We start from the raw sequence: 55206 nt of genomic DNA, 5'->3' as shown, positions 1-55206 counted from the left end.
CAGGTAGGCCAGGGCCGCCCAGCCGGCGGGGGTGGGCAGGGTTTCCATGCGTTCGCCACTCAGCGCACTGCCCAGCAGCAGCGCGGCGCCGCCGGCGAGCATTTCCACCGCGCTGGCCATGGGGCCGGCGGGCAGCGGCAGGTGCTTGCTCCACATGGATCCGAAGGACCAGCTGGCGGCGGCGAAGAGGATCAGCGCGGCGCCCAGGGGGCTGGCCTGGAGGTTGGAGCCGAGGTTGAGCAGGGCGATGCCGATCAGCCCGAGGACGATGCCGGCCCATTCCAGACGCGTGGTGCGCTGGCCCCAGATAAGCCCGAACACCAGGGCGAACAGCGGCACCGTGGCCACCGCCAGGGCGGCGACGCCGGAGGCCACGCCCAGGTGCTCGGCCAGGGTGACACCGCCATTGCCGCAGCTGAGCAGCAGCACGCCGATCACCGCGCCGGCTTTCCATTCACGCCAGGTCGGCATGGGCGCGCCGCGCCAGCGCAGCCAGGCGAACATCAGGCTGCCGGCGATGACGAAACGCACGCCGGCCATGAGCAGCGGCGGCCAGGATTCGACGCCGATGCGGATCGCCAGGTAGGTGGACCCCCAGATGATGTAGAGGGCGATGAAGGCGCCGATCAGCAGGAGGGGAAAACGTTGCGCAGGCATGGGAGGCTCGACGATCCGGTTGGCAGGGTGTTTATTCTATGCAAGGCCATATGGGGAAAATAAGCGATGAAACCTGCTTCAATGGCCCCTTAACTTTCGAATCAACGCCAATAAACGCTGTTTGCCTTTTTTCCTAAACACAGCGCGTGGAGACCAACGATGGACAAGTATGATCGCCTGCTGCTCTCGGCGCTGATGGAGAACGGACGCGCCTCGTTCGCCGACCTGGCGCGCCGGGTCAACCTCTCGCCCCCGGCCGTGGCCGACCGCGTGGCCAAGCTGGAGGCCAGCGGGGTGATCACCGGCTACCACGCCGCCGTGGACCCGGCGAAGATCGGCCTGCCCATCGAGTGCGTGATCGAGTTGCGCCTCGCCGACCACGACTCCAAGCGCGCCCTGGAGGCCCTGGAGAAGATCCCGCAGATCTCCCTCTGCCACCGCATCACCGGCGACGCCTGCGTATTGATGAAGGCCGCCGTGGCCACCATGCCGGAGCTGCAGGACCTGATCGACCGCCTCAGCCAATACGGCGCCAGCAAGACCTCGCTGATCCTCTCCACCCCCTTCGAACGGCGCATCCCGGCGGAACTGCAGGTGCACACCGGCAAGGTGGAGGCGTTGCGCAAGGTGTGAAGATGTTCCAGGCGCCGTAAACGTCGGGTTGCACCCGACCTACAGGCTGCGCGACTCCTGTAGGGGCGAATTCATTGGCTCTGTGCGCGTTAGCTGTTGTGGTTTTAATGCAGGAGCTCAAGCACGGTGCTTTCCGGGCACCAAAGTATTTCTGCCACCGCCACCGCATGGGTTTCGCTTCGCTCTACACCATCCTACGAAAGCTCGTGCGCACCACGTGGTGATGCGCTGGACGAAGAAAGTTGGAGCAGCCTCCAACGCCCCTCCAGGAGGCCGAACGCAGTCGTTGCGCCGGGGGACGAGCGGCATGGATGCCGCGAGAGGCGCGCCAGGCCATGGATGGCCCATCGCGCCGGCCCCCAGAGCGACGATGGAGTGAGGGAACCCCGGCGAAGCCGGGGCCGGATGATGGGGCAAGCCCTTTTGGTTCCTTTTCTGGCGACTGAGAAAAGGGACTCGCCCGGGAGGGCGAAACCAGAAACATCACCAGAACTCAGCAATCAGCTGAGCTCAAATCCTCTAGCAACACTTAACGCAGACAGAGCCAATTCATTCGCCAAGCAGGCCGCAGGGCTGCCACCACGGATGCTCCCGTAGGCATCGCCGCGCACGGCTCCGTAGGTTGGTGCCGAGCGCAGCGAGGCCCAACGCAGCCCTATCCGGCCTCGCTGCGGGCAATCCTGTGGGAGCGGCTTCAGCCGCGAAAGACCCGCCGCCGGTACTGAGCTACGGGTGGCCGGACATTCCATCGCGAATGAATTCGCTCCCACCAGGCGGTGCGGGAACCGGCATCGCCTGGTGGATGAAAAGAGCGCCATCCACCCTACGCAAAGCGCGTCGCTGTGCGGGAATCCGGGCGCATCTACAACCGCTTCAGCGCATCGAGGATCTTGGCGGCGGGGACTTTCTGCAGGCTGCAGAACAGCTCGTGGGAGATTCGTTGCACGCCGTGGCGGTCACGCAGGCGCTCGGCGATGAAGAGGGTGAGGTTGGCCGCCATCTCGGCATCGGCCAGCGCCCGGTGGGCCTGGCCCGTGTGGGGCAGGCGCGCCCAGCTGTTGAGGGTGCCGAGCTTGTGGTTGGGCGCCTCCGGCAGCAGGCGACGCGACAGCAGCAGGGAGCAGGCGAAGGCCTGCCGGCGACGGCGACCGAGGCGCGCCAGCTCGGCGTCCCAGAACTTCTGGTCGAAGGAGGCGTTGTGCGCCAGCAGCGGGATGTCGCCGACGAAATCCGCCACCTCGCCCATCACCTGGGCCGCCGGCGGTGCAGCACGGACCATGGCGTTGCTGATGCCGGTGAGGCTCTCGATGAAGGGCGGCACCCAGACGCCGGCGTTCATCAGGCTCTGGTAGCGGTCGACGATGCGGCCCTGGTCGAGGATGACCACGCCTATCTCGGTGGCGCGGCAGTTGTCCCCCGGCGTGACGCCGGTGGTTTCGAAGTCGATGACGGCTATGGGGTCCACGGGGTTTCCAGTGTTTCGCGGGGGCGGCGCGCTGTCACTTGAGCAGCAGGCCGCCCTCGATGGGTACGTAACGGCTGGCGGCACGCACCAGCGATTGAGCGGTGAGGCCGGGCACGCCATAGGCGACGGCTTCGACACCATGGTCGCGAACGCGGTCCAGCAGCAGGTCGAAGTCGCCATCGCCGGAGGCCAGGACGATCTCGTCCACCCGCGCGGCGGCGTCGAGGATATCGATGGTGATGCCCACGTCCCAGTCGCCCTTGGCCGAGCCGTCGGCACGCTGGATGAAGGGCTTGAGCTTCACGGTGAAGCCGAGGTTGCGCAGGATCTGCTGGAACTGCTGCTGGCGGGCGTCGCCCCGGTCGATGGCGTAGGCATAGGCTTCGACGATCTCGCCACGGGCGGCGATGTCCTTCCACAGCGCGGTGTAGTTGAAGTGACATCCATAGGCCTGGCGCACCGTGTAGTAGAGGTTCTGGACATCGGCGAACACTGCGATCTTCTTCACCGGTTTTCCTCGGGTGGCGGGCGTGGGTTTAAAGCTGCGAAAAAAACATAAACGAGGCAGCGCAGTCAGTTTTTTCAACGGTCTGCTAGAGTCGGCGCACAGTATGCCAGCACCGAGGAAAGGACACCCGATATGCCGCTGAACGACCCTCTCTACGCGCCTCCCGCCCTGATCATCATCGATATGCAGCAGGGCATCGCCCGCGTCACCACGCCACGCAACAACCCCCAGGCCGAAGCCCACATCGCCGCCCTGCTCGCCCACTGGCGCGAGCACGGCTGGCCGCTGGTGCACGTGCGCCACATGTCCCGCGAGCCGGGCTCGGTGTTCGCCCCGGGGCAGGACGGCGCGCTGTTCCAGCCGGCGCTGGCGCCGGCGCCTGGCGAGCAGGTGCTGGAGAAGAACGTCACCGATGCCTTTACCCACAGCGCCCTGGAGCGCTGGCTGCATGTGCGCGGCATCCGCCGCGTGGTGATCACCGGGGTCGCCAGCGAGAACTCGGTGGAGGCCACCGCGCGCAGCGCCAGCAACCTGGGCTTCGCTACCACTGTGGTGGCCGACGCCTGCTACACCTTCGCCAAGGCCGACTGGGCCGGCCGCCCGCGCAGCGCCGAGGAAGTGCACGACATGGCCATGGCCAACCTCGCCGGCGAGTACGCCGAGGTGCTGAACAGCGAGGCCCTGCTGGCCGGACTGGTTTCGTGATCGTCGCCCACCTGCCCACGGGCTACCTGATCGGCGCCCTGCTGGAACGTCGCTTCCGCCCCGCCGCCTGCAGCCCGCGCCTGTGGCTGGCGGTGGCGCTGCTCGGGGCCTTCGCCCCGGACCTGGACATGCTCTATTTCCACCTGGTGGATGGCCGCCAGCATCACCACCACAGCTACTGGAGCCACTGGCCTGTGGTGTGGTTCGGCGCCCTGGCGCTGGCCCTCGCCTGGCAGCGGCTGGCGCAGCAAACGTGGGTGCCGACGCTGCTCGTGCTGTTCACGCTCAACGGTTGCGTGCACCTGCTGCTGGACAGCGTGGTGGGCGATATCTGGTGGCTGGCGCCCTGGGTCGACCAGGCCTTCTCCCTGGCCACCGTGACGCCGCGCTACCAGCCCTGGTGGCTGAACTTCATCCTGCATTGGTCGTTCCTGCTGGAGCTCAGCCTGCTGGGGGCGGCGCTCTGGCTGGCGCGCCTCAGGTGGCGAGGCGGATCGACGCAGGCCGCCCTCTAGCGCGTGCGGCGCCTTGGAGATGGTGCGAGGCATCGACTAGAGTTGCCTCATTGCCCTGCATTCCTATGGCGCCGTCGATGAACCCCCTGCTGCTGCTGCGCGACTCCTGGTATTTCTTCAGCCGTCACTTCGGCATGATCGCCTCGCTCTGCCTGCCGGTGATCCTGCTGGAGGCACTGGCCCTGCAACTGGCCTCCACCTGGATGGGCGAGACGCCTTCGGCAGCCTCCGACCTGCTCATCCGCCTGGTGTTCTACCCCCTCTACACCGGCGCGCTGATCGTTTTCCTCGACAGCCGCAGCAGCCGGGTGAGCCTGAAGAAGAAACAGATATGGGGCCTGGCGCTGCTGCGCTGGCCGTCCTTCGCGGTGCTGGCGGCCTTCAGCACGCTGCTGATCATGCTAGGCGCCTCGCTGCTGATCCTGCCGGGGCTGTGGGTCATGAGCCGGCTGGCGTTCGCCGAGTACCTGCTGGTGCTGGACGGCATGTCGCCGATGGATGCCATGAAGCAGAGCTTCCGCATGAGCGACGGGCACTTCCTCACCATCCTCTGCTGCATCCTCCTGGCGATGGGGCCGGTATGGCTCTTCGAATGGTGGGCCTATGGCGAGCTGGGCGAACGCCCGGACACCATCGCCAGCATCTTCGTCGACTGCCTGGACGGCTTCCTGCAACTGTTCACCAGCGTGCTGATCTTCCGCCTGTTCAGCCTGCTGGGGGAGCCGGCAGCGGAACACTGAAAGCCGGCTAATCTTGTCCGGGCCATTGCACAGGGAGATTCATTCCATGGCCGAAAACCCCAGCATCCTTTCCCATATCTCGCTCGGCACCAACGACTTCGACCGCGCCCTCGCCTTCTACGACAAGGTGCTGCCGACCCTCGGCTGCCGCCGCGTACTGGAGCACCCCGGCGCCGTGGCCTATGGCCGCGAGTACCCGGAGTTCTGGGTGCAGAAGCCCATCGACGGCAAGCCCGCCAGTACCGGCAACGGCACCCACATCGGTTTCTTCGCGGCGGACAAGGACGCGGTGCAGGCCTTCTACCAGGCGGCCCTGGCCGGCGGCGGCAGTTCCGATGGCGAGCCGGGGCCCCGCGCGGAATATGGCGCGCCCTACTTCGGCTGCTTCGTGCGGGACCCGGACGGGCACAAGATCGAGGCGGCGTTCTGGGACACCAGCCTGGACTACGAACTGGTGGTCGAACCCCACGCTCACTGAGTGGCGGGCTGGTAGCGCTTGGCGGCCTCGGCCACCCAACCCTCGTCGAGCATCTGCTGCAGGGCGGTGGCGATCCGCTTCTTTTCCTCGGTGAGCGGGTGCTGCTGGGTGAAGCCGATGAACAGCTCGGTGCGGGTCTGCGGCTGGTAGCCGGTCTTGACGATGCGCCCGGCCAGGCGCGGGTCGCGCAGCTCGTAGTCCACCTGGCAGTCGGTGCCGATCACCAGTTGCAGGCGCCCGCGCATGAGCATCTCCAGCAGTTGCTGCTCGTTGTTGACCCCGGATTTGTGCAAACCGGCATCGGAATCGAAGGGCTGGAAATACACCGACTCCAGCACGTAGCCGATGGTGGGGCCACGCAGCTGTTCGTAGCGGGTGATGCTCGCCGCCAGCTCCGGCGTGCCATACAGGCGCGGCGCGCAGGCGTAATAGGGGATGGGCAGGTAGTCGATGTAGCGCTCCCGCTCGGGGGTGCGCGCCAGGCCCGTCATCAGGTCCGCCGAGCCGCTCTGCAAGGCGGCCAGGCCACGGGCCCAAGGCGCGCGCTGCACATCGAAGCGCAGCCCGGTGCGACGCTCCAGTTCGGCCAGCAGGTCGATGTCCAGGCCATGCAGGGCACCGCGCTCGCCTTCCATGCGGAAGGGCGGCCAATAATCGGTCATCACCCGCAACGGCGCGCGCTCCTCGGCCAGCGCCGCCGTGGCGCCGAGCAACCACCCCAGCACCACGAACAGCCACGGGCCACCCCGGCGAAGGGCCGGCGGCTCGGCGGGACTGACCACTATCTGGCGATGCATGCCTGCTCCTGGAAGTCGGGACTGTCGGGTTGATCCTGCAAGACCCTTGCCTACGGGGCCGGGAATGGTAGGGCAACCCGAGGAATGCGCAAACCGGCTTTACCGGACTGCTCTGCGATCCATCGCGACACGACAAGAATAGCGTCGCTCACGCGTCCTGGCCGCTTCGCTTGGCCATGGGTTTTGGCCAGGCCGCCTGCTCGGGTATGCTCGGCAATTCCCGGTTCCAGCCAAGCCCAGCTCCCAGCCGATGCCCCCCTTACTGCGCCGCCTCCTGCTTTGCCTGCTGATCCTCGCCGTCGCCCTGGCTGCGCTGGTCTACAGCCTGACCTGGCACCCCGCCGCGCGTGAGGAGGAACGGGTGAGCTGCGTGACCGAAGCGCCGCTGCTGCAGCCCGGCCAGGCCTTGAAGGTGATGACCTGGAACCTGCAGTACCTGGCCGGCAAGCGCTACGTCTTCTACTACGACCTGCCTGACCGCGAAGGCCCGGACGAACGCCCGACCGCCGCCGACGTGGCCTACAGCCTGGACGAGGTGGTGCGCGTGCTGCGCGACGAACAACCGGACCTGGTGTTCCTCCAGGAGCTGGACGAAGGCGCCCGCGCCACCGACTACCAGGACCAGCTGGCCCTGCTGCGCGAGCGCCTCGCCGACGTCTATCCCTGCAGCACCCAGGCCTTCTACCGGAAGGCCGCCTTCGTGCCGCAGCCACACATCCTCGGCAGCGTCGGCATGAAGCTGGCGACCCTCAGCCGCCTGCGCATGGACAGCGCCGAACGCCTGCAATTGCCCCTCGCCGAAGGCGACCTGCTGCAGCGCCCCTTCGAACGCAAGCCGGCGCTGCTGGTGAGCTACCTGCCGGTGCGCGAGGGCGGGCGCCTAGCGGCGATCAACACCCACCTGGATCCCTGGGTGCCAGGCCAGGACACCGCACAGCGCCAGTTGGCGATGACCCGCAGCCTGCTCGACGAACTGGAACGGGAGCGCACGCCCTGGGTACTGGGCGGCGACTTCAACCAGTTGCCACCCGGCCAGTACCCGCACCTGGACCCGATACAACGCAGCCGCTTCGCCCCGGACAGCGAGCTGGACGCGCTGAAGGCCTACCCGAGGGTGCCCGCCGCCGAGGAAACCGACGGCGCCGAGCGCCAGCGCTGGTTCACCCAATTCCCCAACGACCCGCGCGTGACGGGGCCGGACCGCACCGTCGACTATGTGTTCCACAGCCCCCGCCTGACCCGCATCGACGCACGCGTGCGCCAGCTCGATACCCTGCGCATCTCCGACCACCTGCCCCTGATCGCACGCTTTCTGCTGCCGCCGGTGCATTGAAACCGGGCGGCACGCTGCACCGATGGACTCCTCGCCGCCTCACCCACAGCTGACCCAGGTCAGGGCGCGCTTGGCGGTACGCGGCATGATCGGCAACGGGCTTAGTGCCCGCCGCCATCCGCCGTTCGGGAGCCCGCCATGCATTACCTGCTGCTCAAGTTCATCCACCTGACCGCCGCTGCCTTTTTCATTGGCGGGGTGTTCTTCGAGGTGATGATTCTCAGCCGTGCCACCCCGGTGCTGGAGCAGGAACCCCGCGAGCGCTTCTCCAAGGCCCTGGGGCAACGCGCACGCAAGGTGATGCACTGGGTGGTGCTGGCACTGTTCGGTGCCGGGCTGGGGCTGGCCATGCACTATCGCGCGGCGTTGCATGCACCGCTGTCCAGCAGCTTCGGCACCCTGCTGACGCTGAAAATCATCCTGGCGTTGAGCATCCTCGGGCACTTCCTGCTGGTGGTGGTGCTGATGCGCCGTGGGCAGATGACGCCGCAGCGTTCGCGGCGCATCCACATCAGCGTGCTGGTGCACATGCTGGGGGTGATCTTCCTGGCCAAGGCGATGTTCCTCCTCAGCTGGTAAGCCGCCCCTTCACTTGCGCGGCTTGGCCCGGGCAGTGGGCTCGGCGATCAGCGGGTCGTCCGGCCAGTAGTGCTTCGGGTAGCGGCCCTTGAGGTCCTTCTTCACCTCGATATAGGTGTTGGCCCAGAAGCTGGCCAGGTCCTGGGTGACCTGCACGGGCCGGCGCGCGGGGGACAGCAGGTGCAGCTTGACCACCTGGCGGCCCTCGGCGATGCGCGGCGTGTCGGCCAGGCCGAACAGCTCCTGCAGGCGCACCGCCAGCACGGGCGTGTCTTCGCTGTAGTCGAGGCGGATGGCCGAGCCGGACGGCACGGTGATCGCGCGCGGCGCCAGCTCGTCGAGGCGCTGGGGCAGCGGCCAGGGCAGCAGGCCGGCGAGGATGCCCGGCAGCTCCAGGGCGGAGAAGTGGCTGAGGCGGCTGACCTTGCCCAGCCAGGGCGCGAGCCAGTCCTCCAGGGAATCGAGCAGCGCGGCATCGGAGAGGTCCGGCCAATCGCTGCTGCCCTGTCGGGCCAGGTCGAGGCGCCGCAGCAGCGCCACGCGGGCCTGCCACTGGCGCAGGTCCGGCGTCCAGTTCAACAGCTCCAGGCCCTTGCGCCGCACCAGCCCCACCAGGGCGCGGGTGCGCGCGGCTTCGTCCAGGCTGGCCAGGGGTTCGCGGTCCAGCACCAGTTCGCCGATGCGCCGCTGGCGTTCGGCCCGCAGCACGCCTTCGCGTTCGTCCCAGTCCAGCAGCTCCTGGGCGCTGACCTGTTCGGCGAGGGGGCCTTCGAACAGCGTCGGGTCGAGGTCGGTGGCGAGGTAGATGCGCTCCTCGCGCTGGCCCTGGCGGCTGCCCAGGTCGGCGATCACCAGCCAGGGCTCTTTCATCAGCGCATCGGGTTCGGCGAACAGCGCGGCACGGCCGTTGGCCAGGCGGTATTCGGCGCCCCCGGGGCGGCGTTGCTGGGCGATGCGGTCGGGGTAGGCGAAGGCCAGCAGGCAGCCGAGCCAGCGCGGGTGGTCCGGGTCGGCCACGGCTTCGCTGGCGGCGCCACGCAGGTAGGAGCGGAACTGCCGCGCCAGCTGGCGGGCACGCTGCACGCCGCCCTTGGCGCCACGGGCGGCACCCGCCTCGCCGGCGAGCAGGGCGATGCGGCTGTGCAGGTCGGCGCCGCCACCCCGGAGGATGTCGCGCTCGCCGAGCAGCGCAGCGAGGTCGCAAGCCAGGCTGCCGAGCCCCAGCGCCTGCCCGCGCAGCAACAGGTGGGCGATGCGCGGGTGCGCCGGCAGCTCGGCCATGGCCTGGCCGTGAGTGGTGAGCGTCAGGCCGCCGCTTTCGCGCGGGGCCAGGGCGCCCAGGCGGCGCAGCAGGTCACGGGCCTGGCCGTGGGCGGCGGCGGGCGGCGGGTCGAGCCAGGCCAGTTCGCCGGGCTCCACGCCCCAGCGCGCCAGTTGCAGGGCCAGGCCGGCGAGGTCGGCCTGGAGGATTTCGGCACTGCCGTGGGCAGCCAGCTGCTGGTGCTGGGCCTCGGACCAGAGGCGGTAGCAGGCGCCCGGCTCCAGGCGCCCGGCGCGGCCGGCACGCTGGGTGGCGGAGGCGCGGGAGATGCGCTGGGTGTCGAGGCGGGTCATGCCGCTGGCCGGGTCGAAACAGGGCACCCGCTCCAGGCCGGCGTCCACCACCACGCGCACGCCGTCGATGGTCAGGCTGGTTTCGGCAATGTTGGTGGCCAGCACCACCTTGCGCGTGCCGGCCGGCGCGGGCTCGATGGCGGCGCGCTGGGCGGCCAGGTCGAGCTCGCCGTGCAGCGGGCAGAGCAGGACGTCGCTGCGCCCCTGCAGCTGTTCGCCGAGCTGCTCGGCGACGCGGCGGATCTCGGCCTGGCCGGGGAGGAACACGAGGATGCTACCCGGCTGGTCGGCCAGGGCCAGGAGCACCGTCTGCAGCACCCGCGGCTCGATGTGTTCGCCAGCCTGGAAGGGCCGCCCCCAGTGGATATCCACAGGGAACATGCGCCCCTCGCTGCGCACCACGGGCGCCGCGTCCAGCAGGCTGGAAAGGCGCTCGCCCTCCAGGGTGGCGGACATCAGCAGCACCTTCAGCGGCGGCTCGTCACGCAGCAGCGCGCGGCCGTTGAGGGTCAGCGCAAGGGCCAGGTCGGCGTCGAGGCTGCGCTCATGGAATTCGTCGAAGATCACCAGGCCGACGCCTTCCAGCGCCGGGTCGTCCTGCAGGCGGCGGGCGAGGATGCCTTCGGTCACCACTTCGATGCGCGTGCGCGGGCCGACCTTCGACTCCAGGCGGATGCGGTAGCCCACGGTCTCGCCGACCTTCTCGCCCAGCTCGTCGGCCAGGCGCTCGGCGGCGGCCCGGGCAGCCAGGCGGCGGGGTTCGAGCATGAGGATGGACTGCCCGGCGAGCCAGGGTTCGCCCAGCAGCGCCAGGGGCACGCGGGTGGTCTTGCCGGCGCCGGGGGGCGCTTCGAGCACCGCTTCATGGCGCTGCGCAAGGGCCTCGCGCAGGGCGGGCAGGACGGCATCGATGGGTAGCGGATTCATGGGGGCTCCAACGCGGGGTGGCGATTATAGCGGCGAACTGCCAGCCCTTTCGTGTGGTCTCAACACTGCCGTGCGTTTTGCAATGAACGCCTTGGTATAGTGACGCCATTTTCTCGCCTGGAGCCGCATATGCGCATGTCTTCCCGTTTGATCGGTGGCGCCGTCGCCGCCGCCCTGCTGACCCAGCTGACCGCTTGCGGCACGCTGTTCTTCCCTGACCGTCGTGGCCAGATCGAAGGCAAGATCGACCCCGTGGTCGCCGCCCTCAACGCCGTCGGCATCCTCTTCTATGTGATCCCCGGCCTGATCGCCTTCGGCGTCGACTTCGCCACCGGTGCCATCTACCTGCCGGACAACGAGACCGCCCAGGTCGACCCGGCGCTGCTGAAAGACGCCATCGGCACCGACGGCAAGATCGACAACGCCCGCCTCAAGGCGATCATCGAGCGTGAAACCGGCCGCAACCTGCCGCTGGACGACCCGCGCCTGATCCAGCACAGCGGCAGCCTCGAGCAACTGGCCGCCTATGGCCTGAAACCGGCCGCCTGATGCGTGCGCTCGCCGGCCATTTCGACAGACTCCTGGCCTACCACGGCTGGGCCTACCGGCAATTGCTGGCGAGCCTCGCGCCCCTCGACGAAACCCGCTACCGGGCCGATCGCGGCCTGTTCTTCGGCTCCATCCACGGCACCCTGAACCACCTGGCCGTGGTGGACCGCATCTGGTTCTCCCGCCTGCTGCACCTGCCCCGCCCCTTCGAGCGGCTGGACGCCGAGGCCGCGCCGGACCGCGCTGCCCTGGCCGCAGTACTGGCCGAAGGCATCGGCCTGTGGCGCGCCTGGCTGGCCGGGCAGGACGACGACGCCCTGGCCGCGCCCCTGGAATACCAGAACATGAAGGGCGAGCCCTTCCGCCGCCCCCATGGGGAAATCATCACCCACCTGGTGAACCACGGTACCCACCATCGGGGCCAGGTGACCGCGGCGATGACGGCGATGGGCCTGGAAAGCCCGCCGCTGGATTTCATCTACTACCAGCCCAGCCGTTCATGAGCACTTCAGCGCAGCACGCACGCCTGTTACGCCTGGCCACCAGCGCCTCGCTGAGTGTCGCCCTGACCCTGGTGCTGGCCAAGGCAGTCGCCTGGTGGCTGAGCGGCTCGGTCAGCCTGCTGGCGGGCCTGACCGACTCGCTGCTGGACAGCGCCGCCTCCCTGCTCAACCTGCTGGCCGTGCGTTTCGCCCTGAAGCCGGCGGACGATGACCACCGCTTCGGCCACGGCAAGGCGGAATCCCTCGCCGGGCTGGCCCAGGCCATGTTCATCGCCGCCAGCGCCGTGCTGGTGGGCGTGCAGGCGGTCGAGCACCTGCGCCAGCCGGAGCCCTTGGGCAGCCAGGGCCTGGGCATGGCGGTGATGGTGCTGTCCCTGCTGCTGACCCTCGCCCTGCTGGCCTTCCAGCGCCATGTGGTGCAGGTCACCCACTCCACCGCGGTGCGGGCCGATTCCCTGCACTACCGCTCGGACCTGCTGCTCAACACCAGCATCCTCATCGCCCTGGCGCTAGCCAGCCAGGGCTGGGACCGGGTGGACGGCCTCTTCGGCCTGGGCATTGCCGCCTACATCCTCTGGAGCGCCATCAGCATCGCCCGGGAATCGGTGGCAGTGCTGATGGACGAGGAAGTCTCCGCAGAAGTGGGCGAGCACATGCACCAGCTCGCCTGCGCGGTGCCCGGCGTGCTGGGCGCCCACGACCTGCGCACGCGCATTTCCGGCAGCCACTGGTATGTGCAACTGCACCTGGAGCTGCCGGGCGAGCTGCCGCTGTCCCAGGCCCATGCGCTGTGCGAGCGGGTGGAACAGGCGATCATCGCGGCCTACCCACGGGCCGAGGTGCTGGTGCACGCCGACCCCATCGAGGTGGTCCAGGCCGCCCGCCGCTGAGACTGCCCTACCGGTATTCCTCCCCATTGTTGGTTGGCTTCGCAGATTTAGAGCTTTTGCTCTATATTCGCCGCGCGTCATCCCACAACAACAATTCGAGGAGCCTTTCCCATGTCGCAATCCCCCACTGCCATCGCCTTGCTCGGCCTGGTCGCCTGGAGCCTGCTGCTGGTCTTTTTACTGGTAAATCAGCGCGGCCTGCTGGTGCTCGGCGGGCGGATGAAGGTCAACGCCTTCGCCCCCGATGGCAGCAACACGCCCGGTGCACTCGGCCAGCGCCTGGTGCGCGCCCACGCCAATTGCCTGGAAAACCTGCCGATGCAGGCGGCGGTGCTGCTGTTCGCCCTGGCCACCGCGCAAACCGCCATCACCGACCCGCTGGCCCTGGTGCTTCTGGGCGCGCGCATCTTCCAAAGCATCGTCCACCTGATCAGCACCAGCGCGCTGTTCGTCTGGCTGCGCTTCGCCGGCTTCTTCGTGCAGCTGGCGGTGCTGGCCTGGTGGCTGCTGCGCCTGGCCAATCTGGTCTGAGATATCCACAGCTACCGCAGGATGGGTCAGACGGCGTTCCGCGAGCGTGGCGGAACCCATCATGGGCATGCGCATCAGCATGGGTTTCGCTTCGCTCTACCCATCCTACGGTTCAAGCCTGTGCATCACGGTTTTTCTCGCGGGCAATAAAAAAGGGGGGCCCCTATTTCGGGCCCCCCTTTGGGGAATCTGTCCTGTGCTGGCAATTGTGTCGCCGCTTTCATCGCCTGCCTGATTGGGCAGCGCGGACCCGGGGGCCGACTCGAACCGGTGGGTTCGGCGGCGCCGACGCGCCTGATTGGGCGGGTCGGGTGGACATGCTGTCCGGGCCGTGAAACTGAGAAGAATCTTAAGCTGCCGGGCACGACAGATGATTGCAATGATTGCTCTGCAGATTGCCACTTGCGCAATTTTTCACTAATCACGCATCATTCCTGGCAATCCACATAGAATCCGGGTGCACAGATGGAAAAACTCGACCGCTACGACCTGAAGATCCTCGCCGAACTGCAGCGCGATGCGCGCATCTCCAACCAGGAGCTGGCCGAGCGCATCGGCCTGTCGCCCTCGCCCTGCTCGCGGCGGGTGAAGCAGCTGGAGGACGACGGCTACATCGTGCGCCAGGTGGCGCTGCTCGACCGCAAGAAGCTGGGGCTGAGCCTGACCGCCTATGTGCTGATAGGCATGGACCGCCACACCCCGGAGCGCTTCGAGCACTTCCAGTCGGTGATCGGCCAGTGCCCGGAGGTGCTGGAGTGCTGCCTGGTGACCGGCATGGAGGCGGACTACCAGCTCAAGGTGGTGGTGCCGGACATGGACCATTACCAGCAGTTCCTGCTGGGCCAACTGACCCGCATCGAAGGCGTTACCAGCGTGCGTTCGAGCTTCGTGCTCAACCAGGTGCTGAGCACCACGGAGCTGCCGCTGACCCACCTGCGCGGCTAATACGTAGGTGGTACTGGCGAGCACCGGAGCGCGGCGTATAATCGCCGCGCCTTTGCTGTGCCCCGCGTGGTTTCGCCAATAAGAGCCCCAGGCTCGCAGAACAACAACCGCAGCCCCCGCCCTCACGGCATCACTGCCCGGCGCATTCCCGCGCCGGGTCTGATTCGTTTCGCTGCTAGAGGTTGAGAATGAGCCCCGAGAAATTCGAAGAGTGGATGATGACCGCGATGATCGCCGGTCTCGTGCTGTTCATGGCGTTCATCGTCTGGGACCTCGCGAAGAAGTCCAAGGCCGGTCGCTTCGGCACCTTCATCCTGTTCCTCGCCCTGGGTCTCGGTGTGCTCGGCTTCGTCATCAAATCCCTGGTGATCGGCGGCCTCGAAGGCATGTAAAAAACCTCCCCCGCGCTCCCCGCACAGGCAAGGTCGCCTGCGTGGGCGGCTTCGTTTTTTCTGCCTGGAGACAACATGAACGCCACTGATCGCGTCATGCAGAGCTATGGACGCTGCTGTGCCAACCCCGATTTCTTCGATGCCTTCTATCGCCGCTTTCTCGACAGCTCGCCGCAGATCCGCGCCAAGTTCACCGAGACCGATATGCCGGCGCAGAAGGCACTGCTGCGCCAGGGCATCCTCAACCTGGTGATGTTCGCCCGCGGCATGCCCGACACCAAGTTGCGCGCACTCGGCGCCACCCACTCCCGCGAGGGCTTCGACATCCGCCCCGAGATGTACGACCTGTGGGTGGAGTCGCTGCTGCTGACCATCGCCGAGCACGACAAGGATCACAGCACCGAGGTACGCAGCGCCTGGCGCGAGGTGCTGAACAAGGGCATCGAAGTGATCAAGTCCTTCTACTGATCAGTTCCTGATCCAGCCGCCGGCGCTCAGTCCAGACGCGCCGGCACGTCCTTCCACTGACCGAGCCCCAGCCCGTCCAGGGCGAAGGGGCCGATGCGCACGCGCACCAGGCGCAGGGTCGGCAGGCCGACGGCGGCCGTCATGCGCCGCACCTGGCGGTTGCGCCCCTCGCGGATCACCAGTTCCAGCCAGGCCGTGGGTACGCTCTTGCGGAAGCGCACGGGCGGGTCGCGTTCCCACAGTTGCGGCGCCTCCAGCAGGCGCGCCTCGGCCGGCAGGGTCGGGCCGTCGTTGAGTTCGACGCCGTCACGCAGGCGCTGCAGCTGTTCTTCGTTGGGCTCCCCTTCCACCTGCACCCAGTAGGTCTTGGCCAGCTTGTGCTTGGGATCGGCGATGCGCGACTGCAAGCGGCCGTCATTGGTCAGCAGCAGCAGGCCCTCGCTGTCACGGTCGAGACGCCCGGCGGGGTAGATGCCGGGGATGTCGATGAAATCCTTGAGGGTGGCGCGCCCTTCCCCATCGCTGAACTGGGTGAGCACGTCGAACGGCTTGTTGAACAGCACCAGGCGCGGTTCGGCCGGCGGCGCCTTGGCCACGCGGCGGGGAGCGGCGGGCTGGGGGCGACGGGAAGAAGGACGTGGAGAGCGCGGCGGGCGGGACGACATGGCTGGTTACGAGCGGCAGTGGACAGGGTATCGGAAGCGCATGCTAGGTTGAGCGCCCCACCACCGCAAGAGCGAGGACCACCATGCCCCGTGCGTTACGCCCCACCTGGCTGATCAGCCTGATGACCCTGGCCGGCTGTGCGGGCACGCCCTACCAGGGGCCGACCTCGGACCACTTCGACGGCCAGCGTTTCCACAACATCGAACCCAAGCCGCACAAGGACCTGTGGTCGGTGCTGAAGTGGCAGTTCAACCGCGAGAAGCAGGCGCCCTGGGTGGAAGAGCCCGCCGTCGCCGCCCCCGAGGTCGTCGAGCGGGTGCAGGGCGACGAGCTGCGCATCACCTACATCAACCACGCCACCGTGCTGATCCAGCACCGCGGCCTGAACATCGTCACCGACCCGGTGTGGTCCCAGCGCGTCAGCCCCTTCAGCTTCATCGGCCCGCGCCGCCATCAGCAGCCGGGCCTGAGCCTCAACCAGCTACCGCCCATCGACCTGATCCTGGTCAGCCACAACCATTACGACCACCTGGACCTGGAAAGCCTGCGCGGCCTGGCCGAGCGCTTCCCCCTGGCCACCGTGGCCACCGGGCTGGGCAACGGCCCGCTGATCCGCGAGACAGGTTTCGCCCGCGTGGTGGAGCTGGACTGGTGGCAGGAGCTGCCGCTGAACGACGAACTCACCCTGCACTCGGTGCCGGTGCAGCACTGGTCGGCGCGCACCCGCGGCGACACCAACCGGACCCTGTGGATGGGCTTCGTGGTCACCTCGCCGGACGGCCCGCTGCTGTTCCCCGGCGATACCGGGCTGGGGCCGGAGTTCCGCCTGATCCACGAGCGCTTCGGGCCCATGCGCTTCGCCGCCCTGCCCATCGGCGCCTATGCGCCACGCTGGTTCATGCGCGACAACCACATGAACCCGGACGATGCCGTGCAGGCCCACAAGCAGCTGGATTCGCGCAACAGCCTGGCCATCCACTTCGGCACCTTCAACCTCACCGATGAAGGCCAGTACACCCCGCCCAAGGACCTGGCCAAGGCGCTGGCGGACTGGAACGTGGAGGCCGACAACTTCCGCGTGCCGACGCCGGGCTACCAGTGGCAGGTGCCCGCCCTGGACGGCGACGCCGCAACCGGCCTCGCCGAGGCCAGCGGCAACTGAGCCACCGCCCGTAACAAACGGGCCGCATCACGCGGCCCGTTTGTTACGGAGCCCCCAGTGCGACCGGCTCCGCCAGGGCGGCGGACGGGATCTGGCGGAGCCAGCGTGAAACACCCCACTCCCCGGCGATTAAAACCAGGAGCAGGCCGAGCTGCAGCAGCAGCGCGATGTAAAACGGCTTGAACACATGGCCGACCTGGCGCTTCAGCAGGTCCAGCAGGAACTCGGCCTGGAACAGTTGCTCCACCCGCGCATCGAGCACCCCGGCCAGCACCTTCTTGTTGAGCCCGCTGTAGCTCGCCGCCTCGCTCACCGCCACCTCGCCCAAGGCCTTGCCAAGCAGGCTCGCTCGCAGACGATCGAGCAGGTCGAAGGCCACGCGCTCGGCCAGCGACGCCTCGGCTCGCGCGTCGGCCTCCTGCTGCCGCTCGCCGCGCAGGTAATCCAGCGCCAGTTGATTGAGTGCCGCTTGCACGCTGGCGCCGCGCAAGGCCTGCAGTCGCTGCTCGTCCTGGGCTTGGACATAAGCCTGGAAGTCCTGCCAGGTGTCATCGGCCAGCCGCTGCACGGCCGGCGCGTAGCTGTCCAGGTGCCGGTTGATCTGTTGCTGTCCGCTGTACAGCATCCCGCCCTGGAATCCCAGCACACCTCCGGCCAGCGGCAGCAGCAGGAAATACAGCTTGAGCGTCCAGTGATGCCAGCGCTTGCTGCGGGCCAGCCAACCGCCGCGGTGCAACTGGATGGCCAGCACCAGGCCGGCGATCGTGCCTAACAGCAGTGCGCCGCTGATCCAGGCGAAAAGGTTCAGGAAGCTGAACGGTTCCCAGAATGCCGTGAGTAAGTGGCGGGCCTGCTCCATCGATGTCACCTCGCTCGTCCTTGAAGGCCGCAGCTTAAATCGAAACCCGAGTGCACGGCTGCCGAGCAGCTCACCAAAGGACGTACGATCGTTCAGCCCCACAAGACAAAGGGCCGCATCATGCGGCCCTTTTCCTATTCAACGAACGATCAGCGGAACGGCGGCTCGTCGAAGCTGCGCAGCTTGCGCGAGTGCAGCGAGTTGAGCTGAGTGCGCAGCAGGTCCAGCGCGGCGATGCCGATGCGCAGGTGCTGGCTGACGGCGCGCTGGTAGAAGGCGCTGGCCGAGCCCGGCAGCTTGATCTCGCTGTGCAGCGGCTTGTCGGAGACACACAGCAGCGTGCCGTAGGGCACCCGCAGGCGATAACCCTGGGCGGCGATGGTGCCGCTTTCCATGTCCACCGCCACCGCCCGCGACAGGTTGATCAGCGGGCGCTCCTGGGCCCAGCGCAGCTCCCAGTTGCGGTCGTCGTAGGTGAGCACGGTGCCGGTGCGCAGGCGCCGCTTGAGGTCTTCACCGTGTTCGCCGGTGACCAGCGCTGCTGCGTCCTGCAGGGCCTGCTGCACTTCGGCCAGGGCCGGCAGCGGGATATGCGGCGGCAACACTCGATCAAGGATGCCGTCGCGGCGCATGTAGGCGTGGGCCAGCACGTAGTCACCGATGGTCTGCGACTGCCGCAGCCCGCCGCAGTGGCCGATCATCAGCCAGCAGTGGGGGCGCAGCACCGCCAGGTGGTCGGTGATGTTCTTGGCGTTGGACGGGCCGACGCCGATGTTGACCAGGGTGACGCCATGGCCGTCGGCAGCGATCAGGTGATAGGCCGGCATCTGGTAGCGGTGCCAGACCACGCTGTCGATCACCGCCTGCATGGTCTCCTCGTTCATGTCCCGCTCCACCAGCACGTTGCCGGGCAGGACCATGCGCACGAAGCGCGGGTCTTCGCGCAGCTGGGTGAGGCCGTGCTGGATGAACTGGTCGACGTAGCGGTGGTAGTTGGTGAGCAGGATCCAGGGCTGCACATGGCGCCAGTCGCTGCCGGTGTAGTGCACCAGGCGGCGCAGGGAGAAATCCACCCGCGCCGCGTCGAACAGCGCCAGGGGCAGCGGGTCGGCCTGCTCCCAGTCATAGAGCCCGTCGGCGACACCATCGGTGGCGGCGGACAGGTCGGTGCTGGGGAACACCCGCGCCAGGGCGGCGGCAGTCACGTCGGTGCCGGCCAGCTCATCGCCCTGCTCGACCACATAGGGATAGGGGATGTTCTGCTGGCTCACGCCCACTTCCACCTGCACGGTGAAGTCGCTCATCAGCGGGCGCAGCTGCTCCAGCAGGTATTTGCGGAAGGCCGCAGGGTGGGTGACGGTGACGCTGTAGGTGCCCGGCACCTGCATCTTGGCGTAGGCGCGGACGGTGGACGGGACCTCGCCCTGGCAGCGATAGGTGATGCGCAACTCCGGGTAGCGGAACTGCGCGCGCTGGGCGGCGTCCGGCTCGGCCCGTTCCTTGAGGTAGAGCTTGAGGGCCTGGCTCAGCGCAGAGGTGGCGCGGCCATGCAGCTCGGCCAGACGGTCGACCGCCTCTTCGGCGGTGCTGGCGATGAGAAACTCGGGGGTATCCTGGGTCACGATCGGCATCCTGTCTGTGCGAACAGGTTCTATCTTGCCGCTGTCCGGGCCCGCGGCATAGAGCCTTCGGTGCATTGCGCGACGATTGTCCCGGCAATGGCAGCCTGCACGGCCTGCGACTAGGCTTGGGCGACCCCAACGACGAGTCCTCCGCCATGGCCCGCCTTCTCTGCCTGCTACCCGCCCTCTACTGCTGCTCCCTGCTGGCCGGCGAACTCGACGGCCGCTACCAGGCCAACCTCGACGGCCAACCCACCGAGCTGGTGCTGCGCCAGGACGGCCAGGCAGTGAGCGGCCAGTACGTGGAGAACGGCAGCCTGCGCCTCGACCTCAAGGGCAGCTTCGACGGCCAGGTGCTGCGAGCGGAAATCAGCGTGCCGCAATCCGGCCAGGTGGTCGCCACCCTCGCCGCCCGCTACGCCGACGCCCAGCTCGCCACCCGCATCGCCGCCCGCGACCCGCGCAACGGCCAGGTGCTGGAACGCCAGGCACTGTTCCTGCGCGCCGACCAGGCGAACGCACAGGCACAGCCCCAAAGCACGGGCGGCGGCCTGGACCCGGCACTGGTGGGCAACTGGGTGCACGAGAAGATCATCAACAGCAGCGGCGGCACCGGCTTCGCCTCCTTCAACACCGTGATGACCCTGCGCCTCGGCGCCGACGGCAGCGTGGCGCAATGGACCCGCTCCGCCGGCGGTGGCGGCGACTGGAGCTACGACAGCCCCGGCCAGTTGCAATACAGCGGCCAATGGCGCAGCGACAACGGCGTGCTGCTGGTACGCCAGCAAGGCGCCGCCGACTACCAGCCCGCCGCCCGCTACCGCTTCAGCGACCCCTACCTGGTCACCGAGGGCACGGGCGGGAAGATGATCTGGCAGCGGCGCTGAACCGCTGGCCAGAAAGATCGCCGGGTTTCACCCGACCTACGACGCCACACGCCGAGCGTTACACCAGATGCGGCGTGCTGCGCGCCACCAGCGCTTCGACATCCACGCCGCGCGGCAGGGTGCCGTAGACGCGGCCGCCGTGGCCGAGGCGGCTGGCGATGAAGGCGTCGGAGACGGTGGCGTTGCCGGCTTCCAGCAGCAGCTTGGCCTGCAGCCCCACGGCGACGTCTTCGGTGAGCTGGCGGGCGCGGTACTGGATGTCGGCGGTGTCGTGGAAGGCGGCCTTGAGGTTGCCGATGTGGGCGGCCAGGCGGGCGTCGCCGTGGCCGTCGCCCAGTTCGGCGAACAGGGCGTCGAGCACGCCGGGCTCCTTGGACAGGGCGCGCAGCACGTCCAGGCACTGGACGTTGCCGGAGCCTTCCCAGATGGAGTTGACCGGCGCTTCGCGGTAGAGGCGCGGGAGGATGGTTTCCTCGACGTAGCCGGCGCCGCCCATGCATTCCTGGGCCTCGTTGATCATCGCGGGGGCGCGCTTGCAGATCCAGTACTTGCCCACGGCTGTGACCAGGCGGGCGAACTTGTCTTCCTGCTCATCGTGGGCGTGGTCCAGGGCGCGGCCCATGCGCATGGTCAGGGCCAGCGCGGCTTCGCTTTCCAGGGCCAGGTCGGCCAGTACGTTCTGCATCAGCGGCTGGTCGGCCAGCACGCGCCCGCCGACCTTGCGGTGGGCGCAGTGGTGCGCGGCCTGGGTCAGCGCCTGACGCATCAGCGAGCTGGAACCGATCATGCAGTCGAAGCGGGTCAGGGAGACCATTTCGATGATGGTGGGCACGCCGCGCCCTTCCTCGCCGATCATCCAGGCCAGAGCGCCACGGTATTCCACCTCGCTGGAGGCGTTGGCCCAGTTGCCCAGCTTGTTCTTCAGGCGCTGGATGTAGAACTGGTTGCGGGTGCCGTCCGGGCGGTGGCGCGGCAGCAGGAAGCAGGACAGGCCCTTGTCGGTGTAGGCCAGGGTGAGGAAGGCGTCGCACATGGGCGCCGAGCAGAACCACTTGTGGCCGACCAGCTCGTAGGCCTGGCCCGGGCCGGGGATGCCGACGGGGTGGGCGCGGGTGGTGTTGGCGCGTACGTCGGTGCCACCCTGCTTCTCGGTCATGGCCATGCCGATGGTGACGCCGCTCTTCTGCTCCATGGGCAGGTTGCGCGGGTCGTACTGGGTGGAGAGGATCTTCGGCAGCCACTTTTCGGCGATATCCGGCTGCAGCTTGAGGGCCGGGACGCTGGCGTAGGTCATGGTCAGCGGGCAGGCGTTGCCGGCCTCGGGCTGGTTGTGCAGGTAGTTGAGGGCCGCGCGCGCCACCTGGGCGCCGGGACGCGGGTCGGTCCAGGGCAGCGAGGGGATGCCGGCGGCGATGGCCGAGGCCATCAGCTCGTGGTAGGCGGGGTGGAACTCCACCAGGTCGATGCGGTTGCCGTAGCGGTCATGGCTCTTGAATACCGGCTTGTTCTCGTTGGCGAGGAAACCCGCCGCCATCAACGCGCCGCCGGCCGCAGCACCGTAGCGGTCGAGCTGCGCCTCGGCCCAGCCGCCGTCGTAGCGGCGGGTCCATTCCTGCAGGGGCAGGTCGACGCGGTAGAGGTTGGCGCCGTCCAGGGACGGCACCTGGTTGAGCACGTCATGGGTCTCGGCGAACTGGTGCAGCTTCATGGCGGTTCTCCTAGGCAGGGATGGCGGCGCCAACGGCGCGCAGGCAGAAGAAAACGAGGTTGCGGCTGACCAGTTCGAGGTCGGCCTGGGATTGCCCGGGCTCACGGGCGGCGCGGGCGGGCGGCGACAAGGGGCCGACCAGGGCTTCGGCGATGGCCCCCACCAGGCAGGCAGCGGTGAGGGGCGTGGAGAGGAGGTCGAATTCGCCGCTGGCGCGCCCTTCCTCCAGCAACTCGATGAACAGCTCGGCGTAGGACTCACGATAGAGCAGGCGCTGCTCGTCCACTTCCTGGTCCACCGGCTCGGCGATCAAGGCGAAGGCCAGCCGGCGGCTGCTCCAGGCGCGGGCGGCGAACTGGTTCAGGCCTTCGGCCAGGCGCCAGGTGGGGGTGCCTGGGCCGCGCAGCAACTGGGCCAGGGTGTCCACTTCCACCTGGCTGGCACGGGCGAAGACTTCGGCCGCGAGCTCACCCTTGTTGCGGAAGTGCCGGTACAGGCTGCCGGTGGCGACGCCGGCGTCCTCGGCCAGGGCCTGCATGGTGAGTGCGGCGAAACCGCCCTCGGCCACGCGGGCCAGCGCGCAATCGAGAATACGCCGGCGCAGTGCCTGGTCACGGTCGATTCGGGTGGCGGTGACTCGGTAGGACATGGTCTGAATCCTGATTCATCTTTTTTCAGTGAATCAGGATTCAGACTTTGCAGAAAGCGGGATTAACGCCGTCGGAAAGGGGAAAAACGCCGCCTGCCGGGACTGTTCAGGCGCTGGTTTCCACCGGCCGGCAGAGCAGCCAGTCGTGCAGCAGGGTGCGCAGCTCTTCGAACTTGACCGGCTTGGCCAGGTAGTCGCTCATGCCCGCCGCCAGGCAGCGCTCGCGGTCGCCACTGTGGCTGTGGGCGGTGATCGCCAGCACCGGCAGGTCGGCATAGGTGGGCATGCCGCGCAGGGCACGGCAGGTGGCGAAGCCGTCCATCACCGGCATCTGGCAATCCAGCAGGACGCCGTCCACCGGTTCGCGGCGCAGCAGCTCCAGGGCCTCGGCGCCGTTGTCGGCGGTGCGCACGCGGTAGCCGAGCTTGAGCAGCATGCCGCGGGTGACCAACTGGTTGATGGCGTTGTCCTCCACCACCAGCACGGTGCATTGCTCGGGCCGACGCTGGGCCTGGCCGGCGGCGCGGCGCGGGGGCGTGGCCGGCAACTGCGGCTGGGCGGGCCGGGTCAGCTGCACGTCGAGACGGAAGCAGCTGCCCTGGCCGGGCTCGGATTCATGGGTGAGGTCGCCACCCAGCAGCTCCACCAGCTGCCGCGCCAGGGCCAGGCCGATGCCCAGGCCGCCATATTCGCGGGTCATGGAGCCGTCGATCTGGCGGAAGCGGCGGTAGAGCGAGCCATCGGCCGGGGTCTGGAAGCCGATGCCGGTGTCTTCCACTTCCACGCGCAGGCCCAGGTCGTCGCCGCTGGACTCCAGGCGCAACACGCGCAGGGTGACGCTGCCCCGGGGGGTGAACTTGATGGCGTTGTCCAGCAGATAGCCAAGGGACTGGGAGAGCTTGCCGGCGTCGCCTTCGAGCATGTCGGGCAGGCTTTCATCCAGCTCCAGGGAGAAGCGCAGGCCCTTGTCTTCGGCACGCGGGGCGTACTGGGCGCGCAGGCTGTCGAACAGGCCACGCAGGCTGAAGGGTTCGCGCCGGGGGTAGAGCTTGCCGGCCTGGAGTTCGGTCATGGCGAGGATGTCGTTGACCAGGCGCATCATGTCCCGCGCCGAGCTGGCGGCGGTCTTCTGGTACTGCTCCAGCTCGACGTCGAGCTTGACCGTCTGCATCAGCTCCAGGGAGCCGATCACGCCGTTCATCGGGGTGCGCAGCTCGTGGGTGACGGTGGCGAGGAATTCGTCCTTCAGGCGGTTGCTGTTGGCCAGTTCCTGGTTGAGCGTCTCCAACTTGCGCCCGGCTTCCTGGAGGATGCGCGTGCGCTCTTCCTTCATGGCGTTGATGCGGTCGGCCAGGGCCAGGGACAGCAGCCCGACCTCCAGCGCGGAACCGATCTGGCTGGCGTACATGGTGAGGAAGACGTTGGGCAGGTAGCCCAGCACCATCAGGGTGTTGATGGCGCCGCCGATGAGGAAGGTGGTCCAGGCGAAGATGAAGTAGCGCGCCACCCGCATGCCGCGCAGCCAGGCGAGGATACCGGCGGTGAAGATCACCACCGTGAAGATCAGCGCCAGGGAGGTGGCCAGGCGCAGGGCCACGCCGTAACTGGCGGCCAGCGACAGCACCATCACCAGGCCGCCCATGGCCATCAGCCCGAGCAGGGTGCGGTCCATCCACGGGCTGTGTTCGGCGGTGTGCAGGAAGCTGCGGGCGAACTGGCTGCCGAACAGCGAGGCCGAGCCGATCAGGAAGGGCGTCGCGGCGTTGGCCCACCAGGGGCTGTCGGGCCAGAAAAATTCGATGCCGGCGCCGTTCACCGAGATCTGGTAGAGCCCGAACGAGGCGATATAGAGGATGTAGTAGAGGTAGCTGGTGTCGCGGACGCTGAGGAAGATGAACAGGTTGTAGATCAGCATCACCAGCAAGACGCCGTAGATGATGCCGAGCACGTAGATGCGCCCGGGCTGCTCTTCCAGGTAGGCCTGCGGCGACCACAGGGCCAGCGGCGCCTGGATCGAGCCCTGGCTCTGCAGCCTCAGGTAGAGGCGCTGGGGCTGGTTGGGCTGCAGGTTGAGGCTGAACAGGTAGTTGTTCTGCTTGATCTCGCGGCTGGAGAAGGGCAAGGCGTCGCCGGTGCGCTGGGCCAGGCGGTAGCCGCCCAGGCCGTCGGGCAGGTAGAGCTCGAGGTGATCCAGCGGCGGGTAGGCGAGCTCCAGCAACCAGGGCTGCTGGCCGCCCAGCGTGCGCGGGCGGTAGTCGAGGTCCACCCGCAGCCAGAACACCGAGCGCGAGTAGCCGGCGTTGAGCACGGGTTTGTCGTGACGGCGGAAGCTGCTTTCCAGGGCGGGCGAGGTGATATCGGCCAGGCTGGCGTCGCCGCGTACGTCTTCGAATACGTCCATGTGCCGCCCGAGGGGCAGTTGGCGCGTCTGCTCGTCAAATTCGACCGCCAGCACGGACGTGGAAACCAGAAGGAGAAGAAGCAGAAGGACGCGCCGCATGAAGCCCCGCAAAGGCCTGTTGTGCGCGTCGGGAAGTCCCTTCTTCCCCTGCTGACGCGCCACACGGGGCCTGGTTGTTCGAATTCGCTCACTTTAGCACAGCCCAAGGCCGCACGAAGAGGCACATTGCCATAAGCCACCAGCCGCTCTAGAACGGCACTTACAAGGCATGACACGGGAAGACGCAAGGGCGTGTTCCTGCCCCACCCTGGGGCAGGTTGTCGCAGAGACCTTTTGTCCGACAATGCGCACGGGCCGGCCGGGCTCCGGGCGTTGGAAAAGTGATAAGCTCGCGCACCATGAAAAAGCCCATCTCCCGCCCCATCGTCCTCTGTCTTTCCGGCCACGACCCCAGTGGCGGCGCCGGTCTCCAGGCGGACATCGAAGCCCTGATCGCCCAGGGTTGCCATGCCGCCCCTGCCGTGACCGCCCTCACCGTGCAGGACACCGTCAACGTTTCCGACTTCCGCGTGCTCGACCGCGAGTGGGTGCTGGCCCAGGCCCATGCGGTGATCGCCGACCTGCCGGTCTCCGCCGTCAAGCTGGGCATGCTTGGCTCGGTGGAAATGGTCGAGACGGTCCTGGAAATCATGCAGTCCCTGCCGGGCGTGCCGCTGGTCTGCGACCCGGTGCTGCGCGCGGGCGGCGGTGGCGCCCTGGGCAAGGACGAAGTCGGCTTCGCCATGCGCGAGCGCCTGCTGCCGGTCGCCACCCTGGCCACCCCCAACCTGCCGGAAGCACGCATCCTCGCCGAACTGCCCGAAGGCACCGCCGACCAGTGCGCCGAGAAGCTGTTGCCGTTCGTCCGCCACCTGCTGATCACCGGCGGCCATGGCGACGAGACCGAAGTGCACAACCGCCTTTATTCCCGCGATGGCAGCCAGCACACCTTCACCTGCCAGCGCCTGCCGGGCAGCTATCACGGCTCCGGCTGCACCCTGGCCAGCACCCTCGCCGGCCGCCTGGCCCTCGGCCAGGACCTGGTCAGCGCCGTGGAAACCGCCCTCGATTACACCTGGCGCACCCTGCGTGACGCTGAGCAGCCCGGCCAGGGCCAGTTCGTGCCGCGCCGCCTGCCACTGGACTTCTGCTCATGAAGCTGCGCGGTCTCTATGCCATCACCGACAGCGCCCTGCTCGCCGACGGCCGCTTGCTGCCCTACGTCGAGGCAGCGCTCAAGGGCGGCGCCCGACTGCTGCAGTACCGCGACAAATCCGGTGACGATGCCCGCCGCCTGCGCGAAGCCGACGCCCTGCGCGAGCTGTGCGCGCGCCACGGTGCGCAGTTGATCATCAATGACGATGCCGAACTGGCCGCGCGCCTGAGCGTCGGCGTGCACCTGGGCCAGGGCGACGGCTCCCTCGCCGCCGCCCGCGCCCTGCTCGGCCGCAACGCCATCATCGGCGGCACCTGCCACGCCAACCTGGAATTCGCCGAGGCCGCGGTGCGCGAAGGCGCCAGCTACATCGCCTTCGGTCGCTTCTTCAACTCCAACACCAAGCCCGGCGCCCCTGCCGCCACGCCCGAGCTGCTGGACGAAGCCAAACGCCGCTTCGCCCTGCCGCTGGTGGCCATTGGCGGCGTGACCCAGGACAACGCCCCCGAGCTGATCGCCCGTGGCGCCGACCTGATCGCCGTGATCCACGCCCTGTTCGCCGCCGACAGCCCCGCCGAAGTGGAGCGCCGCGCGCGCGCCTTCAGCGCCCTGTTCGATCCGGCCTGAGCCCCGTACACCCGTTTTCAGAGAGAGCCTGACATGTCCCGTTCCGAAACCCTGTTCGCCAACGCCCAGAAACACATCCCCGGTGGCGTCAACTCGCCGGTCCGCGCCTTCAAGAGCGTCGGCGGCACGCCGCTGTTCTTCAAGCACGCTGCGGGCGCCTACGTAACGGACGAGGACGACAAGCGCTACGTGGACTACGTCGGCTCCTGGGGCCCGATGATCCTCGGCCACAGCCACCCCGACGTGCTCGACGCCGTGCGCCGCCAGCTGGAGCACGGCCTCTCCTACGGTGCCCCGACCGCCATGGAAACCGAGATGGCCGACCTGGTCTGCTCCCTGGTGCCGTCCATGGAGATGGTGCGCATGGTCAGCTCCGGCACCGAGGCGACCATGAGCGCCATCCGCCTGGCCCGTGGCTACACCGGCCGCGACAGCATCATCAAGTTCGAAGGCTGCTACCACGGCCACTCCGACAGCCTGCTGGTGAAGGCCGGCTCCGGCCTGCTGACCCAGGGCGTGCCAAGCTCCGCCGGCGTGCCCGCAGCCTTCGCCAAGCACACCCTGACGCTGCCCTTCAACGACATCGACGCCGTCGAGAAGATGCTCGGCGAAGTGGGCCAGGACGTGGCCTGCATCATCGTCGAGCCGGTGGCCGGCAACATGAACTGCGTCCCCCCGGCCCCGGGCTTCCTCGAAGGCCTGCGCCGCCTGTGCGACCAGCACGGCGTGGTGCTGATCTTCGACGAGGTGATGACCGGCTTCCGCGTCGCCCTCGGCGGTGCCCAGGGCTACTACGGCGTGACGCCGGACCTGTCCACCTTCGGCAAGATCGTCGGTGGCGGCATGCCCGTGGGCTGCTTCGGCGGCAAGCGCGAAATCATGTCGCAGATCGCTCCGCTGGGCCCGGTCTACCAGGCCGGCACCCTCTCGGGTAACCCGCTTGCCATGGCCGCCGGCCTGACCACCCTGAAGCTGATCAGCCGCCCCGGCTTCCACGCCGAGCTGAGCGACTACACCAGCCGCATGCTCGACGGCCTGCAACAGCGTGCCGATGCCGCCGGCATTCCCTTCGTCACCACCCAGGCGGGCGGCATGTTCGGCCTCTACTTCAGCGGCGCCGACGACATCGTCACCTTCGACGACGTGATGGCCAGCGACGCCGAGCGCTTCAAGCGCTTCTTCCACCTGATGCTGCAGGGTGGCGTGTACCTGGCGCCCAGCGCTTTCGAGGCCGGCTTCACCTCCATCGCCCACGGCAATGCCGAGCTGGCCATCACCCTGGACGCCGCCGAGCGCGCGTTCGCCGAGCTGAAAAAGGCCTGACCGGCTTTACGCGGACGTTGCATCCGGGAGCCGCGCCTACGGGCCAGCGCCCGGATGCAAGGAAATCCGCGCAAAGACTTTGTAAGAAGCGCCTTGCTTATTTCATAATGTGACGGTCGGCGCGTTTCGCCGGCCGGGCCCGTCGCCCGCACTGCTTTTCGAGGCGCTGTGATTTCATGAACCGCACCGGCCGCATCCTGACCCTGGGCAGCCTGTTGCTCCTCTCTCCACTGCTGGCCGAAGCCGGCGGTAACTCCCTGCTGATCTCGGCCACCGGGCGCTGCAGCCTGAATACGCAACCCGAAGACCAGCAGGAAGCCCTCTCCAACTGCCAGCAGGCCGCCAAGGCCGGCGACACCGAGGCGCAGTACGAGCTGGGCGAGTTCTACTACGACGGCAAGCGCACCCCCCGCGACCTGCACCAGGCGCTCAACTGGTTCGAGCAAGCCTCCCTGAAGGGCAACGCCCAGGCGCAGTTCCGCCTCGGCAACATGTTCTTCCGGGGTGAGGGCGTGCCAGCCAGCAACGTGCAGGCCTATATCGTGCTGAAGATGGCCGCGGTGAACGGCTCGGACGAGGCGATGGACACCGCCGACATGGTCTCCGGCCAGATGCGCGCCGACGAACTCGAGATCGCCACCCAGGTGCTGGGGCAGATCTTCCGCAACTACCTGATCGAACTGCAGACCGCCGACGGCGGCTCGCCTTTCTCGCCGTTGCCTTAGCGGCTGCGCCGCAGCGGCGAGCGGCGAGCGGCGAGCGGCGCAGCCTGAGGGCTCGACGGATATCGTCACCCCCCCCGGCTTATCTGTTTCGGAACCTGGATGTAGGGTGGACCACGCTTTACCGGTCCACCATTTCGGAGTGATGCCGAGCATCGGCAGCATGGGTTTCGCTACGCTCTACCCATCCTACGCACTAGCAGCTACGCCGCAGCTCCAAGCTGAGATGCTTTTACTTGAAGCTTGCCGCTTGCAACTTTTAGCTGCTCTTATCCGGCATCGGCATCGGGAACGGCATGACGTTGCCGGTGACCTTGGCTTCGCTGATCTTCGGGGTGCCGAGGCGTTCGACCTCGTCGATGCGGATGATGGCGTGCATGGGTACGAAGCTGCGCACCACGCCTTCGAACTGGGCCTTGAGCTTTTCTTCGCTGGGGTCGACCACCACCTGGGTGCGCTCGCCGAAGACGAATTCCTCTACCTCCAGAAAGCCCCACAGATCGCTCTGGTAGATCTGCTTGGCGTACATCTCGTACACCTGGCCCTGGTTGAGGAAGATCACCTTGTAGATCGGGTCGCGCTTGGTCATGGAGGAGGCGGCAGGAGGGGGAAGTTCGAGGGGCGCGAAGCATAGCACGGCTCCGGACGGCGGACGCTAGGAAGCCAGGCGCCTGCCGACTATAATGCGCGGTTCTTCGAACCACCCGACGAACGTGCATGGCCAAGAAGCTTTACATCGAGACCCACGGTTGCCAGATGAACGAGTACGACTCCTCGCGCATGGTCGACCTGCTGGGCGAACACCAGGCGCTGGAAGTGACCGAGCGCGCCGAAGACGCCGATGTCATCCTGCTCAACACCTGCTCCATCCGCGAAAAGGCGCAGGACAAGGTGTTCTCGCAACTGGGCCGCTGGCGTGACCTGAAGCAGCAGAACCCGCAGCTGGTGATCGGCGTCGGTGGTTGCGTGGCCAGCCAGGAAGGGGCGGCGATACGTGATCGTGCCCCTTATGTCGACGTGGTCTTCGGCCCGCAGACCCTGCACCGCCTGCCGGAGATGATCGACGCGGCACGCAGCACCCGCGTGCCCCAGGTGGACATCAGCTTCCCCGAGATCGAGAAGTTCGACCGCCTCCCCGAGCCCCGCGTCGACGGCCCCAGCGCCTTCGTCTCGGTGATGGAAGGCTGCAGCAAGTACTGCACCTTCTGCGTCGTGCCCTACACCCGTGGCGAGGAAGTCAGCCGCCCCTTCGACGACGTGCTCGCCGAGGTGATCCACCTCGCCGACAACGGCGTGCGCGAAATCACCCTGCTCGGGCAGAACGTCAACGGCTACCGGGGCACCACCCATGACGGCCGCATCGCCGACTTCGCCGAGCTGATCCGCGTGGTCGCCGCCGTCGATGGCATCGACCGCCTGCGCTACACCACCTCTCACCCGCTGGAATTCTCCGATGCGCTGATCCAGGCCCACGCCGAGGTGCCCGAACTGGTGAAGTTCGTCCACCTGCCGGTGCAGGCGGGCTCCGACCGCGTGCTCGCGGCGATGAAACGCAACCACACCGCATTGGAATACAAGTCGCGCGTGCGCAAGCTGAAGGCGGCAGTGCCGGATATCTGCATCAGCTCCGACTTCATCGTCGGCTTCCCCGGCGAGACCGAGAAGGACTTCGAAGCCACCATGAAGTTGGTGGAAGACGTCGGCTTCGACTTCTCCTTCTCCTTCATCTATAGCTCGCGCCCCGGCACCCCCGCTGCCGACCTGGTGGACGACACCCCGGACGAGGTCAAGAAGCAGCGCCTGATGATCCTCCAGGGCCGCATCCACCAGCAGGGCTTCGAGATCAGCCGACGGATGGTCGGCAGCACCCAGCGCATCCTGGTCAGCGATTTTTCCAAGAAGGACCCGGGCATGCTCCAGGGCCGCACCGAGAACAACCGCATCGTCAACTTCCGCAGTGCCAACCCGCGGCTGATCGGCCAGTTCGTCGACGTCCACATCGACGACGCCCTGCCCCACTCCCTGCGCGGCACCCTGATCAACGAGACCCTGCACTGAATTCCGAGATGCCCGAGCTTTCACAGTCGGGCACCTGGGTTTATTCTTCCTTTCCTATCCCTGCCGTTCGGCGGCCACATACAGACGACATTGAACGCACCCCTGGATTTGCACCGCTTCACCCTGGAACCCTTTGAAGCCCGTCGCTTCGCCAACCTTTGCGGCCAATTCGACGAGCACCTGCGGCTGATCGAACAGCGCATGGCCATCGAGATACGCAACCGCGGCAACCAGTTCGAACTGGTTGGCGACGCCCAGCGTACCCAGGCCACGGAAAACCTCCTGCGCCGCCTCTACCGTGAAACCGAAGCCAGCGAGCTATCGCCGGACATGGTCCACCTGTTCCTCCAGGAAACCGGCATGGAGCAGCTGGCCAGCCCCGCCAAGGTCGACACCAGCGTCGCCCTGCGCACCCGCAAGGGCATGATCCGCCCGCGCGGCGCCAACCAGCAGCGCTACGTCAAATCGATCCTCGACCACGACATCAACTTCGGCATCGGCCCGGCCGGCACCGGCAAGACCTACCTCGCCGTCGCCTGCGCCGTGGACGCTCTGGAGCGTGAACAGGTCCGCCGCATCCTGCTGGTGCGCCCGGCGGTCGAGGCCGGCGAGAAGCTCGGCTTCCTGCCCGGCGACCTGTCGCAGAAGATCGACCCCTACCTGCGCCCGCTCTACGACGCCCTGTACGAGATGCTCGGCTTCGAGCAGGTGGCCAAGCTGATCGAGAAGCAGGTCATCGAGGTCGCCCCGCTCGCCTACATGCGCGGCCGCACCCTTAACAACAGCTTCATCATTCTCGACGAGAGTCAGAACACCACCCTCGAGCAGATGAAGATGTTCCTCACCCGTATCGGTTTCGGCTCAACGGCCGTGATCACCGGCGACATCACCCAAGTCGACCTGCCGCGCGGCACCCGCTCCGGCCTGACCCACGTGATCGATGTGCTGCGTGACGTACCGGGCATCGCCTTCACCCACTTCAAGTCCCAGGACGTGGTCCGCCACCCGCTGGTGCAGCGCATCGTCGAAGCCTATGACCGCTACGACAACCGCAACCAGCCCAAGCCCAAGCCTGCCGACAACGACCCGGGTGCGATCGACGCCGATGCTTGAACTCGACCTGCAACTGGCCAGTGAAGCCCCCGGGCTGCCCGGCGAAGCCGACTTCCGCCGCTGGTGCGAACTGGCCCTGCGCCAGCGCAGTGCCGACTCGGAGCTGACCATCCGCCTGGTAGACGAGCCCGAGGGCCGCGAGCTGAACAACACCTGGCGGCACAAGGACTACGCCACCAACGTACTGTCCTTCCCCGCCGACGTGCCCGACGAGTTGCTGGATATTCCGCTGCTCGGCGACCTGGTGATCTGCGCCCCGGTGGTGGCCCGCGAGGCCGCTGAACAGGGCAAGGCCCTGGACGCCCACTGGGCGCACCTGGTGATTCATGGCTGCCTGCATCTTCTCGGTTACGACCACATCGAAGATGAAGAAGCCGAAGAAATGGAAGCGCTGGAACGGGAATTGCTGGCTGAACTGGGCCACCCCGATCCCTACCGCGATGACGAATAAGAAGGCACCGAGCAAGGACATATGAGCGAAGATCGATCGAGCAACGGGCACAGGTCCTGGCTGGAAAAGCTGACCCAGGCCTTTGCCCATGAGCCGAAGAACCGCCAGGAGCTGCTGGAGCTCCTGCGTGAAGCGCACCAGAACAAGCTGCTGGACAGCGAAGCCCTGTCGATCGTCGAAGGTGCAATTCAGGTCGCCGACCTGCAGGTACGCGACATCATGGTGCCGCGCTCGCAGATGATCAGCATCAAGGCCAACCAGAGCCCGAAGGAATTCCTTCCGGCGATCATCGACGCCGCGCACTCGCGCTACCCGGTGATCGGCGAGGGCCTGGATGACGTGATGGGCATCCTCCTGGCCAAGGACCTGCTGCCGCTGATCCTCCAGGACCCGGAGCGCCCCTTCGCCATCAAGGACATGCTGCGCCCGGCGACCTTCGTCCCCGAGTCCAAGCGCCTCAACGTCCTGCTCAAGGAATTCCGCGCCAACCACAACCACATGGCCGTGGTCATCGACGAATACGGCGGCGTCGCCGGCCTGGTGACCATCGAGGACGTGCTGGAGCAGATCGTCGGCGACATCGAGGACGAGCACGATGTCGAGGAAGACAGCTACATCAAGCCGCTGCCCAGCGGCGACTTCATCGTCAAGGCACTGACCCCGGTAGACGCCTTCAACGAATTCTTCGAAACCGATTTCTCGGAAGACGAATTCGACACCGTCGGCGGCCTGGTGATGGGCGCCTTCGGCCACCTGCCCAAGCGCAACGAAGTCACCCAGATCGGCGATTTCCGCTTCCGCGTGCTCAACGCCGACAGCCGCCGCCTGCACCTGCTGCGCCTCAGTCCGCTGTCCCGCTGAGACCACGCCGCGCCCCGCTTCACGGCGCGGGCGCGGCCCGGCTAGACTGCGCCGCGACGAACTCCCCGGGCGCGACCGCGCCACCAAGCCCAAGGACTGTGCATGAACTGGATCACCCGCCCCGGCTGGCCGGGCAACCTGCTGGCTCTGGCGGCCGGCGCGCTCACCCCGCTCGCCCTCGCGCCCTTCGATATCTGGCCACTCTCGCTGCTGTCCCTGGCGCTGTTCTACCTCGGCCTGCGCGACCTGGCGCCCAAGGCGGCCTTCATCCGCGGCTGGTGCTACGGCTTCGGCCTGTTCATAGCCGGCACCAGCTGGATCTACGTCAGCATCCATGACTACGGCGCCGCCTCGGTGCCGCTGGCGGCCTTCCTCACCGGTGGCTTCAGCGCCGGCGTCGCGCTGTTCTTCGCCCTGCCCGCCATCGTCTGGGCGCGCTGGTTCCGCCGCAGCGAAGCGCCCCTGGCCGACGCCCTGGCCTTCGCCGCCCTATGGCTGGCCCAGGAGGCCCTCCGCGGCTGGTTCCTCACCGGCTTCCCCTGGCTCTACGCCGGCTACAGCCAGCTCGACGCGCCCCTGGCCGGGCTCGCCCCGGTGGGCGGCATGTGGCTGGTGTCCTTCGTCCTCGCGCTGACCGCCGCCCTGCTGGTCAACCTGGTGCGCCTGCGCACACGCCCAGGCTTCCTCGCTGCCGGCCTGGTGCTGCTGGTCGCCCCCTGGATCGCCGGCCAGGCCCTGAAAGGCCACGCCTGGACCAAACCCGCCGGCGAGCCACTGAAGGTCGCCGCACTGCAGGGCAACGTCGAACAGAACATGAAGTGGGATCCGGAACAGCTCAACGCGCAGCTGGCGCTGTACCGCGACATGACCTTCAGCGCCGAGAAGGCCGACCTGATCATCTGGCCGGAAACCGCCGTGCCGGTGCTCAAGGAATACGCCGACGGCTTCCTCTCGGTGATGAACCGCTTCGCCCATGATCGCCAGGCCACCCTGATCACCGGGGTGCCGATCCGCCAGCTCAATGAGCGCGGTGAAAAGCGTTACTACAACGGCATCACCGTGGTCGGTGAAGGTGAAGGCACCTACCTCAAGCAGAAGCTGGTGCCCTTCGGCGAGTACGTCCCCCTGCAGGACGTACTGCGCGGCCTGATCGCCTTCTTCGACCTGCCCATGTCGGACTTCGCCCGGGGCCCGGCCGACCAGCAGCCGCTGCTGGCCAAGGGGTACCGCATCGCACCCTTCATCTGCTACGAAGTGGTCTACCCCGAGTTCGCCGCCGGCCTGTCGGCCAACAGCGAACTGCTGCTGACGGTGAGCAACGACACCTGGTTCGGCACCTCCATCGGCCCGCTGCAACACCTGCAGATGGCCCAGATGCGCGCCCTGGAGGCCGGCCGCTGGATGATCCGCGCCACCAACAACGGCGTCACCGCGCTGATCGACCCTTTCGGCCAGATCACCGAAAGCATCCCGCAGTTCCAGAAGGCCACCCTGTATGGCGAGGTGGTGCCGATGCAGGAGCTGACGCCCTACCTGAAATGGCGTGCCTGGCCGCTGGTGATCCTCTGCGGCCTGCTGTTCGGCTGGGCCCTGCTGGCCAGCCGCATCGCCAAGACCGTCTGACCCCGCGCCCCGGCGCCACCGTAGCCCGGGCTTCAGCCCGGGACGCGCGGAAGCTCAGCGATAGACCAGCGGATAGGCGATCAGCCCGATCCACTCGTTGAGCAGCATGCCGCTCCTCCACACCGCCGGCGCCTCGGGCAGCCAGCCGCCGAAGGGTTGCGAGACCGGCACCCCGTAGGCGCCCATGGGCGCCGTCACCACCTCCAGCCCCACCTGCTCGAAGCACCAGCGCGCCCGTTGCATATGGAAGGCCTGGGTCACCAATACGACCTTGTCGATACCCTCGGCCTTGAGGATGCGCGCGCTTTCCACGGCATTTTCCCAGGTGGTGCGGCTGGTCCCTTCCTGCCAGCGCACGGGCACGCCGAGCTCCTGCTCCAGGGTCCTGGCCATGATCGCCGCCTCGCTGGGCGGGGTGCCGTAGTGCAGGCCGCCGGAGGTCAGCACCGGCAGACCGCTGGCCTTGGCCAGGAACGCTGCATAGCGCACCCGCTCCATGGCCAGGAGGCTGGGCTGGTCTTCGCCCCAGGCGGGGTCGCCACGCATGCGCCCGGCACCGAGCACAACGATGGCCTGGGCACGCCCGGCCAGGCCGCTCCACTCATCCCGGGTCAAGGGCGCTTCGGTCTCCAGTGCCCGTGCCGACCACTCGACCACCACCGGCAGGCTCATCGCCCACAAGCCGCCGAAGCCCAGCACGAAGCAGCACAGCGCCAGGCGCGGGCTGCGCCGACGCAGCCACCAGCCGGCCAGCAGAAGCAGCAACAGGCCACCAGGCGGCAGCAGCAATTGTTTGAAGAAATAGCGAATGGGCATCGAGCACCTCCAAAGGTGCGCGAAGCCTAACGGGGATTACCGGTACGGAAAAGCTGCGAACCGCAGGTGGGGCAGGCCTGCACACCCTGGCCACGCTGCCAGCTGGCAGCCGCACCACAAAGTGCGCAAACCAGTTGCTGGCGCCGCTTGAACAGGGGTTTGGCGACACGTGGCGAGGGCGTGGGCGCCTTGGCGGCGGTGCGAGTGACCTTGGATTTGGCCGGCTGCTGCTCGATCAACGCCAGCTCTTCGGCGGCCGCATGCCATCCACGCAGCCAGTGCAGGTCGTTGTCGAGGTAGGCGCGGATCAGTTCGAGCTCGGCGGGGGTCAGTCCCTTGAGCTCCAGCTCGCGGGGGTGTTCGTCACGCAGGCGGACGGCGGTGTCGGCTTCATCCAGGGCGAGCGCCAGGCGATGCAGCAATCGCTCGTAGAGCCCGCCCGCCGATTCCGCCCGCCGCAAATCGCCCATCTACCACCACCTCGTTACCGCATCCGACTTTTACAAAGCTAATGAATAGCTTAGCGCCAGGTGCCGAACCGGCAGGCTGCCGCGACAAACGGTGGGCCGCGCCCGGGCGGCGGACAATCAGGGTTTCCCTCAGCCGAGGGGGGTCATGTATGCTACGGCGCTCGAATTTCCTTTTCAGATCAGGCCTACCGAATCCGGGACAGCAGCGGATCTGAATGCCCATTTCTCAGCGCAAGTAGCCATGCACGAAAACTACCAGCCCCGCGAAATCGAAGCCGCCGCGCAATCCCACTGGGATTCGCAGAAATCCTTTGTAGTCAGCGAACAGCCCGGCAAGGACACCTTCTATTGCCTGTCGATGTTCCCCTACCCGAGCGGCAAGCTACACATGGGGCACGTGCGCAACTACACCATCGGCGACGTGATCGCCCGCTACCAGCGCATGCAGGGCAAGAACGTCCTGCAGCCCATGGGTTGGGACGCCTTCGGCATGCCGGCGGAAAACGCCGCCATGAAGAACAACGTCGCCCCTGCCAAGTGGACCTACGAAAACATCGACTATATGAAGACCCAGCTGAAAAGCCTGGGCCTGGCGATCGACTGGTCCCGCGAGGTCACCACCTGCAAGCCGGATTACTACCGCTGGGAACAGTGGCTGTTCACCCGCCTGTTCGAGAAAGGCGTCATCTACCGCAAGAACGGCACCGTCAACTGGGACCCGGTGGACCAGACCGTACTGGCCAACGAGCAGGTCATCGACGGCCGTGGCTGGCGTTCGGGCGCTCTGATCGAGAAGCGCGAAATCCCGATGTACTACTTCAAGATCACCGCTTACGCCGATGAGCTGCTGAGCAGCCTGGACGACCTGGATGGCTGGCCCGAGCAGGTCAAGACCATGCAGCGCAACTGGATCGGCAAGTCCCGCGGTATGGAAGTGAGCTTCCCCTACGACGCGGCCAGCATCGGCCAGGCCGGGGTAATGAAGGTCTTCACCACCCGCCCGGACACCCTGATGGGGGCCACCTACGTGGCCGTGGCCGCCGAGCACCCGCTGGCCGCCATCGCCCTGCAGAAGCTGCCGGCCGACAAGGCTGCCGAGTTGCAGGCCTTCATCGATGAATGCAAGCGTGGCGGCGTTGCCGAAGCCGACATCGCCACCCAGGAAAAGAAAGGCCTGCCGACCGGCCTGTTCGTCGAGCACCCGCTGACCGGCGAGAAGCTGCCGGTGTGGGTCGCCAACTACGTCCTGATGAACTACGGCGAAGGCGCGGTGATGGCCGTGCCCGCCCACGACGAGCGCGACTTCGAATTCGCCGCCAAGTACGCCCTGCCGGTGAAAGCCGTGGTGCGCACCAGCGCCGGCGACGAAACCCCGGCGCCCTGGCAGCCCGCCTATGGCGAGCATGGCCAGCTGATCAACTCCGGCGAGTTCGACGGCCTGGACTTCCCGGGTGCCTTCGACGCCATCGAAGTTGCCCTGCAGAAGAAATCCCTCGGCCAGGCGCGCACCCAGTTCCGCCTGCGCGACTGGGGTATCAGCCGCCAGCGCTACTGGGGCTGCCCGATCCCGATCATCCATTGCCCGAGCTGCGGCGACGTGCCGGTCCCCGAGGACCAGCTGCCCGTCGTCCTGCCCGAGGACGTGGTGCCGGACGGCGCCGGTTCGCCGCTGGCCAAGATGCCCGAGTTCTATGAGTGCAGCTGCCCGAAATGCGGCACCGCGGCCAAGCGCGAAACCGACACCATGGACACCTTCGTGGAAAGCTCCTGGTACTTCGCCCGCTACGCCTCGCCCCATTACGACAAAGGCATGGTCGACCCGGCCGCCGCCAACCACTGGCTGCCGGTTGACCAGTACATCGGCGGTATCGAACACGCCATCCTGCACCTGCTCTACGCGCGCTTCTTCCACAAGCTGATGCGTGACGAAGGCCTGGTCAGCTCCAACGAGCCGTTCAAGAACCTGCTCACCCAGGGCATGGTGATCGCCGACACCTACTACCGCACCACCGAGAACGGCGGCAAGGACTGGTTCAACCCGGCCGACGTCGAAGTCGAGCGTGACGCCAAGGCCAAGGTCATCGGCGCCCGGCTGAAGACCGACGGCCTGCCGGTGGAAATCGGCGGCACCGAGAAAATGTCCAAGTCGAAGAACAACGGCGTGGACCCGCAAGCCATGATCGACGCCTACGGTGCCGACACCTGCCGCCTGTTCATGATGTTCGCCTCGCCGCCGGACATGAGCCTGGAATGGTCCGACTCCGGTGTCGAAGGTGCGAGCCGCTTCCTGCGCCGTGTCTGGCGCCTGGGCCAGGCCCACGTCAACGCCGGCCTGCCGGGCAGCCTCGACGCCGCCGCCCTGAGCGACACGCAGAAAGAAGTACGCCGTGCCATCCACCTGGCCATCAAGCAGGCCAGCCAGGATGTCGGCCAGCACCACAAGTTCAACACCGCCATCGCCGCCGTGATGACCCTGATGAACGTGCTGGAGAAAGCCGCCCAGGAAACCGCCCAGGACCGCGCCCTGCTGCAGGAAGGCCTGGAAACCGTCGCCCTGCTGCTGGCCCCCATCACCCCGCACATCAGCCATGAGCTGTGGCGCGAACTGGGCCACGCCGACGCGATCATCGATGCCACCTGGCCGAAGGTCGACGAAAGCGCCCTGGTGCAGGACACCCTGCAACTGGTGGTTCAGGTCAACGGCAAGCTGCGCGGCCAGATCGAAGTACCGGCCGACGCCAGCCGCGAGGCCGTCGAGGCCACCGCGCGGGAAAACGAGAACGTGCTGCGCTTCACCGAGGGCCTGACGATCCGCAAGGTCATCGTGGTGCCGGGCAAGCTGGTCAACATAGTCGCCAACTGATTGAGCCCGGGGCCGCGTGTGGAGCGCGGCCCCGGTACGTTCGCCAAGGGGAAAACAAAGATGAAGAAACGGAATCTGCTGGTCGTGGGTCTGGCCGTGATGCTCAGTGCCTGCGGCTTTCAGCTGCGCGGTACCGGCGACACCCGGTTCGCCCTGAAGGAAATCGACGTCACCGGCCGCAACACCTACGGCGAGACCGTGAAGCAGGTACGCGAGCTGCTGGAGAACAGCAACGTCAACGTCCACGCCGGCGCGCCCTACACCCTGGTCCTTTCCCGCGAGAAGGAAGACCAGCGCACCGCCACCTACACCGGCTCCGCGCGCAGCGCCGAGTACGAGATGAGCTACACCGTCGACTACGAGATCCGCGGCAACAACGACCTGCTGCTGCTCAGCGATCGCATGGACGTGCAGCGCTACTACACCCACGACAGCAACAACCTGATCGGCTCCTCCCAGGAGTCCACCCAGCTGCGTGAGGAAATGCGCCGCGAAGTGGTGCAGCAACTGGCCATGCGCCTGCAGCTGATCACCCCCGAGCGTCTGGACCAGCTGCAGGCAGAAGCCGAAGCCAAGGCCAAGGCGGAAGCCGAAGCCCTGGAGGCCGAGCGCCGCGCCGACGAGGCCAAGCCGCAGCAGTCTCCGCTGCAACTGCCCATCCAGTAAGGTGCACGGGGCCGCTACTGCGGCCCCGGTCATTTCCCGCCCATGAAGCTCAACGCCGCCCAACTCAGCAAGCACCTGCAAGGCACCCTCGCCCCTGTCTACGTCGTCAGTGGCGACGAGCCGCTACTGTGCCAGGAAGCCTGCGACGCCATCCGCATGGCCTGCCGCGAGCGCGACTTCAACGAGCGCCAGGTCTTCAACGTCGAGACCAGCTTCGACTGGGGTCAACTGCATGAGGCCGGAGCCAGCCTCTCGCTGTTCGCCGACAGGCGCCTGCTCGAGCTGCGCATCCCCAATGGCAAGCCCGGGGACAAGGGCGCCGCCGCCCTGCTCGAATACCTCTCGCGCCCGCCGGAAGACACACTGCTGCTGGTGAGCCTGCCCAAGCTGGACGGCAGCACCCAGAAGACCAAATGGGCCAAGGCGCTGATCGACGGCCCCAATGCCCAGTTCCTGCAGATCTGGCCGGTGGACGCCCACCAGTTGCCGCAATGGATACGCCAGCGCCTGGCCCAGGCCGGCCTCGCCGCCAACCAGGAAGCGGTGGACCTGATCGCCGCCCGCGTGGAAGGCAACCTGCTGGCCGCCGCCCAGGAAATCGAAAAGCTCAAGCTGCTCGCCGAAGGCGGCCAGATCGACGCCGCCACCGTGCAGGCCGCCGTTGCCGACAGCGCCCGCTTCGACGTCTTCGGGCTGATCGATGCCGCACTCAATGGCGAAGCCGCCCACACCCTGCGCACCCTCGAAGGCCTGCGTGGCGAAGGCGTGGAAACCCCGGTGATCCTCTGGGCCCTGGCCCGCGAGCTGCGCCAGCTGGCCGGCATCGCCCAGCAATACAGCCAGGGCGTACCGCTGGAAAAGGCCTTCGCTTCCGCCCGCCCGCCGGTCTGGGACAAACGCCGCCCGCTGGTCAGTCGTGCCCTGCAACGCCACCCTGCCTCGCGCTGGAACCAGCTGCTCAGCGATGCCCAGCGCATCGATGCGCAGATCAAGGGCCAGGCCGCAGGCGACCCCTGGATCGGCCTCGCGCACCTCGCACTCAGCCTCGCCGGCCAGCGCCTGCCCATCCCCGCCGCCTGACACTGGACATCGCCTGCACTCGGGCGCAAGATGCGCGCGCCTGCAACCCCGTAGGCGCCCAGTGGAGAGTCGGCCATGGCCAAGCAGCGCAAGAAACCCAACAAGGCGAAAAGCATCATCGCCCAGCCCCTGTTCCGCAGCCGCCAGGAACAGCCGGCAAAAGGCAAAGGCAGCTACCGCCGCGAAGCCTCCCGTAACTGGGAGGCTTCTTCGCTTCTGGCCGCCTGAAAAGGGCCATCCGTGTTAAGGTCGCGGCTTGTTTTTACAGCTGTCGAGACCGCCCCATGCTCCTCGCCCCCGTACCCGGCCTGATCCTCCGCAGCCTGGCAGTGGCTACCACCCTCGCAGTCCTCAGCGCCTGCGCCGACACCCCGAACAACGCCGCCCCCCTGGCCAGCGCGCCCGTCCAGCCCGCCTCCACCTCCGCACAAACCACCGTGCAGCAGCTCGCGCCCGACGTCCTGCCCGACGAGACCTTCGAGCAATGGCGTGATCGTTTCCGCCAGGAAGCACTGGCGGCCGGCATCCGCGCCACCATTTTCGACCAGGCCTTCCAGGGCGTCGAACCGGACCCCGCCGTGGTCAAGGCCGACCAGAGCCAGCCCGAATTCACCCGCCCGGTCTGGGAGTACCTGGAAGGCGCCATGTCGCCTTACCGCGTCCGCAAGGGCCAGGCCCTGCTGGCGGAACACGCACGGATACTGGACGCCATCGAGCAACGCTACGCCGTCGACCGCCAGACCCTGGTCGCCGTCTGGGGCATGGAAAGCAGCTTCGGCCAGTTCATGGGCGACAAGTCGGTGATCCGCTCCCTCGCCACCCTGGCCTACGAAGGCCGACGCCCGGCCTTCGCCCACGCCCAACTGATCGCCGCGCTGCAGATCATCCAGCACGGCGACATCAAGCCCGCCGGCATGCGTGGCTCCTGGGCCGGCGCCATGGGCCAGACCCAGTTCATCCCCACCACCTACAACACCCACGCCGTGGACTTCGACGGCGACGGTCGCCGCGATATCTGGAACTCCACTGCCGACGCCCTGGCCTCCACCGCCCACTACCTGCAGGCCTCCGGCTGGCAGAAGGGCAAACCCTGGGGCGCTGAAGTGCGGCTGCCCGCCGGCTTCGACTACGCCCAGGCCGACACCGAGATCCGCAAGACGGTGGCCGAGTGGCAGGCCCTCGGGGTCAAATCCCCCCTGCCCGCCTCGCTGGCGCAGGAGCGGGGCTACCTGCTGCTGCCGGCCGGCTATCGCGGCCCGGCCTTCCTGGTGCTGGACAACTTCCGCGCCATCCTCAAGTACAACAACTCCTCGTCCTACGCCCTGGCCATCGGCCTGCTGTCCCAGCGCTTCGACGGCCAGGGGCTGATCGCCGGCACCTGGCCCAAGGGCGACAAGCCCCTGAGCCGCACCGAGCGCATCGAGCTGCAGGAAGCCCTGGCCAGCAACGGCTACAGCCCGGGCGCCGCCGACGGCATCATCGGCGCCAACACCCGCAAGGCGATCCGTGGTTACCAGCAGCGCCTGGGCTGGCCAGCCGATGGCTACCCCAACCAGGAACTGCTCGGCGAACTGCGCAAGGTACGCTGAGCCCCGCCTTCGCCCGGCCACCGGCCTCTCCTGCGGGAAGGCCGGTGGCCGAGGCTGACCGTCTGGTCATTTGTCTCCAGGTGGCTGCCAGCCTGTATCCACCTTTGTGATAAACTGCGCCACCCCCTTTTTTTGTTTCACGATGACTCCAGCCCGGTAGTTCGCTGGACTGCGACGTAGCCCGATACAACAGGTTTATCAATAGCTTACGCGCGTCCATCATATGCCGGTGCTTTCTGAAACTTGACCCGGTTCTCCCTCGCGCCGCTCCTATCTGGCTCCTGGAATCCGGGTCGTTCCAAGGAGTCATCATGGCAAAGATCAAGCTCACCAAGACCGCCGTAGAGTCGGCGCAACCCCAGGCGAAGGACATCGAACTACGGGATACCGTCGTGCCCGGCTTCCTTTGCAAGATTACCCCGACGGGACGCCGGGTGTTCATGCTCCAGTACCGCACGAACTCTGGCCAGCCCCGCAAGCCCTCGCTGGGACTCTACGGGGAGCTAACCGTCGAACAGGCGCGGGTCAAAGCGCAGGACTGGCTGGCCGAGGTTCGCCGGGGTGGTGATCCCGGCGGTGCCAAGGCCGAGGCGCGCAAGGCGCCCACGATGGCCGAGTTGTGCAAAAAGTTCATGGAGGACTACTCCAAGAAGCGCAACAAGGTCAGCACGCAGGACGGCTACCAGGGCGTCATCGACCGCAACATCATCCCGCTGCTGGGCCGCAAGAAGGTGCATGACGTGAAGCGGCCCGACATTGCGGGGCTCATGGAAAAGCTGGCCTACAAGCCGACCGAGGCCAACAAGACCTTCGGCGTGCTGCGCAAGATGTTCAACTTGGCCGAAGTCTGGGGCTTCCGCCCGGACGGTACGAATCCGTGCCGCCACGTCCCGATGTACCCGCCGGGCAAGGAAACCCGGCTCATCGTGGACGAGGAAATGGTGCGGATCTTCCGCCAGTTGGAGAAACTGGAGGCGGAGGGGCTGGAGAACTACGTCATCCCGTTGGCGATCCGGCTGCAATTCGAGTTTGCGGCGCGGCGCTCCGAAATCTGCCCGCTCGAATGGAGCTGGCTGGACTTCGAGAACCGGCGCGTGGTGTGGCCCGACAGCAAGGTTGGCGGCATTTCCAAGCCCATGAGCGAGGAAGCCTATCGGCTGCTTTCGACGGCGCCGCGTCTGGAAGGCTGCCCTTACGTCCTGCCGTCGCCGAACGACCCGGCCAAGCACCTGACCTTTGGCGAGCACTATGGCGGCTGGTGCCGGACGCTCAAGGCCGCCAGCGTGCCGCACGTAGGCACGCACGGCATCCGTCATCGCTCGACCACCGACATTGCCAATTCCGGTGTGCCGACCAAAGTGGGAATGAAGCTGACGGGCCACAAGACCGTGGCGATGTTCATGCACTACGTCCACACCGAGGACAAGCCGGTGCGCGAGGCGGCCGAGCTGGTGGCCAGCCGCCGCCAAGCCATCACGGGCGCGCGGCAGCTTGCGGAGGCGGTGGCATGAACGGGCGCCGGCCATCAGCAGCATCGCTCGCAGCGCCCGCGGCGCTGCTGGGCGACATTCGGGCACTGATCGAGGCGGCGCGCAAGCGCGCCGCCTCGACGGTGAATAGCGAGCTTACGATGCTCTACTGGCGCATCGGCCAACGCATCCACACGCAGGTCTTGGACAGGCGCCGGGGCGCCTACGGCAAGGAAGTTCTGCCCACCTTGGCTGCGCAGTTGGTGGAGGAGTACGGCAGCAGCTTTGCAGAGCAGAACTTGCGCCGCATGGTGCAGTTCGCCGCCACCTTCCCCGACGAGCGAATTCTCGTATCACTGATACGAGAATTGAGCTGGACGCACTTCATCGCCCTGATGCCGCTGAAAGACCCGCTCCAGCGGGACTACTACGCACAGATGGCCAGCACCCAACGCTGGAGCGTGCGGACGCTGCGCGAGCGTATCGACTCGATGCTGTACGAGCGCACGGCGCTTTCCCAAAAGCCGGAAGAAACCATAGCGCAGGAGTTGGCGACCCTGCGCGATGCGCAGCGCATGTCGCCGGCCCTGGTCATGCGCGACCCGTACATCCTCGACTTCCTGGGCCTGCGGGACACTTGGCAGGAAGGCGACTTGGAAGCGGCGATCATCCGTGAAATGGAGTCCTTCCTGCTGGAGCTGGGCGCGGGCTTCTCATTCGTCGCCCGGCAGAAGCGCATTCCGATCGACGACGAGGATTTCCACCTTGACCTTCTGTTCTACAACCGCAAGCTGCGGCGGCTGGTTGCGGTGGAGTTGAAGGTAGGTGACTTCAAGGCGGCCTACAAAGGGCAGATGGAGCTTTACCTTCGGTGGCTAGACAAGCACGAACGGGAGCCGGAGGAAGCCTCGCCGCTCGGGATCATCCTTTGCACCGGCAAGAAGCGCGAGCAGATCGAATTGCTGGAGCTGGACAAGTCCGGCATCCACGTTGCCGAGTATCTGACCGCCTTGCCGCCGAGGGGCGTGCTGGTGGAGCGGCTGCAACAGGCAACGCAACGGGCGCAGTTGCAAATCGAGCAGCGCAAGACGGACAACGAGTAGTCCTGTCCCAAGCAGTCGGGCGTCCCGGCGTGCCGCCGTCGCGCTGTCGTGCTGCGCATCGAGCTTCGCTGCGCGAGTCTCGCCCCTGTCGGGCTTCCATCACTGACGCCTCCGTCCCGGCTCGTTGATCCGGGCCTGCGCGCTCCGCTTGCCAAAAATCGACTCTGTGCAGTGGGCGGGTGTGGGCGGTCTTGCTGTTCCCTTCACCGTATCACGGCGTTCTCGCCGTCAAGGGCGGCGCGCGCCATGCGCGCTTGCGTCCTGGCGGCCGTCTGCGACCCCTGACTGCTTGCGCTGCGCCGTGCTGCCGCCGGTTCCGGGCAATTCCGCCCGAGCAACCGGAGCACGATCATGTCGCAACTGTCCTTTCCCTCGTTCGATTCCTGTCTGCTGGTGCGCGACGCGCACGGGCGCTATCTACCGGCATCGGCCGACGACATTCTGGAAGCTGCGCGCCAGGTCATTGACCGGAAAATGCAGCGCGGAGCAGAGTTCACTTCGCCGGCGGCGGTCAAGGAATACTTGCGTACAAAGTTGGCCAGCTTCGAGCATGAGGTGTTCGTAGTGCTGTTCATGGATACGCGCCATCGTCTGATCGAATACAGGGAGATGTTCCACGGCACTATTGACGGTGCGTCGGTGTATCCGCGCGAAGTGGTCAAGGAGGCGCTGCGGCTCAATGCGGCGGCGGTCGTCGTTTCGCACAACCATCCGAGCGGAAACCCCGAGCCGAGCGCGGCTGACCGGGCGCTGACCCAGCGGCTCAAGGAAGCGTTGGGTCTGGTGGACGTGCGCGTGCTCGATCACATCATCGTTGCGGGCAACGAAACGGCATCGTTCGCCGAGCATGGGCTGATCTAGCCCAAGGGGCTTCGGCCCCTTTTTGCTGCGCCTGGTGGCATAGCTATGGCCCTCGCGGCCTGATGCTCAGGCCGTCGCAACCTGAATCATCTCGTCGTAATGTTTCTTGTCCACCTCTTCCAGCCACTGGAAGATGTTCCCGATGACGCTGTGGCTTTCGCCTGCCAAGTTTTCTGCGGATTCCTCTGTTATCTCAATAACGTCGCTATGTGAATACTTATTGATAAAGCGGTAGATTTTTTCTTTAAGCTCTGGTGTCGTGATGGTGCAATCTTTTAGGCCAGCCTCCATCAATTGACTAATGTCGCTTCGCCGCCTTGGATATTTGAAGGTAAAAAACGATTCAACAAGCTTTCGGGCGAGGTTGGCGGTCAAGAACGCCTCATCTCGATTGAGTGTCGTGTGCGCCCTATATTCGTAAAGCTTCTTGAAGATATAGTGGTACTCGGAACCGTAGTTCTTGAGTGAGTCGTCGGCATCCACAAGTAGGGAGTGACGAGGGGAGCCAGGTGGCGCATCCAGGCGATAAAAGAAGCAATTCTCGGCGTTGCCTTTTTTGACTCGATTCCTATTGGTGCCAGTGAACCAGTCTCTCACTAGCTTAAAGTAAGTGAAGTTGTGAGTCAGCACAAAAAGTTGCTTGGCTTCAGTGCATTGCGTTCTCAAAAACGAGTAGGCGTGAAACAAGTGATTAGAATCAAAGCTTGAGACCGGATCGTCAACGACGACGATCGTATCCTTGATGTTATTTCCATTTTCTTTGAGCTTCGTGATGAAATAGACAAATGCAATCGCAGTCTTCTCACCTTCGCTCAAATTCCCATCGTGCTCACCAACCCCGTTTCTGATGATCTCATAGCCTTTCTTCTTCTGATTGAAGTTCAGGCAAAGCTCAGAGCGGCCAATGAAGCGATGCAGGATGTCATTGAACTCCTTTGCCCCGACCGTTTCATTCGAGAGCGCCGCTTCTATGGCTCCGACCTCTAGACTAATTTTTTCAATTTCCTTATGGTCGTTCTTTGCTTCTGACTCAAGGTCATTGCACTTCTTCTCACTTCCAGCATAGTCAAACTCTTGCACCTCAGCCGCAGCAAAGTGAAGCTCCAGTGCCACCTTGCTTTTTGAGGTCTCAGATTTGAAATTTGAAGTCTTATTGTTGTGCTTTCCAACGAGAGCAACAATCGACTTCAGGATGTCATTGAAATTGGTGACATCGTCTTCAACCACATCCGAGATCTGAATGTCTGTCTTCCCAGGGTCTGTGATCTTGGCCTTCAGGGCTTCCCGCCAGGCGTCCATTTGCTGGTCGATCTTTTCAGCAGCAGTTGCGTAGTCCTTTTGAAGCTTTTCTGCCTCGGCCGATAGTTCTTTATAAAACTCGGTCGATGCGGGAAACTGATTAGCTGGAGCGCCTTGAGATTCAATCCATGTCGCCGCATTCTGAAGTCGGCTCTGAAACTCCGTGAACTCCTTGCTGAAGTGGGCAGCAAGCGCCTCGGCACGAAGCTGGGCGAACGGAGAGCCGCAGAACTCGCAGGATTGCGAGTCGTGGTTTTTATGGATTTCCAAGCCTGCTTGAACCCATTCGCGGATGTCCGGGTTATCGGTAAGCCGCTGGATTGCTTGATTGACCGCCGTAGTCCCAATCAAATCTCTGATGCGGCCCGCCGCTTTCTTAAAGTAGTCCGGCTCAATGGCCGTTGAGGCGAAAGCAATGCTTGGAAGCTGATCTGGCTTGGCGGCATTCGTAAGGTCGATAACCCTCTCATCTGGAAGAACCGACTCCGCCTTGATAATTGTCTCGCCGTTATTCTGTATGAAGTTGGAGAGCTTGCGGCGGTCGTAATTCAAGTAATAACTGTCGCTCGTATCAATCGCCTGAAGTCCAAGCTTCATTTTCTTGGCAGCATTGGTCAGGAACTTCTCTAATGCCTCACGCTGCTTCTTGATATCGCTTTGCTTGTCGTCGTGAGCCTTCTTTTTCGACTGAAGCTCGCTCTTCAGCTTCTCCAGCTTCTGCAAGTCATCAATCTTCTCTTTCGCAATAAGAAGGATGCTCTTTACGGATTTGTCCCAATCAATGTTCTCATGCACGAAGCGTTGATTGAAAACATGAATATTCAATTGGGATGAGTGGAGTGTGGATTCCGTGATCGTTGAGCCATCCTCCAGAACTACTGAAAATTGGCCCGTGCTGAAGCGGGGAACCATCGAGCGAAGCTCAAAGCAAGAGAATAGATTCGATAACGTTGACTTGCCTGTTCCATTCCAACCATAGACCAGGTTGTACCGGCCGAACTTTTGGATCTTCGTTCCATTGAAGTCGCTGAAGATTCCGAACTGTTTGAGGCGGTTGATGCAGACAATCATCTCTAGATCTCCGTGTTCTTGCTTTCCCATCATTAGCTTGCGAAACAAATGGTAAACGAAGAGTCCTCTTGCGTCTCCGCTTCGCGGATCGCGCTGCTCCAGGTTCGCTAGTCGCTCATCCCTGGCGGGACTGGCTTCGCCAGCCTTCCGCATCGCTGACGCCTACGGCCCGGCTTCCAGCTTCGGGCCTGCGCGCTTCGCTTGCGTGCGGTCAGCACAAAGGGATGGCCGTTGCCTTGTCCAGCCGTCTCCCCTGACTTCATCACCTTACCCGCGACCGTAGCCCGCGCCCGTGTGCCGTCAAGGCGCGCAGGGCCGTGTCCTCGGCTGCGCCTGCGGGCCGCACCCACCCTGCGCTTGGCTCCTTGACGGCCCCCGTCCGCGCGCTCCTTTGGCCGCGGGCGATGAACTCAGGAAAGACGGTGGCAACAGGGCCAACCGGGTTCCTCGTGCCGACCGCACCAAACAGCCGAAAGGCTGGGCTCCGAATCTAGAAATCCGGTGTGCGGTGTGAACAGCAAACCTCTTTTGTCAGGAGAAAGACCATGCAACTCGCATCCCGTTTCGCTTTCCGCTCCCCCTCGCTGCGCAGCGATTACCCGCTGTCCGACGACCAGATTCACCGCGTGGCCCCGTCCATCTTCGCGGATGCCCCGCACGAGAGCCGTTCGCAGCGGTACGCCTATATCCCCACCGCCGCCGTGCTGACCGAGCTTCGCAAAGAAGGCTTCCAGCCTTTCATGGTGACGCAAACCCGCGTGCGCGACGAAGGCAAGCGCGAGCACACCAAACACATGATTCGCTTGCGCCATGCCAGCCAGATCAACGGCGCGGAGGCCAACGAAATCGTGCTGCTGAACTCGCACGACGGCACCAGCAGCTATCAGATGCTGGCCGGAATGTTCCGGTTCGTGTGCAGCAATGGCCTTGTTTGCGGCAACACCGTGGCCGATGTGCGAGTGCCCCATAAAGGCGACGTGGCCGGTCTGGTCATTGAGGGCGCTTACGAAGTCTTGAGCGGTTTCGATCGGGTGAAGGAATCGCGCGATGCCATGCGCGGCATCACCTTGGACGATGGCGAATCCGAAGTGTTCGCCCGCGCCGCGCTCGCCCTCAAGTACGACGACCCCGACAAGCCCGCGCCCATCACGGAATCGCAAATCCTGATGCCGCGCCGCTTCGACGACCGCCGCCCCGACCTGTGGAGCGTGTTCAACCGCACCCAAGAAAACCTGACCCAAGGCGGGCTGCGTGGCCGCAGCGCCAACGGGCGCCGACAGCAAACCCGCCCGGTGCAGGGCATCGACCAAAACATCCGACTGAATCGCGCCCTCTGGCTGCTGGCCGATGGCATGCGCCAGTTGAAAGCCTGAATCCCCACGCGGCAGGGGCAGGCAGCAGCCCTTGTCGCTTTCTTCGCTGCTGCATTCCTGAACCGATAGGAGTTATCACCATGAACGCCGTTACCCAAACCGAAGCCCGCGCCATCAACACCGCCGCCGCTATCCCGCTGGAAGCCGCTGACCCGACCAAGAACCTGATTCTGGTTCCGCTGTCGCGGCTGGTGTCGCGCCCCACTGGCCGCAACGTGCGCAAGACCCCGCGCATGTCCATTCCCGAACTCGCCGCCAGCATCCAGCGTGTCGGCCTGCTGCAAAACCTCATCGTGATTGCCGCCGCCGACGGCGAGCATTACGAAGTCGTGGCCGGTGGCCGTCGCCTCGCAGCGTTGAAGCTGCTGGCGAAGAAGCACCGCATCAGCAAGGAATGGGAGGTGCCTTGCCTGCAGGTGGCCGATGGCACCGCACGCACGGCCAGCCTGACCGAGAACGTGCAGCGCGAAGCCATGCACCCCGCCGACCAGTTCGAGGCGTTCGCCGCGCTGGTGGCCGAAGGCCGCAGCATCGAGGATATCGCAGCGGATTTTTCCGTCACGCCGCTGGTGGTGCAGCGCCGCTTGAAACTCGCCAACGTCTCGCCGCGCCTGCTGGCCGACTATCGCGCCGAGGCCGTGAGCCTTGACCAGTTGATGGCCCTTGCCATCACCGACGACCACGCCGCGCAGGAAGCCGCGTTCTACGATGCGCCGACATGGCAGCGCAGCCCGCACAACCTGCGCGACCGTCTGACCGAACGCGAAATCGACGCCTACCGGCATCCGCTGGTGCGCTTTGTCGGGCTGGACGGCTACGAGCAGGAAGGCGGTGGCATCCGCCGCGACCTGTTCGCGGAGGGCGACAAAGGCGTGTATCTGACCGATGCCGCACTGCTGGAACGGCTGGCGCAGGACAAGCTGGCAGGTATCGCCGCCAAGGTGCAGGCCGAGGGCTGGGCGTGGGTGGATGCCACGCCGGGCATGACCCATGCCGATCTGCAAGCCTTCCAGCGTGCGCCAAGGGAACGCCGCAGTCCGAACAAGCGCGACGCGCAGCGCATCGAGAAGCTGCAAACCAAGCTGCACGAACTGGCCGAAGCCGTGGATGCCGCGCTGGACGACGAAGACGAAGAAAAGGCCGATGCCTTGCAGGAAGAAGGCGAACGCCTGGGCGAGCAGTTGCAGGCGCTGGAAGAAGGCTTGCTGGACTATGCGGCCAATGTGAAGGCCGCAGCCGGTGCCATCGTCACCATCGACCGCGACGGGCAGGCCGCGATTCATCGCGGGCTGCTGCGCGAAGCCGAAGCCAAGGCGCTGCGCACGCTGGAACGACTGCGGCAGGGTTTCGGCAGCGAAGGCGAAGCCGCAAACGAGGACGAAGGCGAGGACGACGAGCAGCCCAAGACCGCCACCATGTCCGACCGACTGGCGCAGCGGTTGAGCGCGCACCGTACCGCCGCGCTGCAAATCGAAGTGGCCCGGCATCCGCAAGCCGCGCTGGCCGCCGTGGTGCATGGCATGGTGCAGACCGTCTTGCAGGAAAGCCACTACGGCCACGACCTGCCGCTGGGCGTGCGCCTCACGGTGCAAGACCGGCTGGAAGGCATGGCCCCGGACTGGCCGGAATCACCCGCCGCCGTGGCGCTGCGCGAACTGCAACAGGTGGCAGGCGAAACCTTGCCGGAGGACAGCGCCGAACTGTTCGCCGCGCTGCTGGCGAAATCACAGGATGAACTGGTGCGGCTGCTGGCCGTGTGCTTAGCTTCCACGGTGGACGTGGTGACGCCTCGCGCCACGCCGCACCAGCCCGGCGCGGAACTGGCGCAGGCCGTGGGGCTGGATATGGCCGCGTGGTGGCAGCCCACCAATGAGGGTTACTTCCGGCATGTGCCGAAGGCCGCGATTCTGGAAGCCGTTGGCGGGTTCGCGCCCTCGCACGTCACCCGACTGGCGAAGTTGAAGAAGGGCGACATTGCCAGCGAAGCCGAACGGCTCGCCGCTGGCACCGGCTGGATGCCCGCCATCTTCCGCACCGAAGGCCCGCAGCAGGCCGGGCAGGACGCGCCGGCGGATGGCGAAGCCGAAGCACAGGAAGAAGCGGCCGCCGTGGCGGATGTCCAGCCGCAGGCCGAGGCTTTGGCCGCGTGACTTCGCACCGTAGATAGCGCCCCGGTTCCGGCCGGGGCGCTTCATATTGAGGATGCCTGCCATGACCCACCAACCCGCAAACCGCCCCCGTATGGCTGCGACCTATGCCTCCGGCACGGTGCGCGCCCGCCGCTGGCACGGCGACGGCGACGTGCGCGGCTACCGTCCGCCGCGTGGCTGGACGGCCCGCGCCGACCTGACCGATCTGCATCCCCTCACGGGCCGCGCCTTGCCGCGCGCCGTGTGGTGGATCATCGAAACCAAGAAATAACGAGCCGCACCGGCCCCAAGCCGTGCCGCCTTGGGGCCGGTGGTCGAAAACTCCGGGCGCGGCGGTGGCCGCGCCCGGTTTCACTGCTAAAAAAAAGCCCCATCGCCGCCTTCGGTCGGCGGCGATGGGGCCACGCACAAGGGCGCTCGTGCGCGAAATCCACGAAGCCAGCAAGTGTGGCGGCGCATCGCGCCGCCAACGATTCGACCGAGCCCCGCCGCAATGGGCGGGGCTGGTGTGGCTACGCCCCGGCTTGCTGCGGCAGGTTGCACGAAAGCGTGCCGTCCCCGACGCTGGCGGTTCGTTGTCTGTACGTCACGAAAGACGGTTCACCGACACGCCGCCCAGCCTCGCTTCTATGGAGCTTCCACACCACGCCTCAGTATGTGGCCGTGAGCTGCGGCAGGGGCGCTCTGGCCTTGTCGTCGGGGCATTGACCTGGCCCGCGTCAGGGCGCAAGCCGGTGCAGCCGTCACGCGGGGATGCCGAGTTGGCCACGTCTCCATTCGGGAGCGGGCGGCCTGTGCGTCCTTGTCTTGTTGTGAATCCTGGCGGTGGCGCGGCTGCGCCTTGGGCTTCATGGCCGCAACCTTGCAGCGAAAACAATTTCCCCTGCGCTGCGCGCATTCCTCGCGGGACAAATTCTTTTCGCTTCCAGGTTCTCCACGTTGTTGCGACCGCTGCGCGGTGCGACCAGCCCATCCCCCGCCGGCCGGATCACAACAAGGACGCACTGGCGCGACCTTGTTCAACCCGAAAGGAGAAACATCATGGCTAACATCGGCACCTTCACCGCAGAGAAAGACGGCTTCACCGGCACGCTTCGCACCCTGACGCTCAACGTCAAGGTCAAGCTGGTTCCCAACGACAAGGGCGACACCGAGAACGCCCCCGACTTCCACCTGCAAGCGGCTGGCCACGAAGTCGGCGCAGCGTGGAAGAAGACCAGCGAGGCCGGGCGGGAATACCTGTCCGTATCCATCGACGACCCTTCGTTCCCGGCGACGGTCTATGCCCGCCTGATCGAGAACGAGGACGGCACGCACGACCTGATCTGGTCGCGCAACAAGCCGAAGGCGGCCTGACAGCCGCTTACCGCGTCCCGCCCACTGCGGCGGGGCGCGATGCTGCTGATCGCAGCACCGCACGCGCAGGATTTCTGCTGCTGCCGCGTGCTGGATACGCCCGTCACCGCGGGCCTGCATGCGTGCCTTGTGGCTCGCAATCCGTGTCAACGAGCGGTGTGTGGCGTGTCGGCGCTGTAAGCGCCGCCGGGCTTTCGGGCTTCGCCCCGTGCCGGCAAGCCGTCACGGCCATCCGGCTTCAATCCCTCACGCCTTCGCGCCTGCGGCGCTGCGCGCTCCGCTTGCTGCAATTCAGTACCACACGCCAACGCGCTACGGCGTGTCGGGCTCTTCCAATATCGCCCTGAGTTCCTGGCGCACCTGTGCCAGCAATTCATCAGCTTCGCGGGTGCTGTCACCGGCATAAGCCAATGTGAGCAGCGTGAGCGGATGCACTTCCATGACCTCGCACAGATCGGCCAGCTTCTGGATGGTTGGGCTTTTCAGGTCGCGCTCCAGCGTGCTCATGTAGGTGCGACTGGACACGTTGGAGAACGCTTCCTGGCTCAAACCACGCGCCTTCCTTACCGTCCGAATCGCCGCTGCCAATGAGTTCTTCGCTGCCACCTATGGTTTCCCCAAAAAACCAAGATGACAGCCCATTGCGCCCTATAGGACTACAATCTATAGTGTTCATTTGGTGGTGATGTTTTCCTTTTCCGTGCTTTTACGGAGATCCGCATCTGCGGATTTCCTCAGACCCAGGGAACCGCGTCCGTGTCTTTCCTGACTTCCACCAATACGCCTTCGTGCCTCTCCGCTTTTGCGGCTTCGTGCGCTTGCGCATACGTGCATCCGTCCGCAGGCACAGATGCGCCTCGGCGATTGCGTGTGTTCGTGGAAGGGGCGCGGCCTTGACCACGCTTGTCACCGAGGAAGACCGGGTGCACCTACTGGCCCACGGCCTCACCCGCGCCGCAGGCCAGGAATGTGACCCGCTGCCCGTGGTGCGCCTGTTCACACCGGACGCACATGCGACCTGGCTATTGGCCGCGCTCGATCCGACCGATGGCGATACGGCCTACGGCCTGATCGACCTCGGGATCGGGATGCCTGCCCTGGCGACGGTGAAGCTGTCCGATCTGGCGTCCATCGTCGGGCCGCTCAAGCAGCCCGTGATACGAGATCGGTACTTCCAGCCGACGCGGCCGCTGTCGGAATACGTTCGACTGGCTCAGGAAAACGGTTCGATCACCGATTGACGCATTCCAGCGCGACCAGGCAAAAAGTATCGCATTGTGACTATTTCGGTCTTAGCCAAGACCTGGCAAGTCTTGATCCGCATGCTTGCACCAGGGTGGTGCGCTCCTGACCAAAACAGTCATGATGCCAGGCGCGAGATTCGGCACGGTGTTCAATGCTGCACCCCATTTCCGGGCGGTGCAGTCGTCGCATTTAGACGATTTCGGCAATGCACTGGAGCGAATCTGTCTTGACACCAGCAGTTAAAGCGTAACCCGAGTTTGATGACCACTTGATGGCGATTCGATAGCTCCCGCACAGCGGAATTGTGGCGACGTTCCCAGAAACAGGGAGGTTTCGCCATGACTGACCGCAGCAGCCAACACTGGTATCCCACGGCCGCGTATCTCTACACGCTGCACCTCGATGGCCCAGCGCTGGCTTGGGAGTATTTGCGCAGGAATGCAAGCTACCGGCGCGACTGGCTACGCCGGCGTCGCAAGCCAGATGCGGCGCAGGCCTGGGGCCTGCGCCTGCTGGAAGATCCCGGCCTGGATGCGCGCGATGCACATCCTGCTTGGTTCCCCGATCACGACGGCGTGGTGCAGCTATACCCCGACGCCGACCCACCACCCGATGCGCATACCTTCGAGTTCTGGCGCA

Annotated in this window: 55 protein-coding genes (2 of these 55 cut by a window edge); 39 read left to right on the top strand and 16 right to left on the bottom strand. The window is 66.0% G+C overall.

Going from position 1 to position 55206, the window contains the following annotated elements:
* A protein-coding gene (gene yedA, locus ACXI0U_RS01325) for a drug/metabolite exporter YedA (RefSeq protein WP_431483401.1) crosses the window boundary here: on the bottom strand, nt 1-657 show its 5' portion. Its footprint begins 249 nt before the window's first position; 657 of the gene's 906 nt are visible here — the first part of the coding sequence; it begins with the start codon at nt 655-657; the stop codon falls past the left edge of the window.
* Between the two features lie 159 nt (nt 658-816).
* On the opposite strand from yedA, the gene ACXI0U_RS01320 reads away from it, so the two are divergent.
* Complete coding sequence (locus tag ACXI0U_RS01320) at nt 817-1290, top strand: Lrp/AsnC family transcriptional regulator (protein ID WP_021217521.1); 474 nt, start codon at nt 817-819, stop codon at nt 1288-1290.
* An 862-nt stretch (nt 1291-2152) separates the two neighbouring features.
* On the opposite strand, the gene ACXI0U_RS01315 is transcribed toward ACXI0U_RS01320, so the two are convergent.
* Together ACXI0U_RS01315 and ACXI0U_RS01310 are read right to left on the bottom strand one after the other, a co-directional pair.
* On the bottom strand, nt 2153-2755 hold the full coding sequence (locus ACXI0U_RS01315; protein ID WP_021217617.1) for a 3'-5' exonuclease: 603 nt from the start codon (nt 2753-2755) through the stop codon (nt 2153-2155).
* A gap of 34 nt (nt 2756-2789) precedes the next feature.
* On the bottom strand, nt 2790-3263 hold the full coding sequence (locus ACXI0U_RS01310) for an NYN domain-containing protein (RefSeq protein ID WP_021217618.1): 474 nt from the start codon (nt 3261-3263) through the stop codon (nt 2790-2792).
* 132 nt (nt 3264-3395) lie between these two features.
* Between ACXI0U_RS01310 and ACXI0U_RS01305 the strand changes: the two genes are divergently transcribed.
* The 4 genes from ACXI0U_RS01305 (at nt 3396) to ACXI0U_RS01290 (ending at nt 5701) form a co-directional block, all read left to right on the top strand.
* Nucleotides 3396-3968 carry a cysteine hydrolase family protein gene (locus ACXI0U_RS01305; protein WP_350447758.1) on the top strand — a complete coding sequence of 191 codons (573 nt, stop codon included), beginning with the start codon at nt 3396-3398 and terminating at the stop codon, nt 3966-3968.
* On the top strand, nt 3965-4483 hold the full coding sequence (locus tag ACXI0U_RS01300) for a metal-dependent hydrolase (protein WP_021217620.1): 519 nt from the start codon (nt 3965-3967) through the stop codon (nt 4481-4483). The genes ACXI0U_RS01305 and ACXI0U_RS01300 overlap by 4 nt, the downstream gene beginning before the upstream one ends.
* Nucleotides 4484-4560: 77 nt before the next feature.
* Nucleotides 4561-5223 carry a YciC family protein gene (locus ACXI0U_RS01295; protein ID WP_271659977.1) on the top strand — a complete coding sequence of 221 codons (663 nt, stop codon included), beginning with the start codon at nt 4561-4563 and terminating at the stop codon, nt 5221-5223.
* Nucleotides 5224-5269: 46 nt separating this feature from the next.
* Nucleotides 5270-5701 carry a VOC family protein gene (locus ACXI0U_RS01290; RefSeq protein ID WP_263404570.1) on the top strand — a complete coding sequence of 144 codons (432 nt, stop codon included), beginning with the start codon at nt 5270-5272 and terminating at the stop codon, nt 5699-5701.
* Here the strand turns inward: ACXI0U_RS01290 and ACXI0U_RS01285 are convergent.
* Nucleotides 5695-6498 carry a substrate-binding periplasmic protein gene (locus tag ACXI0U_RS01285; protein ID WP_081711577.1) on the bottom strand — a complete coding sequence of 268 codons (804 nt, stop codon included), beginning with the start codon at nt 6496-6498 and terminating at the stop codon, nt 5695-5697. The two genes, ACXI0U_RS01290 and ACXI0U_RS01285, sit on opposite strands and share 7 nt — an antisense overlap.
* A gap of 250 nt (nt 6499-6748) precedes the next feature.
* Between ACXI0U_RS01285 and ACXI0U_RS01280 the strand changes: the two genes are divergently transcribed.
* Nucleotides 6749-7831, top strand: coding sequence for an endonuclease/exonuclease/phosphatase family protein (locus ACXI0U_RS01280; RefSeq protein WP_431483400.1), 1083 nt, complete (start codon nt 6749-6751; stop codon nt 7829-7831).
* A 138-nt stretch (nt 7832-7969) separates the two neighbouring features.
* Nucleotides 7970-8410, top strand: a complete 441-nt coding sequence (locus tag ACXI0U_RS01275) for a CopD family copper resistance protein (RefSeq protein WP_021221987.1) — start codon at nt 7970-7972, stop codon at nt 8408-8410.
* Between the two features lie 9 nt (nt 8411-8419).
* On the opposite strand, the gene hrpB is transcribed toward ACXI0U_RS01275, so the two are convergent.
* Nucleotides 8420-10951: an ATP-dependent helicase HrpB gene (gene hrpB, locus ACXI0U_RS01270; protein WP_479549617.1), complete on the bottom strand. Its 2532-nt coding sequence runs from the start codon at nt 10949-10951 to the stop codon at nt 8420-8422.
* A gap of 129 nt (nt 10952-11080) precedes the next feature.
* Here hrpB and ACXI0U_RS01265 point away from each other — a divergent pair, with 129 nt between their 5' ends.
* The 7 genes from ACXI0U_RS01265 (at nt 11081) to ACXI0U_RS01235 (ending at nt 15229) form a co-directional block, all read left to right on the top strand.
* Complete coding sequence (locus ACXI0U_RS01265) at nt 11081-11500, top strand: polyribonucleotide nucleotidyltransferase (protein ID WP_184489652.1); 420 nt, start codon at nt 11081-11083, stop codon at nt 11498-11500.
* Nucleotides 11500-12003, top strand: a complete 504-nt coding sequence (locus ACXI0U_RS01260; RefSeq protein ID WP_479549616.1) for a DinB family protein — start codon at nt 11500-11502, stop codon at nt 12001-12003. Before ACXI0U_RS01265 ends, ACXI0U_RS01260 begins: the two co-directional genes overlap by 1 nt.
* Nucleotides 12000-12893 carry a cation diffusion facilitator family transporter gene (locus ACXI0U_RS01255; RefSeq protein ID WP_374979843.1) on the top strand — a complete coding sequence of 298 codons (894 nt, stop codon included), beginning with the start codon at nt 12000-12002 and terminating at the stop codon, nt 12891-12893. The genes ACXI0U_RS01260 and ACXI0U_RS01255 overlap by 4 nt, the downstream gene beginning before the upstream one ends.
* Before the next feature lie 111 nt (nt 12894-13004).
* A complete protein-coding gene (locus ACXI0U_RS01250) occupies nt 13005-13424 on the top strand; it encodes an MAPEG family protein (RefSeq protein ID WP_479549615.1) in 420 nt (139 codons plus the stop codon).
* A gap of 465 nt (nt 13425-13889) precedes the next feature.
* Nucleotides 13890-14369: an Lrp/AsnC family transcriptional regulator gene (locus tag ACXI0U_RS01245; protein ID WP_021221993.1), complete on the top strand. Its 480-nt coding sequence runs from the start codon at nt 13890-13892 to the stop codon at nt 14367-14369.
* Nucleotides 14370-14557: 188 nt separating this feature from the next.
* Entirely contained in the window at nt 14558-14761 is a 204-nt protein-coding gene (locus tag ACXI0U_RS01240; RefSeq protein WP_021221994.1) for a DUF2788 domain-containing protein, read from the top strand.
* 75 nt (nt 14762-14836) lie between these two features.
* Entirely contained in the window at nt 14837-15229 is a 393-nt protein-coding gene (locus ACXI0U_RS01235) for a globin (RefSeq protein ID WP_021221995.1), read from the top strand.
* A 26-nt stretch (nt 15230-15255) separates the two neighbouring features.
* Here ACXI0U_RS01235 and ACXI0U_RS01230 read toward each other — a convergent pair whose 3' ends face one another.
* Nucleotides 15256-15825, bottom strand: coding sequence for a pseudouridine synthase (locus tag ACXI0U_RS01230; protein ID WP_021221996.1), 570 nt, complete (start codon nt 15823-15825; stop codon nt 15256-15258).
* Nucleotides 15826-15977: 152 nt separating this feature from the next.
* Between ACXI0U_RS01230 and ACXI0U_RS01225 the strand changes: the two genes are divergently transcribed.
* Entirely contained in the window at nt 15978-17057 is a 1080-nt protein-coding gene (locus ACXI0U_RS01225) for an MBL fold metallo-hydrolase (RefSeq protein ID WP_021221997.1), read from the top strand.
* Between the two features lie 43 nt (nt 17058-17100).
* On the opposite strand, the gene ACXI0U_RS01220 is transcribed toward ACXI0U_RS01225, so the two are convergent.
* On the bottom strand, nt 17101-17916 hold the full coding sequence (locus tag ACXI0U_RS01220) for a hypothetical protein (RefSeq protein WP_265170452.1): 816 nt from the start codon (nt 17914-17916) through the stop codon (nt 17101-17103).
* 149 nt (nt 17917-18065) lie between these two features.
* Entirely contained in the window at nt 18066-19547 is a 1482-nt protein-coding gene (gene amn, locus ACXI0U_RS01215) for an AMP nucleosidase (protein ID WP_021221999.1), read from the bottom strand.
* Nucleotides 19548-19693: 146 nt separating this feature from the next.
* On the opposite strand from amn, the gene ACXI0U_RS01210 reads away from it, so the two are divergent.
* Nucleotides 19694-20425, top strand: coding sequence for a cell envelope integrity TolA family protein (locus ACXI0U_RS01210; protein WP_479549614.1), 732 nt, complete (start codon nt 19694-19696; stop codon nt 20423-20425).
* A 58-nt stretch (nt 20426-20483) separates the two neighbouring features.
* Here the strand turns inward: ACXI0U_RS01210 and ACXI0U_RS01205 are convergent, their stop codons facing one another.
* The 3 genes from ACXI0U_RS01205 to ACXI0U_RS01195 all read right to left on the bottom strand — a co-directional run bounded on the left by ACXI0U_RS01205 (nt 20484) and on the right by ACXI0U_RS01195 (nt 25282).
* On the bottom strand, nt 20484-22133 hold the full coding sequence (locus ACXI0U_RS01205; protein WP_479549613.1) for an acyl-CoA dehydrogenase family protein: 1650 nt from the start codon (nt 22131-22133) through the stop codon (nt 20484-20486).
* A 10-nt stretch (nt 22134-22143) separates the two neighbouring features.
* Nucleotides 22144-22782, bottom strand: a complete 639-nt coding sequence (locus ACXI0U_RS01200; protein ID WP_431483393.1) for a TetR/AcrR family transcriptional regulator — start codon at nt 22780-22782, stop codon at nt 22144-22146.
* A gap of 106 nt (nt 22783-22888) precedes the next feature.
* On the bottom strand, nt 22889-25282 hold the full coding sequence (locus ACXI0U_RS01195; protein WP_374979839.1) for a hybrid sensor histidine kinase/response regulator: 2394 nt from the start codon (nt 25280-25282) through the stop codon (nt 22889-22891).
* A gap of 299 nt (nt 25283-25581) precedes the next feature.
* Here ACXI0U_RS01195 and ACXI0U_RS01190 point away from each other — a divergent pair, with 299 nt between their 5' ends.
* From ACXI0U_RS01190 to ACXI0U_RS01175, 4 genes are all read left to right on the top strand, one after another.
* Nucleotides 25582-26379, top strand: a complete 798-nt coding sequence (locus ACXI0U_RS01190; RefSeq protein ID WP_021222004.1) for a hydroxymethylpyrimidine/phosphomethylpyrimidine kinase — start codon at nt 25582-25584, stop codon at nt 26377-26379.
* Nucleotides 26376-27005, top strand: a complete 630-nt coding sequence (gene thiE, locus ACXI0U_RS01185) for a thiamine phosphate synthase (protein WP_431483392.1) — start codon at nt 26376-26378, stop codon at nt 27003-27005. The genes ACXI0U_RS01190 and thiE overlap by 4 nt, the downstream gene beginning before the upstream one ends.
* A gap of 33 nt (nt 27006-27038) precedes the next feature.
* Nucleotides 27039-28328, top strand: coding sequence for a glutamate-1-semialdehyde 2,1-aminomutase (hemL, locus tag ACXI0U_RS01180; protein ID WP_184489642.1), 1290 nt, complete (start codon nt 27039-27041; stop codon nt 28326-28328).
* Between the two features lie 176 nt (nt 28329-28504).
* Entirely contained in the window at nt 28505-29053 is a 549-nt protein-coding gene (locus ACXI0U_RS01175) for a tetratricopeptide repeat protein (protein WP_021222007.1), read from the top strand.
* Between the two features lie 256 nt (nt 29054-29309).
* On the opposite strand, the gene ACXI0U_RS01170 is transcribed toward ACXI0U_RS01175, so the two are convergent.
* A complete protein-coding gene (locus tag ACXI0U_RS01170) occupies nt 29310-29639 on the bottom strand; it encodes a DUF1820 family protein (RefSeq protein ID WP_021222008.1) in 330 nt (109 codons plus the stop codon).
* 128 nt (nt 29640-29767) lie between these two features.
* Here ACXI0U_RS01170 and miaB point away from each other — a divergent pair, with 128 nt between their 5' ends.
* From miaB to lnt, 5 genes are all read left to right on the top strand, one after another.
* Nucleotides 29768-31108 carry a tRNA (N6-isopentenyl adenosine(37)-C2)-methylthiotransferase MiaB gene (gene miaB / locus ACXI0U_RS01165; protein ID WP_043244993.1) on the top strand — a complete coding sequence of 447 codons (1341 nt, stop codon included), beginning with the start codon at nt 29768-29770 and terminating at the stop codon, nt 31106-31108.
* A 90-nt stretch (nt 31109-31198) separates the two neighbouring features.
* A complete protein-coding gene (locus tag ACXI0U_RS01160) occupies nt 31199-32221 on the top strand; it encodes a PhoH family protein (RefSeq protein WP_037022330.1) in 1023 nt (340 codons plus the stop codon).
* The gene (ybeY, locus tag ACXI0U_RS01155) at nt 32214-32672 is read left to right on the top strand and encodes an rRNA maturation RNase YbeY (RefSeq protein WP_021222011.1); all 459 of its coding nucleotides are present in this window, start codon (nt 32214-32216) and stop codon (nt 32670-32672) included. Before ACXI0U_RS01160 ends, ybeY begins: the two co-directional genes overlap by 8 nt.
* A gap of 21 nt (nt 32673-32693) precedes the next feature.
* Nucleotides 32694-33533: an HlyC/CorC family transporter gene (locus ACXI0U_RS01150; protein ID WP_021222012.1), complete on the top strand. Its 840-nt coding sequence runs from the start codon at nt 32694-32696 to the stop codon at nt 33531-33533.
* A gap of 102 nt (nt 33534-33635) precedes the next feature.
* Nucleotides 33636-35156, top strand: a complete 1521-nt coding sequence (gene lnt, locus ACXI0U_RS01145; RefSeq protein ID WP_479549612.1) for an apolipoprotein N-acyltransferase — start codon at nt 33636-33638, stop codon at nt 35154-35156.
* Between the two features lie 54 nt (nt 35157-35210).
* Here lnt and ACXI0U_RS01140 read toward each other — a convergent pair whose 3' ends face one another.
* A complete protein-coding gene (locus ACXI0U_RS01140; protein WP_043244991.1) occupies nt 35211-35972 on the bottom strand; it encodes a YdcF family protein in 762 nt (253 codons plus the stop codon).
* Between the two features lie 26 nt (nt 35973-35998).
* On the bottom strand, nt 35999-36442 hold the full coding sequence (locus ACXI0U_RS01135) for a hypothetical protein (RefSeq protein WP_021222015.1): 444 nt from the start codon (nt 36440-36442) through the stop codon (nt 35999-36001).
* A 241-nt stretch (nt 36443-36683) separates the two neighbouring features.
* Here ACXI0U_RS01135 and leuS point away from each other — a divergent pair, with 241 nt between their 5' ends.
* The 8 genes from leuS to radC all read left to right on the top strand — a co-directional run bounded on the left by leuS (nt 36684) and on the right by radC (nt 46073).
* Nucleotides 36684-39305 carry a leucine--tRNA ligase gene (gene leuS / locus ACXI0U_RS01130; RefSeq protein WP_271659964.1) on the top strand — a complete coding sequence of 874 codons (2622 nt, stop codon included), beginning with the start codon at nt 36684-36686 and terminating at the stop codon, nt 39303-39305.
* A 60-nt stretch (nt 39306-39365) separates the two neighbouring features.
* Entirely contained in the window at nt 39366-39971 is a 606-nt protein-coding gene (locus ACXI0U_RS01125) for an LPS-assembly lipoprotein LptE (RefSeq protein ID WP_021221478.1), read from the top strand.
* Between the two features lie 42 nt (nt 39972-40013).
* Complete coding sequence (gene holA / locus ACXI0U_RS01120) at nt 40014-41051, top strand: DNA polymerase III subunit delta (RefSeq protein ID WP_021221479.1); 1038 nt, start codon at nt 40014-40016, stop codon at nt 41049-41051.
* Between the two features lie 75 nt (nt 41052-41126).
* The gene (gene arfA / locus ACXI0U_RS01115; RefSeq protein ID WP_021221480.1) at nt 41127-41279 is read left to right on the top strand and encodes an alternative ribosome rescue factor ArfA; all 153 of its coding nucleotides are present in this window, start codon (nt 41127-41129) and stop codon (nt 41277-41279) included.
* 56 nt (nt 41280-41335) lie between these two features.
* A complete protein-coding gene (locus ACXI0U_RS01110; RefSeq protein ID WP_479549611.1) occupies nt 41336-42640 on the top strand; it encodes a lytic murein transglycosylase in 1305 nt (434 codons plus the stop codon).
* A 311-nt stretch (nt 42641-42951) separates the two neighbouring features.
* Complete coding sequence (locus ACXI0U_RS01105) at nt 42952-44151, top strand: tyrosine-type recombinase/integrase (RefSeq protein ID WP_014603550.1); 1200 nt, start codon at nt 42952-42954, stop codon at nt 44149-44151.
* Nucleotides 44148-45212 carry a PDDEXK nuclease domain-containing protein gene (locus tag ACXI0U_RS01100; protein ID WP_016487843.1) on the top strand — a complete coding sequence of 355 codons (1065 nt, stop codon included), beginning with the start codon at nt 44148-44150 and terminating at the stop codon, nt 45210-45212. Before ACXI0U_RS01105 ends, ACXI0U_RS01100 begins: the two co-directional genes overlap by 4 nt.
* 351 nt (nt 45213-45563) lie before the next feature.
* Entirely contained in the window at nt 45564-46073 is a 510-nt protein-coding gene (radC, locus tag ACXI0U_RS01095) for a RadC family protein (protein ID WP_016487841.1), read from the top strand.
* A gap of 66 nt (nt 46074-46139) precedes the next feature.
* On the opposite strand, the gene ACXI0U_RS01090 is transcribed toward radC, so the two are convergent.
* The gene (locus ACXI0U_RS01090; RefSeq protein ID WP_022652190.1) at nt 46140-48443 is read right to left on the bottom strand and encodes an ATP-binding protein; all 2304 of its coding nucleotides are present in this window, start codon (nt 48441-48443) and stop codon (nt 46140-46142) included.
* Nucleotides 48444-48988: 545 nt separating this feature from the next.
* Here ACXI0U_RS01090 and ACXI0U_RS01085 point away from each other — a divergent pair.
* The 4 genes from ACXI0U_RS01085 (at nt 48989) to ACXI0U_RS01070 (ending at nt 53322) form a co-directional block, all read left to right on the top strand.
* Complete coding sequence (locus tag ACXI0U_RS01085) at nt 48989-49816, top strand: DUF932 domain-containing protein (RefSeq protein ID WP_003092327.1); 828 nt, start codon at nt 48989-48991, stop codon at nt 49814-49816.
* 80 nt (nt 49817-49896) lie between these two features.
* Nucleotides 49897-51966, top strand: a complete 2070-nt coding sequence (locus ACXI0U_RS01080; RefSeq protein ID WP_006379606.1) for a ParB/RepB/Spo0J family partition protein — start codon at nt 49897-49899, stop codon at nt 51964-51966.
* A 61-nt stretch (nt 51967-52027) separates the two neighbouring features.
* Entirely contained in the window at nt 52028-52237 is a 210-nt protein-coding gene (locus ACXI0U_RS01075; protein ID WP_016487839.1) for a hypothetical protein, read from the top strand.
* A gap of 770 nt (nt 52238-53007) precedes the next feature.
* Nucleotides 53008-53322: a DUF736 domain-containing protein gene (locus ACXI0U_RS01070; RefSeq protein WP_001273857.1), complete on the top strand. Its 315-nt coding sequence runs from the start codon at nt 53008-53010 to the stop codon at nt 53320-53322.
* Between the two features lie 312 nt (nt 53323-53634).
* On the opposite strand, the gene ACXI0U_RS01065 is transcribed toward ACXI0U_RS01070, so the two are convergent.
* Nucleotides 53635-53928 carry a helix-turn-helix domain-containing protein gene (locus tag ACXI0U_RS01065; RefSeq protein ID WP_006379425.1) on the bottom strand — a complete coding sequence of 98 codons (294 nt, stop codon included), beginning with the start codon at nt 53926-53928 and terminating at the stop codon, nt 53635-53637.
* A 287-nt stretch (nt 53929-54215) separates the two neighbouring features.
* On the opposite strand from ACXI0U_RS01065, the gene ACXI0U_RS01060 reads away from it, so the two are divergent.
* Nucleotides 54216-54563, top strand: a complete 348-nt coding sequence (locus tag ACXI0U_RS01060) for a DUF2958 domain-containing protein (RefSeq protein WP_016487838.1) — start codon at nt 54216-54218, stop codon at nt 54561-54563.
* Nucleotides 54564-54905: 342 nt separating this feature from the next.
* On the top strand, nt 54906-55206 hold the 5' end (the start) of the coding sequence (locus ACXI0U_RS01055; RefSeq protein ID WP_006379424.1) for a DUF2285 domain-containing protein. Its footprint extends 470 nt past the window's final position; 301 of the gene's 771 nt are visible here — the first part of the coding sequence; the start codon lies at nt 54906-54908; its stop codon lies off the right edge, out of view.

Source organism: Pseudomonas sp. C9D1, from assembly GCF_056491235.1.
This window is presented reverse-complemented; position numbering and strand designations above follow the sequence as displayed.

Excerpts from the sequence above, each read along its gene's own strand:
- ACXI0U_RS01200 (WP_431483393.1), bottom strand. The coding sequence starts at position 22,782 with ATGTCCTACCGAGTCACCGCCACCCGAATCGACCGTGACCAGGCACTG.
- ACXI0U_RS01305 (WP_350447758.1), top strand. The coding sequence starts at position 3,396 with ATGCCGCTGAACGACCCTCTCTACGCGCCTCCCGCCCTGATCATCATC.
- arfA (WP_021221480.1), top strand. The coding sequence starts at position 41,127 with ATGGCCAAGCAGCGCAAGAAACCCAACAAGGCGAAAAGCATCATCGCC.
- ACXI0U_RS01100 (WP_016487843.1), top strand. The coding sequence starts at position 44,148 with ATGAACGGGCGCCGGCCATCAGCAGCATCGCTCGCAGCGCCCGCGGCG.
- ACXI0U_RS01295 (WP_271659977.1), top strand. The coding sequence starts at position 4,561 with ATGAACCCCCTGCTGCTGCTGCGCGACTCCTGGTATTTCTTCAGCCGT.
- ACXI0U_RS01255 (WP_374979843.1), top strand. The coding sequence starts at position 12,000 with ATGAGCACTTCAGCGCAGCACGCACGCCTGTTACGCCTGGCCACCAGC.
- ACXI0U_RS01265 (WP_184489652.1), top strand. The coding sequence starts at position 11,081 with ATGCGCATGTCTTCCCGTTTGATCGGTGGCGCCGTCGCCGCCGCCCTG.
- ACXI0U_RS01250 (WP_479549615.1), top strand. The coding sequence starts at position 13,005 with ATGTCGCAATCCCCCACTGCCATCGCCTTGCTCGGCCTGGTCGCCTGG.
- ACXI0U_RS01240 (WP_021221994.1), top strand. The coding sequence starts at position 14,558 with ATGAGCCCCGAGAAATTCGAAGAGTGGATGATGACCGCGATGATCGCC.
- ACXI0U_RS01220 (WP_265170452.1), bottom strand. The coding sequence starts at position 17,916 with ATGGAGCAGGCCCGCCACTTACTCACGGCATTCTGGGAACCGTTCAGC.
- ACXI0U_RS01105 (WP_014603550.1), top strand. The coding sequence starts at position 42,952 with ATGGCAAAGATCAAGCTCACCAAGACCGCCGTAGAGTCGGCGCAACCC.
- holA (WP_021221479.1), top strand. The coding sequence starts at position 40,014 with ATGAAGCTCAACGCCGCCCAACTCAGCAAGCACCTGCAAGGCACCCTC.
- ACXI0U_RS01075 (WP_016487839.1), top strand. The coding sequence starts at position 52,028 with ATGACCCACCAACCCGCAAACCGCCCCCGTATGGCTGCGACCTATGCC.
- lnt (WP_479549612.1), top strand. The coding sequence starts at position 33,636 with ATGAACTGGATCACCCGCCCCGGCTGGCCGGGCAACCTGCTGGCTCTG.
- ACXI0U_RS01320 (WP_021217521.1), top strand. The coding sequence starts at position 817 with ATGGACAAGTATGATCGCCTGCTGCTCTCGGCGCTGATGGAGAACGGA.
- ACXI0U_RS01090 (WP_022652190.1), bottom strand. The coding sequence starts at position 48,443 with ATGATTGTCTGCATCAACCGCCTCAAACAGTTCGGAATCTTCAGCGAC.
- ACXI0U_RS01260 (WP_479549616.1), top strand. The coding sequence starts at position 11,500 with ATGCGTGCGCTCGCCGGCCATTTCGACAGACTCCTGGCCTACCACGGC.
- ACXI0U_RS01285 (WP_081711577.1), bottom strand. The coding sequence starts at position 6,498 with ATGCATCGCCAGATAGTGGTCAGTCCCGCCGAGCCGCCGGCCCTTCGC.
- hrpB (WP_479549617.1), bottom strand. The coding sequence starts at position 10,951 with ATGAATCCGCTACCCATCGATGCCGTCCTGCCCGCCCTGCGCGAGGCC.
- ACXI0U_RS01195 (WP_374979839.1), bottom strand. The coding sequence starts at position 25,282 with ATGCGGCGCGTCCTTCTGCTTCTTCTCCTTCTGGTTTCCACGTCCGTG.
- hemL (WP_184489642.1), top strand. The coding sequence starts at position 27,039 with ATGTCCCGTTCCGAAACCCTGTTCGCCAACGCCCAGAAACACATCCCC.
- ACXI0U_RS01280 (WP_431483400.1), top strand. The coding sequence starts at position 6,749 with ATGCCCCCCTTACTGCGCCGCCTCCTGCTTTGCCTGCTGATCCTCGCC.
- ACXI0U_RS01125 (WP_021221478.1), top strand. The coding sequence starts at position 39,366 with ATGAAGAAACGGAATCTGCTGGTCGTGGGTCTGGCCGTGATGCTCAGT.
- ACXI0U_RS01080 (WP_006379606.1), top strand. The coding sequence starts at position 49,897 with ATGAACGCCGTTACCCAAACCGAAGCCCGCGCCATCAACACCGCCGCC.
- amn (WP_021221999.1), bottom strand. The coding sequence starts at position 19,547 with ATGCCGATCGTGACCCAGGATACCCCCGAGTTTCTCATCGCCAGCACC.
- ybeY (WP_021222011.1), top strand. The coding sequence starts at position 32,214 with ATGCTTGAACTCGACCTGCAACTGGCCAGTGAAGCCCCCGGGCTGCCC.
- ACXI0U_RS01290 (WP_263404570.1), top strand. The coding sequence starts at position 5,270 with ATGGCCGAAAACCCCAGCATCCTTTCCCATATCTCGCTCGGCACCAAC.
- ACXI0U_RS01190 (WP_021222004.1), top strand. The coding sequence starts at position 25,582 with ATGAAAAAGCCCATCTCCCGCCCCATCGTCCTCTGTCTTTCCGGCCAC.
- ACXI0U_RS01175 (WP_021222007.1), top strand. The coding sequence starts at position 28,505 with ATGAACCGCACCGGCCGCATCCTGACCCTGGGCAGCCTGTTGCTCCTC.
- thiE (WP_431483392.1), top strand. The coding sequence starts at position 26,376 with ATGAAGCTGCGCGGTCTCTATGCCATCACCGACAGCGCCCTGCTCGCC.
- ACXI0U_RS01150 (WP_021222012.1), top strand. The coding sequence starts at position 32,694 with ATGAGCGAAGATCGATCGAGCAACGGGCACAGGTCCTGGCTGGAAAAG.
- ACXI0U_RS01275 (WP_021221987.1), top strand. The coding sequence starts at position 7,970 with ATGCATTACCTGCTGCTCAAGTTCATCCACCTGACCGCCGCTGCCTTT.
- radC (WP_016487841.1), top strand. The coding sequence starts at position 45,564 with ATGTCGCAACTGTCCTTTCCCTCGTTCGATTCCTGTCTGCTGGTGCGC.
- leuS (WP_271659964.1), top strand. The coding sequence starts at position 36,684 with ATGCACGAAAACTACCAGCCCCGCGAAATCGAAGCCGCCGCGCAATCC.
- ACXI0U_RS01235 (WP_021221995.1), top strand. The coding sequence starts at position 14,837 with ATGAACGCCACTGATCGCGTCATGCAGAGCTATGGACGCTGCTGTGCC.
- ACXI0U_RS01170 (WP_021222008.1), bottom strand. The coding sequence starts at position 29,639 with ATGACCAAGCGCGACCCGATCTACAAGGTGATCTTCCTCAACCAGGGC.
- ACXI0U_RS01205 (WP_479549613.1), bottom strand. The coding sequence starts at position 22,133 with ATGAAGCTGCACCAGTTCGCCGAGACCCATGACGTGCTCAACCAGGTG.
- ACXI0U_RS01210 (WP_479549614.1), top strand. The coding sequence starts at position 19,694 with ATGGCCCGCCTTCTCTGCCTGCTACCCGCCCTCTACTGCTGCTCCCTG.
- ACXI0U_RS01070 (WP_001273857.1), top strand. The coding sequence starts at position 53,008 with ATGGCTAACATCGGCACCTTCACCGCAGAGAAAGACGGCTTCACCGGC.
- ACXI0U_RS01110 (WP_479549611.1), top strand. The coding sequence starts at position 41,336 with ATGCTCCTCGCCCCCGTACCCGGCCTGATCCTCCGCAGCCTGGCAGTG.
- ACXI0U_RS01085 (WP_003092327.1), top strand. The coding sequence starts at position 48,989 with ATGCAACTCGCATCCCGTTTCGCTTTCCGCTCCCCCTCGCTGCGCAGC.
- ACXI0U_RS01135 (WP_021222015.1), bottom strand. The coding sequence starts at position 36,442 with ATGGGCGATTTGCGGCGGGCGGAATCGGCGGGCGGGCTCTACGAGCGA.
- miaB (WP_043244993.1), top strand. The coding sequence starts at position 29,768 with ATGGCCAAGAAGCTTTACATCGAGACCCACGGTTGCCAGATGAACGAG.
- ACXI0U_RS01140 (WP_043244991.1), bottom strand. The coding sequence starts at position 35,972 with ATGCCCATTCGCTATTTCTTCAAACAATTGCTGCTGCCGCCTGGTGGC.
- ACXI0U_RS01245 (WP_021221993.1), top strand. The coding sequence starts at position 13,890 with ATGGAAAAACTCGACCGCTACGACCTGAAGATCCTCGCCGAACTGCAG.
- ACXI0U_RS01225 (WP_021221997.1), top strand. The coding sequence starts at position 15,978 with ATGCCCCGTGCGTTACGCCCCACCTGGCTGATCAGCCTGATGACCCTG.